This window comes from Oscillibacter sp. UBA6647 (genome assembly GCA_002455655.1).
GTDB lineage: Bacteria > Bacillota > Clostridia > Oscillospirales > Oscillospiraceae > Oscillibacter.
The window spans coordinates 1-53,298 of sequence record DKLF01000032.1 but is presented as its reverse complement, the minus strand read 5'-3'; the positions used below and the strand labels follow the sequence as shown (position 1 = coordinate 53,298).

45 protein-coding genes and 3 tRNA genes are annotated in these 53,298 nt (G+C 57.1%); 26 read left to right on the top strand and 22 right to left on the bottom strand.

Annotated elements, in window-relative coordinates; translation table 11 throughout:
- The 3 genes from B2W96_RS02885 to B2W96_RS02875 form a co-directional block, all read left to right on the top strand.
- A partial coding sequence (locus B2W96_RS02885; RefSeq protein WP_293008375.1) for a site-specific integrase occupies window positions 1–478 on the top strand: 478 nt, incomplete at its 5' end.
- 263 nt (window positions 479–741) lie between these two features.
- Entirely contained in the window at window positions 742–2,877 is a 2,136-nt protein-coding gene (locus B2W96_RS02880; RefSeq protein ID WP_293008373.1) for a methyl-accepting chemotaxis protein, read from the top strand.
- 842 nt (window positions 2,878–3,719) lie between these two features.
- On the top strand, window positions 3,720–5,987 hold the full coding sequence (locus B2W96_RS02875; protein ID WP_293008371.1) for a hypothetical protein: 2,268 nt from the start codon (window positions 3,720–3,722) through the stop codon (window positions 5,985–5,987).
- Between the two features lie 814 nt (window positions 5,988–6,801).
- Here B2W96_RS02875 and B2W96_RS02870 read toward each other — a convergent pair.
- The 9 genes from B2W96_RS02870 to B2W96_RS02830 form a co-directional block, all read right to left on the bottom strand.
- Window positions 6,802–6,888: transfer RNA gene (locus B2W96_RS02870), tRNA-Leu, on the bottom strand.
- Between the two features lie 143 nt (window positions 6,889–7,031).
- On the bottom strand, window positions 7,032–8,099 hold the full coding sequence (locus tag B2W96_RS02865) for a putative glycoside hydrolase (RefSeq protein ID WP_293008369.1): 1,068 nt from the start codon (window positions 8,097–8,099) through the stop codon (window positions 7,032–7,034).
- 25 nt (window positions 8,100–8,124) lie between these two features.
- The gene (gene rpiB, locus B2W96_RS02860; RefSeq protein WP_293008367.1) at window positions 8,125–8,562 is read right to left on the bottom strand and encodes a ribose 5-phosphate isomerase B; all 438 of its coding nucleotides are present in this window, start codon (window positions 8,560–8,562) and stop codon (window positions 8,125–8,127) included.
- A gap of 147 nt (window positions 8,563–8,709) precedes the next feature.
- Window positions 8,710–9,519, bottom strand: coding sequence for a histidinol-phosphatase HisJ family protein (locus B2W96_RS02855; RefSeq protein WP_293008365.1), 810 nt, complete (start codon window positions 9,517–9,519; stop codon window positions 8,710–8,712).
- An 8-nt stretch (window positions 9,520–9,527) separates the two neighbouring features.
- Window positions 9,528–10,661, bottom strand: a complete 1,134-nt coding sequence (gene dnaJ / locus B2W96_RS02850; RefSeq protein ID WP_293008363.1) for a molecular chaperone DnaJ — start codon at window positions 10,659–10,661, stop codon at window positions 9,528–9,530.
- Between the two features lie 159 nt (window positions 10,662–10,820).
- Window positions 10,821–12,671, bottom strand: coding sequence for a molecular chaperone DnaK (gene dnaK, locus B2W96_RS02845; protein WP_293008361.1), 1,851 nt, complete (start codon window positions 12,669–12,671; stop codon window positions 10,821–10,823).
- Between the two features lie 49 nt (window positions 12,672–12,720).
- The gene (locus tag B2W96_RS02840) at window positions 12,721–13,332 is read right to left on the bottom strand and encodes a nucleotide exchange factor GrpE (RefSeq protein WP_293008359.1); all 612 of its coding nucleotides are present in this window, start codon (window positions 13,330–13,332) and stop codon (window positions 12,721–12,723) included.
- Entirely contained in the window at window positions 13,329–14,381 is a 1,053-nt protein-coding gene (gene hrcA / locus B2W96_RS02835) for a heat-inducible transcriptional repressor HrcA (protein ID WP_293008357.1), read from the bottom strand. The genes B2W96_RS02840 and hrcA overlap by 4 nt, the downstream gene beginning before the upstream one ends.
- Window positions 14,382–14,657: 276 nt before the next feature.
- On the bottom strand, window positions 14,658–14,912 hold the full coding sequence (locus B2W96_RS02830) for a hypothetical protein (protein ID WP_293008355.1): 255 nt from the start codon (window positions 14,910–14,912) through the stop codon (window positions 14,658–14,660).
- 168 nt (window positions 14,913–15,080) lie between these two features.
- On the opposite strand from B2W96_RS02830, the gene B2W96_RS02825 reads away from it, so the two are divergent.
- On the top strand, window positions 15,081–15,317 hold the full coding sequence (locus tag B2W96_RS02825; protein ID WP_293008353.1) for a helix-turn-helix domain-containing protein: 237 nt from the start codon (window positions 15,081–15,083) through the stop codon (window positions 15,315–15,317).
- A 147-nt stretch (window positions 15,318–15,464) separates the two neighbouring features.
- Here the strand turns inward: B2W96_RS02825 and B2W96_RS02820 are convergent, their stop codons facing one another.
- From B2W96_RS02820 to rsxC, 6 genes are read right to left on the bottom strand one after another with little or no spacing between them, the layout of a single operon-like run.
- On the bottom strand, window positions 15,465–16,373 hold the full coding sequence (locus B2W96_RS02820) for an RnfABCDGE type electron transport complex subunit B (protein WP_293008351.1): 909 nt from the start codon (window positions 16,371–16,373) through the stop codon (window positions 15,465–15,467).
- A gap of 12 nt (window positions 16,374–16,385) precedes the next feature.
- Window positions 16,386–16,970, bottom strand: a complete 585-nt coding sequence (gene rsxA / locus B2W96_RS02815; protein ID WP_293008349.1) for an electron transport complex subunit RsxA — start codon at window positions 16,968–16,970, stop codon at window positions 16,386–16,388.
- Between the two features lie 3 nt (window positions 16,971–16,973).
- The gene (rsxE, locus tag B2W96_RS02810) at window positions 16,974–17,588 is read right to left on the bottom strand and encodes an electron transport complex subunit RsxE (protein WP_293008347.1); all 615 of its coding nucleotides are present in this window, start codon (window positions 17,586–17,588) and stop codon (window positions 16,974–16,976) included.
- Between the two features lie 18 nt (window positions 17,589–17,606).
- Window positions 17,607–18,242, bottom strand: a complete 636-nt coding sequence (locus tag B2W96_RS02805) for an FMN-binding protein (protein WP_293008345.1) — start codon at window positions 18,240–18,242, stop codon at window positions 17,607–17,609.
- Window positions 18,239–19,258 (bottom strand): RnfABCDGE type electron transport complex subunit D, encoded by a 1,020-nt coding sequence (locus tag B2W96_RS02800; RefSeq protein ID WP_293008343.1) that lies wholly within the window; start codon window positions 19,256–19,258, stop codon window positions 18,239–18,241. Before B2W96_RS02800 ends, B2W96_RS02805 begins: the two co-directional genes overlap by 4 nt.
- A 3-nt stretch (window positions 19,259–19,261) precedes the next feature.
- Window positions 19,262–20,635 carry an electron transport complex subunit RsxC gene (gene rsxC / locus B2W96_RS02795; RefSeq protein WP_293008378.1) on the bottom strand — a complete coding sequence of 458 codons (1,374 nt, stop codon included), beginning with the start codon at window positions 20,633–20,635 and terminating at the stop codon, window positions 19,262–19,264.
- Between the two features lie 291 nt (window positions 20,636–20,926).
- Between rsxC and B2W96_RS02790 the strand changes: the two genes are divergently transcribed.
- On the top strand, window positions 20,927–21,745 hold the full coding sequence (locus B2W96_RS02790; protein ID WP_293008341.1) for a DUF975 family protein: 819 nt from the start codon (window positions 20,927–20,929) through the stop codon (window positions 21,743–21,745).
- A 144-nt stretch (window positions 21,746–21,889) separates the two neighbouring features.
- On the opposite strand, the gene B2W96_RS02785 is transcribed toward B2W96_RS02790, so the two are convergent.
- The 3 genes from B2W96_RS02785 to B2W96_RS02775 form a co-directional block, all read right to left on the bottom strand.
- The gene (locus B2W96_RS02785; RefSeq protein ID WP_293008339.1) at window positions 21,890–22,918 is read right to left on the bottom strand and encodes a putative ABC transporter permease; all 1,029 of its coding nucleotides are present in this window, start codon (window positions 22,916–22,918) and stop codon (window positions 21,890–21,892) included.
- A gap of 244 nt (window positions 22,919–23,162) precedes the next feature.
- A complete protein-coding gene (locus B2W96_RS02780) occupies window positions 23,163–26,195 on the bottom strand; it encodes an S-layer homology domain-containing protein (RefSeq protein ID WP_293008337.1) in 3,033 nt (1,010 codons plus the stop codon).
- 213 nt (window positions 26,196–26,408) lie between these two features.
- Complete coding sequence (locus B2W96_RS02775; RefSeq protein WP_293008335.1) at window positions 26,409–27,929, bottom strand: 4Fe-4S dicluster domain-containing protein; 1,521 nt, start codon at window positions 27,927–27,929, stop codon at window positions 26,409–26,411.
- Window positions 27,930–28,315: 386 nt separating this feature from the next.
- Between B2W96_RS02775 and B2W96_RS02770 the strand changes: the two genes are divergently transcribed.
- From B2W96_RS02770 to B2W96_RS02715, 12 genes are all read left to right on the top strand, one after another.
- Complete coding sequence (locus B2W96_RS02770) at window positions 28,316–29,356, top strand: DUF4340 domain-containing protein (RefSeq protein ID WP_293008333.1); 1,041 nt, start codon at window positions 28,316–28,318, stop codon at window positions 29,354–29,356.
- A gap of 86 nt (window positions 29,357–29,442) precedes the next feature.
- The gene (locus B2W96_RS02765) at window positions 29,443–30,129 is read left to right on the top strand and encodes a response regulator transcription factor (RefSeq protein WP_293008331.1); all 687 of its coding nucleotides are present in this window, start codon (window positions 29,443–29,445) and stop codon (window positions 30,127–30,129) included.
- Window positions 30,126–31,346, top strand: a complete 1,221-nt coding sequence (locus B2W96_RS02760; RefSeq protein WP_293008329.1) for a sensor histidine kinase — start codon at window positions 30,126–30,128, stop codon at window positions 31,344–31,346. Before B2W96_RS02765 ends, B2W96_RS02760 begins: the two co-directional genes overlap by 4 nt.
- Window positions 31,347–31,485: 139 nt before the next feature.
- Window positions 31,486–31,923, top strand: coding sequence for a stage V sporulation protein AC (gene spoVAC / locus B2W96_RS02755; protein WP_293008327.1), 438 nt, complete (start codon window positions 31,486–31,488; stop codon window positions 31,921–31,923).
- A gap of 353 nt (window positions 31,924–32,276) precedes the next feature.
- Window positions 32,277–34,262: a DNA gyrase/topoisomerase IV subunit B gene (locus B2W96_RS02750; RefSeq protein WP_293008325.1), complete on the top strand. Its 1,986-nt coding sequence runs from the start codon at window positions 32,277–32,279 to the stop codon at window positions 34,260–34,262.
- 82 nt (window positions 34,263–34,344) lie between these two features.
- The gene (locus tag B2W96_RS02745; RefSeq protein WP_293008323.1) at window positions 34,345–36,588 is read left to right on the top strand and encodes a DNA gyrase/topoisomerase IV subunit A; all 2,244 of its coding nucleotides are present in this window, start codon (window positions 34,345–34,347) and stop codon (window positions 36,586–36,588) included.
- 94 nt (window positions 36,589–36,682) lie between these two features.
- Window positions 36,683–37,507, top strand: coding sequence for a YitT family protein (locus tag B2W96_RS02740; RefSeq protein ID WP_293008321.1), 825 nt, complete (start codon window positions 36,683–36,685; stop codon window positions 37,505–37,507).
- Window position 37,508: 1 nt separating this feature from the next.
- Window positions 37,509–38,102 carry a lactate utilization protein gene (locus tag B2W96_RS02735; protein WP_293008319.1) on the top strand — a complete coding sequence of 198 codons (594 nt, stop codon included), beginning with the start codon at window positions 37,509–37,511 and terminating at the stop codon, window positions 38,100–38,102.
- Window positions 38,103–38,185: 83 nt separating this feature from the next.
- A complete protein-coding gene (locus B2W96_RS02730; RefSeq protein ID WP_293008317.1) occupies window positions 38,186–38,869 on the top strand; it encodes a hypothetical protein in 684 nt (227 codons plus the stop codon).
- A 48-nt stretch (window positions 38,870–38,917) separates the two neighbouring features.
- Window positions 38,918–38,993, top strand: a tRNA-Gly gene (locus tag B2W96_RS02725).
- A gap of 101 nt (window positions 38,994–39,094) precedes the next feature.
- Window positions 39,095–39,168: transfer RNA gene (locus tag B2W96_RS02720), tRNA-Cys, on the top strand.
- Between the two features lie 475 nt (window positions 39,169–39,643).
- The gene (locus B2W96_RS02715; protein ID WP_293008315.1) at window positions 39,644–40,783 is read left to right on the top strand and encodes a DUF4317 domain-containing protein; all 1,140 of its coding nucleotides are present in this window, start codon (window positions 39,644–39,646) and stop codon (window positions 40,781–40,783) included.
- Window positions 40,784–40,889: 106 nt separating this feature from the next.
- On the opposite strand, the gene B2W96_RS02710 is transcribed toward B2W96_RS02715, so the two are convergent.
- Entirely contained in the window at window positions 40,890–41,471 is a 582-nt protein-coding gene (locus B2W96_RS02710; protein ID WP_293008313.1) for an SOS response-associated peptidase, read from the bottom strand.
- Between the two features lie 368 nt (window positions 41,472–41,839).
- Complete coding sequence (locus tag B2W96_RS02705) at window positions 41,840–42,004, bottom strand: hypothetical protein (RefSeq protein WP_293008311.1); 165 nt, start codon at window positions 42,002–42,004, stop codon at window positions 41,840–41,842.
- 122 nt (window positions 42,005–42,126) lie between these two features.
- Here B2W96_RS02705 and B2W96_RS02700 point away from each other — a divergent pair, with 122 nt between their 5' ends.
- Together B2W96_RS02700 and B2W96_RS02695 are read left to right on the top strand one after the other, a co-directional pair.
- Window positions 42,127–43,269 (top strand): glycerate kinase, encoded by a 1,143-nt coding sequence (locus tag B2W96_RS02700; protein WP_293008309.1) that lies wholly within the window; start codon window positions 42,127–42,129, stop codon window positions 43,267–43,269.
- A 92-nt stretch (window positions 43,270–43,361) separates the two neighbouring features.
- Window positions 43,362–44,213 carry a DegV family protein gene (locus tag B2W96_RS02695; RefSeq protein WP_293008307.1) on the top strand — a complete coding sequence of 284 codons (852 nt, stop codon included), beginning with the start codon at window positions 43,362–43,364 and terminating at the stop codon, window positions 44,211–44,213.
- A gap of 889 nt (window positions 44,214–45,102) precedes the next feature.
- Here B2W96_RS02695 and fliB read toward each other — a convergent pair.
- Complete coding sequence (fliB, locus tag B2W96_RS02690; protein ID WP_293008305.1) at window positions 45,103–46,155, bottom strand: flagellin lysine-N-methylase; 1,053 nt, start codon at window positions 46,153–46,155, stop codon at window positions 45,103–45,105.
- A gap of 18 nt (window positions 46,156–46,173) precedes the next feature.
- The gene (locus B2W96_RS02685) at window positions 46,174–47,337 is read right to left on the bottom strand and encodes a MalY/PatB family protein (protein WP_293008303.1); all 1,164 of its coding nucleotides are present in this window, start codon (window positions 47,335–47,337) and stop codon (window positions 46,174–46,176) included.
- Window positions 47,338–47,733: 396 nt separating this feature from the next.
- Here B2W96_RS02685 and acpP point away from each other — a divergent pair, with 396 nt between their 5' ends.
- The 7 genes from acpP to B2W96_RS02650 form a co-directional block, all read left to right on the top strand.
- Window positions 47,734–47,964, top strand: coding sequence for an acyl carrier protein (gene acpP / locus B2W96_RS02680; protein WP_293008302.1), 231 nt, complete (start codon window positions 47,734–47,736; stop codon window positions 47,962–47,964).
- A gap of 136 nt (window positions 47,965–48,100) precedes the next feature.
- A complete protein-coding gene (locus B2W96_RS02675; RefSeq protein WP_293008300.1) occupies window positions 48,101–48,517 on the top strand; it encodes an acetyl-CoA carboxylase biotin carboxyl carrier protein in 417 nt (138 codons plus the stop codon).
- Between the two features lie 2 nt (window positions 48,518–48,519).
- The gene (accC, locus tag B2W96_RS02670; protein WP_293008298.1) at window positions 48,520–49,908 is read left to right on the top strand and encodes an acetyl-CoA carboxylase biotin carboxylase subunit; all 1,389 of its coding nucleotides are present in this window, start codon (window positions 48,520–48,522) and stop codon (window positions 49,906–49,908) included.
- A complete protein-coding gene (gene accD, locus B2W96_RS02665) occupies window positions 49,905–50,765 on the top strand; it encodes an acetyl-CoA carboxylase, carboxyltransferase subunit beta (protein WP_293008296.1) in 861 nt (286 codons plus the stop codon). The genes accC and accD overlap by 4 nt, the downstream gene beginning before the upstream one ends.
- Window positions 50,758–51,573, top strand: a complete 816-nt coding sequence (locus B2W96_RS02660; protein WP_293008294.1) for an acetyl-CoA carboxylase carboxyltransferase subunit alpha — start codon at window positions 50,758–50,760, stop codon at window positions 51,571–51,573. Before accD ends, B2W96_RS02660 begins: the two co-directional genes overlap by 8 nt.
- Entirely contained in the window at window positions 51,570–52,517 is a 948-nt protein-coding gene (locus B2W96_RS02655; RefSeq protein ID WP_293008292.1) for a beta-ketoacyl-ACP synthase III, read from the top strand. Before B2W96_RS02660 ends, B2W96_RS02655 begins: the two co-directional genes overlap by 4 nt.
- Before the next feature lie 36 nt (window positions 52,518–52,553).
- Window positions 52,554–53,298 (top strand): nitronate monooxygenase (locus B2W96_RS02650; RefSeq protein WP_293008290.1); only part of this gene is annotated, 745 nt, incomplete at its 3' end.

Here is a 53,298-nt window from a genome sequence, read left to right as displayed (position 1 = left end):
AAATTTTAAAGGCAGCGGAGAAAAAACATATCTCCATGTGGGGTCGCCCAAGAGCAAGGCTTCTTTACGCAAAATTCCCTTGCCCGCCTTTTTGCTGGAGCTGGCAAGAGCGCGGGATCCGGATTCTATGAATGAAAACAACTACATTCTCTCGGATAACCCCGCCCCCTTTGACCCTCGTATTTATCAGCGCATTTACAAGCGGGTTTTGAAAGACGCCGGTATTCGGGATCGAAAATTCCATGCAATCCGCCATACCTTTGCCACAAGGGCCCTTGAAATTGGGGTTGATATCAAAACCCTCAGCGAGATATTGGGGCATTCCAGCGTTGGTATTACTCTAAATATCTACGCCCACTCGTTGATGGAGCAAAAAAAGATTGCCATTGAAAAGTTTAATGAACTGCACATTGTGCACATGTGTATTGCGGAATGTGCCGTCAATTCTCTGGTCACTCCTGCCAAAAGTGCCTTATAATTCAGGGGAAAAGCTGTCTTACGCACGGTTTCAAATAAACTGTGACAAATGCAACCGTTTATTTCACTCTATTATTATATTATAAAGTAAACACGCAAATTTTATTCTAGCATGCGGTTCAGAAAATTGTAATGAAACTTAAAGGAGATTTTTTAAGAAGTCAAAACATGGACAAATCCCAAAATGGAATTTCAGACTCCTCAGTCTGAAATTGCTGCTATTACGGGGACGTAAATCAAAATAAGAAGTGAGGATTCGGTTGCATGAAGATGAAACCCAAGGCCCTGAAATCGGGGAACAGCAATTTGCAAAAAAGCAGAGGAATTTCATTCACCAAAAGAGTCGGATTTAAACTGTCACTGTTTTCTACCTGCGGAATTTTACTTGTAGGTGCATTGACCGTTACCTACATGTCAATCAGCAGTTATCGGCTGATCGAGCAAGCCAATGAGGAGCGGAGTAATGCTGCACTCCATACGATGCAAGCTGTTTTGGAGGATTATCAGGAGGATTCTGTAAGAGCAGCAACCTCTATGGCCAGCTACGAAAACATGGTTCTTGCAGTGGAAAGTGGTGATGCAGCCGCCATAAAGTTCGCAGCAGCAGAGGCAAGCACTGCGATGGGGCTGGACGTGGATTTTGTCACTGTATCAAATGCGCAGGGAATTGTTATGGCACGTACGCACAGCGATCAAACCGGTGATTCTGTTATCTCACAGAAGAATATCTCCATGGCACTCGACGGAGAAATTACCACTCATGTTGATCTGGGTAATGAAATTAAATTAAGCATCCGAACTGGCGCACCTGTTAAAAATGCATTGGGAAAGACCATTGGCGTCGTATCAACCGGCTACTCTATGGTGGACCCCGCCTTTGTTGATCGGATGAAGGAAATGACGGGGAATGAATTTACTATTTTTATTGGGGACGAGCGTGCCAACACCACCGTCATTCAAAATGGACAGCGTGCAATCGGTACAAAGCTGGATTCCAAGATTTCAAAGACTGTGCTGGAAGACCGCCTTGAATATCAGGGAAATGCAGATATATTGGGGTCGCCCTATGCTACGGTATACTCCCCGATTATCGACAGCGACGGAAATGCTATCGGAATTTACTTTACAGGCGTATCAATTGAGAAAATAAATGCCGCGTTGAATACTACTACTGTTTTCTCAATTCTGGGCGTGGTGATCCTCTTGATTTTGGTTGCCACGGTTCTTACTCTTTACATCCGAAAAGCAATTGCAAAGCCCCTGACAAGCATGTCGCAGATTGCTTCTGAATTGTCCCGGGGAAATTTGGATACTGAACTTACCTATCAGTCCGGCGATGAGTTGGGCGTATTGGCCGATGCAATGCGCTTAACCATCTCCTCCCTGCAAAGCTACATCCGCGACATTTCGGAAAAGCTGGGGCAGATGTCACGCGGAGATATGCGGATTACGATGAATCTTGAATATGCCGGGGACTTTGTTGCCATCAGGCAAGCAATCGAATTGATTTCCTCAAACCTCAATCGTACATTGCTGTTGATTAACACAACCTCAGAAGAAGTCAACTCTGGTGCGGATCAGGTATCTGCCGCAGCGCAGGCCCTTGCAGCCGGAGCCACAGAACAGGCGGCAACCGTTGAAGAGTTAAACGCTTCTATCGCAAGCGTAACCCAGCAAGCGGAACTGAATACTGCAAATGTTCAGAAATCCGTGAGGTATGTTGAACAAGCGGAAAATAATATCACAGAGAGTAACGACCACATGCAGCGGCTTAACACCTCCATACAGGAAATCAGTACGACTTCCCAGGAAATCTCCAAAATCACCAAGTTGGTGGAGGATATTGCTTTCCAGACCAACATTCTTGCGCTGAATGCCGCTGTGGAAGCAGCGCGCGCCGGAAGCGCCGGAAAGGGTTTTGCTGTGGTAGCCGATGAAGTGCGCAACCTTGCGGCAAAATCTGCGGAAGCAGCCAAGCAAACGGCTGCGTTGATTGAAAAATCAGTTACAACTGTATCCGAAGGAGAAAAACTGGCTGCGGACACATTAAACCGTTTGATAGAAGCTGCTGAAAAGGCGGAATTGGCTGTGCAGTCTATTCGCGAAATTGAAACCGCCACCAGCGAGCAGGCAGCTTCGATTGAACAAATTAACGAAGGCTTGTCACAGGTTTCGGCAGTGGTACAGACAAATGCCGCCACTGCGGAAGAAAGCTCCGCTTCCAGCGAGGAGTTGGCAGCCCAGGCCCAGACCTTGCAGCATGAGGTTAGTAAGTTTAAGCTTACTGATACGCAGCAGTTTTCTGCGTATCTGGCTGAAGAAAAAACACAGGTCGCAATGTTGCCGGCAGAAGCGCATGATGACTACGTGAGCCTTGCATACAAGGCGGGAAAATATTAAAGCAAGCGGAGATTCTCTGAAAAAGAAATGTCCACGTTGGAAACGCTGGCATAAGGATTGTCTGTACATCCAATGAGATTGTGTCTTATACAAAATAAAGCTATCGGTTGCAATTCTGCTGCCGATAGCTTTATCTCGTTTCTATTCAATTGACTGTCTACGCTCTCACCACAACTAAAACCCTGACGTACAAATGTTGCCGATGAGATAAAAGGTTGAAGGCCAGCTTAACACGAATACAGCCAAGGCGATAAACGCTGACTTGTATCGCCGGTGCTGATACTCTGACCGACCCTGAAACCGGACAGGTTTTGCACTCTAAAATTGATTGGAGGCGCGTCTCCCCCTATTGATGCACCCGCAGTAAATCCGCCGATGATTGCTGCGTTGACCTGATTATATACCGCCAGATAGTATGATATATTGGCCCTGAGTGTAACCGATGTAGTAAGCGGGATTACAAAAATCCCTCCGAAAATAGAATTGACGGTGTTTGTTACTGCAACTACCTCCGCCTGACTATTGCTTGTAGGCATAAGAATCGCCATTTGGAAGACGCCCGTACGTGCACCTACTTGCGTAATGTAAGCTGCAACCTCTGTGACGACCTTATCCGTGCCACAGTCAAATATCAGCGCGGCAAAGGCCTCGTTGTTTCCTCCGCCTTGATTATAAGAAATTCCGGCGTTAATTGTTCCCAGCGTCCCAGTTTCAATATACGTATTATTTCCACTTGAAGGCCCGGTTGGACCCGTAGCTCCCGTGGTTCCCGTAGCTCCTGTGTCTCCGGTGGGGCCCTGAATGCCCTGTGTACCCGTGCCGCCGGTAGCGCCAACGGGACCTTGAATGCCCTGCTGACCTGCGGGACCGATGAGACCTTGGATGCCCTGTGCACCTGTGGGTCCTGTGTTGCCGGTGGGGCCTTGAATTCCCTGTGCGCCTGTGGAACCTGTGTTGCCGGTGGGGCCTTGCACTCCCTGTGCGCCTGTGCTGCCGGTAGGACCCTGAATGCCCTGCGGACCTGTGGAACCTGTGTTGCCGATGGGGCCTTGCACTCCCTGTGCGCCTGTGTTGCCGGTAGGACCCTGAATGCCCTGCGGACCTGTGGAACCTGTGTTGCCGATGGGGCCTTGCATGCCCTGCGATCCTGTATCCCCGGTGGGGCCGATGGGGCCTTGAATCCCCTGCGGACCTTGAACTCCCTGTGGCCCTTGAATGCCCTGTGGGCCCTGCGCTCCCTGTGCCCCTGTATCCCCGGTGGGGCCTTGAATACCTTGTGGACCCGCAGGACCGATAGCGCCTTGGGTACCCCGTGTGCCTATGTCCCCGGCGCGGCCTTGAATTCCCTGCAAACCCACGGGACCTGCCGGACCGGTAGCCCCTTGAATCCCTTGTGGGCCGGTATTTCCGGTTGGTCCAATAGGTCCTTGCATGCCCTGCGGACCTGCGGGGCCAACGTCACCAGTAGGACCCTGAACACCCTGCGCACCTGCAGGGCCGATGGGACCTTGAATACCCTGCACACCTTCCGTGCCAGTGTCACCGGTGGGGCCTTGAACACCCTGCAAGCCTGTGGGGCCAACGGGACCTTGAACACCCTGCAATCCTGCCGCGCCGATGCCCCCGGTGGGGCCTTGAATTCCCTGTGGACCTGCGGGGCCGGTGGGACCTTGGATGCCCTGCGGACCTTCCGGACCGGTGTCACCGATGGGGCCCTGAACACCCTGCAAACCTGTGGGTCCGACGGGACCTTGGATGCCCTGCAATCCTGCCGGGCCGGTATCACCGATGGGTCCCTGAACACCCTGCAAACCCGTGGGTCCGACGGGACCTTGGATGCCCTGCGATCCTGCCGGGCCGGTGTCACCGGTGGGACCCTGAACACCCTGCAAACCTGTGGGTCCGACGGGACCTTGGATACCCTGCGATCCTGCCGGGCCGGTGTCACCGGTGGGACCCTGAACACCCTGCAAACCCGTGGGTCCGACGGGACCTTGGATGCCCTGCAATCCTGCCGGGCCGATATCACCGATGGGGCCTTGAACACCCTGCAAACCCGTGGGTCCGACGGGACCTTGGATGCCCTGCAATCCTGCCGGGCCGGTGCCACCGATGGGTCCCTGAACACCCTGCAAACCCGTGGGTCCGACGGGACCTTGGATGCCCTGCGATCCTGTCGGGCCGGTGGGGCCCTGAACACCCTGCAAACCTGTGGGTCCGACGGGACCTTGAATCCCCTGCAATCCTGCCGGGCCGGTGCCACCGGTGGGTCCCTGAATTCCCTGTGGACCTGCGGGACCGGTGGGGCCTTGGATACCCTGCACACCTTCCGGGCCCGTGTCACCAGCAGGTCCCTGAACACCCTGCAAGCCTGTGGGACCGGCAGGGCCTTGAATACCCTGCAATCCTGCCGGGCCGGTGCCACCAGCGGGCCCCTGAATTCCCTGTGGACCTACGGGACCGGTGGGGCCTTGCGCTCCCGGTGCACCTCCGGAGCCGGTGGGACCAACCGGCCCTTGCGCTCCCTGCGGGCCTGCGTCACCGGTGGGTCCTTGCATTCCCGGCGTACCTGCCGGGCCAGTGTCACCTGTGGAACCTTGAATACCCTGAGGACCCACGGGACCAGTGGGGCCTTGTGTTCCCTGTGCACCCTCGGGACCAGTGGGGCCGATGGGACCTTGTGTTCCCTGCGGCCCTGTGCCGCCGATAAGGCCGGTAGGCCCCTGAACGCCCTGTGGACCCTGAATACCCTGCGGGCCTTGCATCCCCTGTGCGCCGGTGGGCCCGTCGACCCCCTGTATTCCCTGCGGACCCGTGGGGCCCGTAGAGCCGGTGGACCCCTGCATTCCCTGCGGACCGGTCTGACCAGTCGGGCCGGTGGGTCCTTGAATTCCCTGTGCGCCGGTGCCGCCCGTGGGGCCGGTAGGCCCTTGCACGCCCTGTGGGCCGGTCGGGCCAATAAGGTAACTGCTGCAACAGCACGGATCGTATGGCAATCGACAAGAAGTGCTGAACTCTGCGTTTTTATGGACAATCATGATAGTAACTCCTTATGTTCCGCTCCATATACGGTCAAAAATCAAACCGAGAATATGTCTTATCGCTCTTAAAGCTGTTACAGTATATGCTTGAAGCGAAAAGGAGAAACAGAAACGCAAAACTGTCAATTTATATACGGCTGTCATGGAATGTTAAAGCAAATCCTCCGGCTTAACTCCGAGCGCTTTTGCTATAATCAGCAAGTCTTTATCCGTTACCATTTTCTCTGTCTCTCAATTTTAGAGAGGCAGGAACCGGTGATCTCCATGCCCTCGGACTGGAGTTTGGCAAGCAGTTCCTTCTGCTTCAACCCTTTTTCAAGACGTATTTTCGTTATATTCGCGCCTACGACGTTCATTTCGCCGAGTGGATGTTTTCGTGGTTTCAAAATCAACACCTCAAATATATAATTCTGTTGAGAGAATTATATGTCCATACAGGTTTGACATAATTTCACTAGTAGAATTATAATGATTATATTTCCGTAGACAGAATTATGCGTGAGGTGTTTACCATGCCGGACTATAAAGAAATGTATATCACACTATTAAGAGACAATAAAAGCTATCAGTATCCTTCAAGCAACACAGCAAAGGACAGAAGAAATCTATATCTCAGACGATACGGAAAATAATCTCATATTGCTTAAGCCTTATGAGGATGAGAAAGCCAAAGATTAGAGGAAAAAAGGCTGGACATCATCAAGCAAACCGATAATGTCCAGCCTTTTTATGAAGTTTTAGGCTTCTTTCGTGGGCCTCTCGGTTTTGATTCCGGGCGCCGTTTCTTACCGTTAGGGAAGAAATCATAGTTGAAATAAAGCAATAATCCGAACCCATCCCCAACAGCAATTAACTGTCGGGATGGGTTCGGATTATATGCGTTTGGTGCCGGTGGCCGGACTCGAACCGGCACGCTGTCGCCAGCGGTGGATTTTGAGTCCACTACGTCTACCAATTCCATCACACCGGCAGGTGTAACGGGAGTATTATAGCACAACACCATGAAACGTTCAAGAGCATTTTCGCGTTTTTTTGAAAGATTGCAAAGCGCACCCGCCGCGCAGAAATACGCCGGGGGAACGAACTGTCGTTCCCCCGGTGTTTGTTTGCAGTTTACGGTGCGAGCAAATAGGACTCGCCATCCTTCGTCGTCCCCGGCTGGGCCAGCACCTGCACCAGCTCGGTATCCTTGCTGACGGCGGCAAGCCGCGTCCGCAGGGAATCCAAAGCAATCCCATCCCCGGAGACATAGACCCGGTCCATCAAAGGCGCAATGTCCTCCAGAGACTGGCCGGATACCTCAGCAAGCATTGAGGCGGGATCAGCCGCCTCCGGCGGCAGCATAATAGACAGCTTCACATCGTACTCTGCCAAAGCCGATTTCAATTGGGTCAGAAACGCGCTAATTCCCTGACGCAGACTGTCCGGCCGGCCAGCCGCCGCCGGGCCATAGTCAATCTTGTTCAGCTTTCCAGCGGTAGGATAGCTCACGTCCGTCAGGAGAATTTCGTCAAAGCCCGCCGCCGCGCAGGCGGTGGCCAAATCAACGAGATATTGCCGCGCTCCCTCCTTAGAAGGATCCAGCCATCGGTCGTTATTCCCATCGTAAAAAACATAGCCGCCGGTGTTTTTCAGCGCCCTGCCTGCAAGATCCGCACTGGAGGCAACAGAATCCCGGAAGCAGGCAATTTTGGCAACGGCATAAACGCCCTCGTCCTTCAGCATATCTCCCAGCGCCGCAGCGGAGCCTTCCACGGTCTTCACCGCCGACGGCGGCGCGGCCTGAGAATCAATATAAACCAAACCGTCCGTATCCTTCACGGTGTATACCGCGGCGTTATACGCCCCGCCGGGAGAAACTGCGGCCCAAGCGGCTTTCCAGTCGGTCAGCGGGCCCACCGGAAGCGCGGCGGCTTGAATGCTTTTCTGCTCCGGCTCCTCAATGGTAAAGCTTGCATCGCCGGGTTCATCCGCCGATGTGCTGCCGGAGCCCTCCGGCTGGTCTTTAGAAAACTGCGGCAGATCCAGCCTTGGGCGGTCAGAATCGTCATAGACCACGTATTTTTGCAGCCGAATCACCGCCACGGCCCCCAAAATCACCAGCACCAGCAAAACTGCCAGCAAGATTTTCCACTTGGGGCCCTTTCCATGGTAGGTGCTGTATCCTCTCGGTCCGGCCATAGTGCTCCTCCTCCGAAGTTTTTCCTCAGTCCCCGATGGCGTCCATCAGATCCACGCGGCGGGCGTGCCGTCCACCCTCGAAGTCGGTAGTCAAAAAGACCTTTACCATTTCCAGCGCCAGCATCGGCCCTGTAAAGCCCGCACCCATGGCCAACATATTGGCGTTGTTGTGCTGGCGGCAGAGCCGGGCCTGCATCGTGTCCGCACAGTGGGCGCAGCGAATCCCCTTCACCTTATTGGCGGCGATGGAGATGCCGATGCCGGTGGTGCAGATGACAATGCCCTGCTCGCATTCACCGGAGGCCACGGCCCGGGCCGCCGCCTCGCCGAACACGGGATAGTCGCAACTCTCTGTGGAAAAGCACCCAAAGTCGTGACACTCGTATCCGTCCTTCTCCAACTGCTGTTTGATTTTTTCTTTCAGCTCAAATCCGCCGTGGTCGGCGCCCAGTGCGATTTTCATAAAAACTTCCTCGCATTCATTGGTTTGACGGCATGACGCTCGGGCCCCGGCGCGGCAAACGCCGCGTCCCGCGCCCCGGTCCGCCGGAGGGTGCAATGCACCTTTTGTTCATCTTACACGCAATTGGAGAAATTTGCAAGACATCCCTTACAGGACGTGCCAGACGGGCCGCTGCTTTTCAAAGGTACAAAAGCGGGTAAAGCCGCACTCCCGCAGCAAAGCCTGCCCCTCCCGGATTCCTTTGCCCACATCTGTGGGGCGGTGGGCGTCGCTGCCCAGCGTAATCAGTTCGCCCCCAAGGCGGCGGTACAGCCTCAGCCATTGTGCATCGGGAAGAAAGCGACTGCCCCGGGTGGTGTTCACCTCAATGCCCTGACCGCCCTGAATCAGCGTCCGCAGAATTTCCTCCAGCTCTACGCCATAGCCGTCCAGACTGATGTGAAAGCCCCGGTAATCGTTCATATACCGTAGGGGCAGCGTCATGTGGCCCAGCACGGTGAATTTTCCCCACCGGGCCATTTTCAGAAGATTTTCGAGATAATCCTCAACCTCGGCATAGCAGGTTTTCTCGTCCGGCTCCTGCATCCACCCGATATCCTGAAGCCCAAACCGCTCAGAGAGCATATGGACGGAGCCGATAATAAAATCCAACTCCGGCATACCCGCAAGCAGCCGCTCCGTCCGGGCCTCGTCCACCTGCGTGTCTCCCAACTCCAAACCCAGCCGCAGCTTCACCGGACCGGACCATTTGGCGGCGGCTTCTTCATATTCCTTCGTCAGCGCACCCCAGTCAAATTCCTCCAACGGAATGACCGTACGAGGCTTCACCGGCTCAAAGTGGTCGGTGAAGCAAATTTCATCCAGCCCCGCTGTCGCAGCGGCGGCGGCCATTTCCAGCATAGGCGCGGTGCTGTCGGGGGAGACGCGGGAATGGGTGTGGTAATCCGCCAGATACATGGAACGCCTCACTTTTTGTATTTCTTAAAAAACTTCTTGCGGTCCTCGTCATTGCTGTCGCCCATGGACTCGGCAAACTTTACAAGGGCCTCTTTCTGGGCTTTGTTCAGGTTTTTGGGAGTTTCGATGTAAACGGTGACATACTGATCGCCCCGGCCCCGACCGTTCAGCAGGGGAATCCCTTTGCCCCGCAGGCGGAAGGTGGTGCCGGTCTGGGTGCCCTCGGGCAGGGTATATTTCACCTTCCCGTCGATGGTGGGAATCTCCAGTTCCGCTCCCATTACCGCCTGTGCAAAGGTGACGGGCGCTTCGCACAGCACGCTGTTGCCCTCCCGGCGGAACAGCTCGTGGGGCTTCACCGTGATGGTGATCAACAGGTCCCCGGCGGGGCCGCCGTTTTTGCCCGCGTGGCCCTGCCCGCGGATGGACATGGTCTGGCCGTCATCAATTCCGGCGGGAACCTTCACCTCAATGGTGTGGCGGCTGCGAAGCATGCCGGTTCCGTAGCACTCCTTGCAGGGCTGATGGATAATGCGGCCCTTTCCGCCGCAGCGGGGGCAAGGGCCCGTGGATGCAAACACGCCCAAAGGCGTCTGCTTGCGGGTCTGCACCGTGCCGCTGCCATGGCAGTCGGGGCAGATCTCCGGGGTAGTCCCCGGCTCGCAGCCGTTGCCCTTGCAGGTGTCGCAGGTTTCGTACCGCTCCACCGTCACCGACTTGTCGCAGCCAAAGGCCGCTTCCTCAAAGGACACGGACACAGCCTGACGGATACTCTCGCCCCGCTGAGGCGCGTTGGGGTTGGCCCGACGCTGTTGCCCGCCAAAGCCACCGCCAAAAAAGCTGCCAAAAATATCCCCCAGATCGTTGAAGTCAAAGCCGCCCGCACCGCCGTAGCCCCCGCCAAAATTGGGGTCCACGCCGGCGTGGCCGTATTGGTCATAGCGGCTCTTTTTATCAGCGTCGGACAAAACCTCATAAGCCTCGTTGACTTCTTTGAACCGGGTTTCCGCCGCCTTGTCTCCGGGGTTCAAATCGGGATGGTTCTCCTTGGCAAGCTTCCGGTATGCCTTTTTAATCGCGTCCTCGGACGCATCCCGGGCAACACCCAGAACCTCGTAATAATCACGTTTTTGATCTGCCATATAGTGCCTAAGTCCGCGAATCCTCTCCGCCACTGTGGCGCACAGGGTCCGCTTCCTTGTTCCTCCTCTCCGTCCCGCGCCCTCGGCACGACGCCTTGGGTCGGGCTATACGGGGTATGCGGAGCCGCCGCTATGGCCGCTCCGCATACCATTCACTTGTTACTGATTGCCGTCCTTTTTGTCCTCTTCATCCACGACCTTATAGTCCGCGTCGTAGTACTGACCCTGCTGTCCGCCCGCGTCGGGACCCGCGCCGGGCTGCTCGCCCTGCTGGGGGCCTGCCTGCTGATAGAGCTTTTCGCTCACGGCGTAAAATGCCTGCGTCAGCTCTTCGGTAGCGGCCTTGATGGCGGCGCTGTCGGTTCCCTTGAGGACCTCCTTCAGCTTGTCGATGCCGGACTGCACCTTGGCCTTGTCGTCGGCAGGAATCTTATCGCCCATTTCGTTCAGGGTCTTCTCAGACTGGTAAACCATCTGGTCGGCCTGATTGCGGGTTTCCACTTCCTCTTTCAGCTTCGCGTCCTGAGATGCAAACTGCTCTGCTTCCTTCACCGCCCGCTCAATGTCGTCCTTGCTCATGTTGGTGGAGGAGGTGATGGTGATATGCTGCTCCTTGCCGGTGCCCAAATCCTTAGCGGAGACGTTGACGATGCCGTTGGCGTCGATGTCAAACGTGACCTCAATCTGAGGCACGCCACGGCGGGCAGGGGCGATGCCGTCCAAATGGAAGCGGCCGAGGGACTTGTTGGCGGCTGCCATCTCGCGCTCGCCCTGAAGCACATTGACCTCCACGGAGGTCTGGTTGTCGGCTGCGGTGGAGAACACCTGGCTTTTCTTCACGGGGATGGTGGTATTGCGGTCGATCAGCTTGGTGAACACGCCGCCCATCGTCTCGATGCCGAGGGACAGGGGCGTCACGTCCAACAGCAGCAAACCCTTCACGTCGCCGGTAAGAACGCCCGCCTGAAGCGCCGCGCCCATGGCCACGCACTCGTCGGGGTTGATGCCCTTGAAGGGATCGCTTCCGGTAAAGCTCTTTACAGCATCCTGCACGGCGGGAATCCGGCTGGAGCCGCCCACTAGCAAAACCTTGTTCAGCTCGGAGGGCTTCAGGCCCGCGTCAGACATGGCCTGCCGCACGGGACCCATGGTGGCGTCCACCAGATGGCTGGTCAGCTCGTTGAACTTGGCCCGGGTGAGGGTCACGTCCAGATGCTTGGGGCCGTTTGCGTCGGCGGTGATATAGGGGAGATTGATGTTGGAGCTGGTGACGCCGGAAAGCTCCACCTTGGCCTTTTCGGCGGCTTCCTTCAGCCGCTGCATGGCCACCTTGTCACCAGAGAGGTCCACGCCGTCGCTCCGCTTGAACTCGCTTACCAGATACTTCATGACGCACTCGTCAAAGTCGTCGCCGCCCAGCCGATTGTTGCCGGCGGTGGCCAGCACCTCGATCACGCCGTCGTCAATTTCCAGGATGGACACGTCGAAGGTGCCGCCGCCCAGATCGTACACCATGATTTTCTGGGAGTGCTCCTTGTCCGCGCCGTAGGCCAGCGCAGCGGCGGTGGGCTCGTTGATAATACGCTTGACCTCAAGGCCCGCGATCTTACCCGCATCCTTTGTGGCCTGACGCTGGGCGTCGGTGAAGTAGGCGGGAACGGTGATGACCGCCTCGGTGACAGGGCTCCCGAGATACGCCTCCGCGTCGGCCTTCAGCTTTTGCAGAATCATGGCACTGATTTCCTGAGGAGTGTAGGCCTTTCCGTCAATGGTGACCTTGTGGTCGGTGCCCATCTCCCGCTTGATGGAAGAGATGGTGCGGTCCGGGTTGGTGATGGCCTGACGCTTTGCCACCTGACCCACCATACGCTCACCGGTCTTGGAAAACGCCACCACGGACGGGGTAGTGCGGTTGCCCTCGGCATTGGCAATGACGATGGCCTCGCCGCCCTCCATCACCGCCACGCAAGAGTTGGTGGTACCCAAATCGATTCCGATTACTTTAGACATAATGAATTCCTCCTATATCGAAACATAAAAAATTACAAATCCGGCAAATTTAATTGGCCACGCGGACAGCCGCGAAACGCAGAACCTTGTCGCCCATCATAAAGCCCGCCTGAAACACGTCTGCCACCACGTTTTCGCCCAGCGTCTCGTCGTCGATATGCATGACGGCATTGTGCCGGTTGGGGTCAAAAGGCTGGCCCAGCGCTTCCATCTCGGTGACGCCCAGCTTTAAGAGCACCTCTTTATACTGGGTAAAAATCATCTCAAGCCCCTTTTTGTGAGGGGACTCGTCGTCGCCTCCGGCCTGCATAGCCCGCTCCAGATTGTCGTATACGGCCAAAAAGGCGGTGACGGTGTCGGCCTTGGCGTCCTGATAAATGGACTCCTTCTCCTTGGCGGTGCGCTTGCGGTAGTTGTCATATTCGGCACTCAGGCGGGTAAACTGGTCCGTAACGGAGGCAAGCTGTCTTGCCGCCAGCTCCGCAGCCTCCATCTGCTCCCGGGTAAGAGTATAGGTCTTTTCCTTTTTCTTAGGCTCCTTCCGGGGCTTTTCGTTCTTTCCGGGAGCATCCTGCGAAGTCTCCTCCGTCTCGGGGGGAAGTGTCTGCTCCGCCTCCTGCTCCGGGGTCTGATCGATGGGCTCTTTCTTTTCCTCGCTCACGTCTTTGTGTCCTCCTTCTTGGAAAGTAAATCCTTCTTTCCAAACATTCGTGCCATACCTTCGGCAAAATAGCTCAGCCGCGCGGTCACGGCGGCGTAATCCATACGGGTGGGACCCACCACGCCGATGAGGCCCCGCAAATCGTCTCCGATGTCGTAGCTTGCAACCACCACGCTGGTGTCCATCAGCGCGCGGCTGACGTTCTCCGGTCCGATGAGAATTTTCATAGGTGCGTTTTCGTCGGGGGATGGGAGATCCGCATCTTCGTCGCTGAGATAGCTCATCAACTGGTGGGCCTTATCCGCATCCCGGAATTCCGGAAGCTTTAAAAGCCGACTGGCTCCCACGGTCTGCACCTCTCGGCGGCCCGCCTCGTCCAGCACGTCCGTGGCATAGGCCACGGTCTGGCTCAGGGGTAAAAACACCTTGGGGGAGAGCTGATCCGTCATGTGCAGCAGCCGCTCGTTCATCTCGTCGGCGGAACTGCTGGTAAAATGGGTGTTCAGCAAATGGGCAAGCGCCGGTATCTGATCCGCGTCCAGCTTTAGCTGAAGCCGAAGCAATTGGCTTTTCACCCGGTTGTTTCCCATCATCATCACAACGATCAAACTTTCATCGTCCACGGGAATCAAATCAAAATGCTTGGCAAAAAATTTTTTCCTTCCGGCGGTGGCTGTGTACACGGGATAGCCCGCCAGCGCGCTGACCGCCTTCCCGGCCTGAGAAACAGTCCGGTCCAACTCTTCCATTTTCAGGTGAAGCGCCGCGTTCAGCTTTTCCGTCTCCGCCACGCTGAGCTTTTGCCGCTCCATCAGCTCGTTGACATACAGTCGATAGCCCTTGGGCGCGGGCACCCGCCCGGCGGAGGTATGAGGCTGCTCCAAATAGCCCAGCTCCACCAAATCCGCCAACTCGTTGCGGATGGTGGCGGAGCTGACGGAGCCTCCCATCTGGGTGGCAATGGCCTTTGAGCCCACCGGCTCGGCAGTGAAAATATAATCCTCCACCACCGCCTTCAGTATTTGCTTTTTTCGGTCTGTCAAATCCATAATCCGCTCCTTACCAGAACGGTAAAACAAAGATTAGCACTCATTAGTTCCGAGTGCTAAAGCGAGTTTACCACCACGCAAAACGAATGTCAATGGATGGATATAAACAAATTGTAAATTCAGGCAAAACCCTTCGTTTTGCGGGCACGGCGGTCATTCGCGGGGACGCGTGGACGCGGGGTTGTTTAAGAGAAACACAGTCCTTTTTAAGCGGGCGCTTTAAAAAACGCAAAAGCATCCCGTGTCCGCTTTCACAGACCGGGACGCTAATTTTAACTAATTTTCGGAAGTTTGGGCAGCCTCCCAGCCTTGCAGCAGCGCCCGCGCCGCTTCTCCGCTGGGCGGCAAATCAGTCAGATGAAGCAAATATCCGGCGGCGTCCCGCCACTGCGATGCGGAATACGCCTCCTGCGAAAACTCCAGCGCCGCCCTTACCGCGCGGCGCTGAAAACTCTTTTCCCGCAAATCTGAAAGATAATTGCAGCCTGTGCGCCTTGCCAGCACCTCTAAAAGCTCCTCTTCTTCCGGCATAACCTCACCCCTCGCCAAAAGTGTATTTATTTATTCTAATAATACTATATTACTCGCTAAAAGTAAATAATATTATTCTATTGGTCTGTAACGCAGTACTCTTTGTTTTGATAACATTAAGGATAAATAGGAAAGTATCCTAATTTGCGGAGGAGGGAGGAATACCGCTTGCGGGAAAAATATCGGGAAAACTACCGGCTTCTGGGGCTGAGAATTGCTTATTACCGGAAGGTACGGGGCTATACGCAGGAGCAACTGGCGGAAATGATCGGCAAAAGCTGGTCGTTTCTCAGCCAAATTGAGGCCAACAACGGCGCGAGGCTGAAGGGGCTTTCCCTGGAGACGCTTTTTTCCATTGCCGAAGCGCTTCAAGTTCCGGCGGGACGCTTGTTTGATCAGGACTGAAGACAGAATAACGAAGGCAATACGGCACAATTCACCGCCTTGGTCTTCACATGCAAGCATTGGGCAAGATCAATGCAGACAAAAGGGCAGGCCCAAATCTTTCGATTTGGGCCTGCCTTTTCTTGTGACAGAGTCTTTGGGATACGCTTACGCGTTGGGAGCGGGAGCGGGAGCGGCAGTCTGCGCGGCGGCAGCAGCCTCAGCGGCGGCTTTGGCCTTGTCAGCCTGTGCCTTTTTAACGGCCTTGTACTTCTCCTTCTCCTCGGGCGTTGCGATGGGCAAAATGCAGTCGCGGGGGCAGACCTTGGTGCACATCTTGCAGTTGATGCACTTGGCGTAGTCAATCGCGGCCACATTGTTGGTCACATGGATGGCGTCCTTTTTGCACTCCTTCTCGCAAAGGCCGCAGCCAATGCAGGAGTTGGCGCACACGCTCATGGCCACCTTGCCCTTGTCCTGATTGATACAGGCCACATGGACCTTCTTGGACACCGGCACGGAGATAATCAGCTTGCGGGGGCAGGCGGTGGCGCAGGCCATGCAGTCGGTGCACTTCACAGGGTCCACCACAGCGCAGCCGTTGGGCGCGATGTGCATAGCATCGAACTGGCAGGCAGTCACGCAGGAACCAAAGCCCAGACAGCCGAAGCCGCACTCCAGCGGACCGGCAGCCACCTTCGTGGCGGAGACGCAGTCCAGCACGCCGCGGTATTCAAAGCGCTTTTTCGCGGCCGTTCCGCCGTTGCAGCGGACAAAGGCCACTTCTTTTTCGGCGCTGCTGGATTCCACGCCCATAATGGCGGCAATCTTCTCGGCGCTGGCCGCGCCGCCCACGGGGCAGGCATTGACCGGCGCACTGCCGTCCAGAATGTGGCCCGCACAGTCGGAGCAGCCCGCATAGCCGCAGCCGCCGCAGTTTGCGCCGGGCAGGGCGTCCACAATTTCAGGAAGTCTGGGGTCGGTTTTCACGGCGAAGACAATGGACGCCACTGCCAGAATGACAGCAAAAATAGCACCCAGAATGCTCAACACCAGAATGGCATAGACAATATTCATGATTTCTCCTCCTTAACCGAAGACGTTCGCACCGGAGAAGCCCATGAACGCCAGCGCCATCAGGCCGGCGGTAACCAGCGCGATGGGAAAGCCCTCAAAAGCTTTTGGGGGATCAGCGAACACAAGACGCTCCCGGATGCTGGCAAACAGCACGATGGCCAGCAGGAAGCCCAGACCGCCGGTAATGCCATACACCACGGACTCAATAAAATTGTAGCCGTTCTGCACGTTCAGCAGGGCAACACCCAGCACGGCGCAGTTGGTGGTAATCAGCGGCAGGTAAATGCCCAGCGCGGTATACAGGGCGGGGAGGGACTTCTGGAGAAACATCTCCACAAACTGCACCAGCGCGGCGATAATCAGAATGAACGCCACGGTCTGCATATACGCAAGGTTCAGAGGAACCAGCAGATATTCGTTGGCGAGCCAGGTGAACGCGGAGGCCAGGCCCATAACAAACGTGACGGCCACGCCCATGCCCACGGCGGTGTCAATCTTTTTGGAAACGCCCATAAAGGGGCAGATACCAAGAAATTGGGCAAAAATGAAGTTATTGACCAGAATGGCGCCCAGCGCAATGGAAAAGATTTCTTTCATGGCTTACTTTTCCTCCTTTGCAGCCTTTTTGGGCCGGTTCAGCGCCCACTGCATGGCGGCAATCAATGCGCCCAGCACGAGGAAGCCGCCCACCGGCAGCGTCAGCACGCCAATGGTCTGATAGCCTGCGGGCATGATTTGAATGCCTGCCAGAGTGCCCGCACCCAAGAGCTCGCGAATGATGCACATGGCCAGCAGCACCAGTGTGTAGCCAAGGCCCTGAAACACACCGTCCAGCGCGGAGGCGGCAATGCTCTCTTTGGAGGCAAAGGATTCCGCACGGCCCAGAATGATGCAGTTCACCACGATCAGAGGGATAAACACACCCAAAGACGAGGCAATGGCGGGCAGAAACGCCTGTAGCAGCAGATCCACACAGGTAACAAAGCCTGCGATAACCACCACGTACATGGCAATACGAATCTTGTTAGGAACGATTTTCCGGATAGCGGAAATAACGACGTTGGAGGCGGTCAGAATCAGCAGCACGGATACGCCCATGCCAAGGCCGTTTGCAATTGAGGTCGTGATGGCCATGGTAGAGCACATACCCAGAAGCTGCACCAGCACGGGGTTGTTGGTAATGACGCCCTCTTTCAACTGTTTACCGATGTTCATTGTTCAACTCCCCCTTTCTCAGTCCATTGCGGCGGTCACGGCAAGTGCGCCGTTCACGCCGCCGGTGACGCCCTTGGTGGACACGGTGGCGCCGGTGATGGCGTCCACATTGCTGCCAACCGTCAGGTCGCCGTCCGTATGACTCATGCCGACAAACTGCTCCAAAACGCCCACGCCGCTGCCCGGCAGCGGATCGTTGTTCATAATCTTGCTACCGATACCGGAGGTTTCGGCATGAGAGACGATGGATACGCCGGTGACGCTATCCTCCGCGTCCACGCCCACCATCATCACGATGGTGCCCTGAGAGCCGCTGGCGGCCATCTTCACGGCATAGCCCGCGTCGGCCCCGTCGGACCCGATGACCTGATAAATCTCAGTCACCTTGGTCTTATAGGTTGCAGCGGCGGCGGTCATTTCGTCGGTAATCTCCAGCGCGTCGGAAAAAGTGCTGTTGGGATCAGCCACCACGGCGGACATGGCCGCCACGGTCTTGGCCTTGTTGGCTGCGGTAATATTGGGCTCGGTCACCTGATTGACAAGGCCCAGCAGTCCCGCAACGATGATGCAGGTGAGGGTCAGGGTGAACGTCAGCACCAAAATGTACTTGGGGTCCATCGTGATTTTTTCCTTGCTTTTCACTTGTTCGCTCATTTCGAAGCCGCCTCCTTCTTATCGGATTTGACGACGCCGAAGCGCTGAGGCTTCACATACTTGTCGATGAGGGCGGTCAGCAGGTTCATCACCAGAATGGAGTAGCACACGCCCTCGTTATAGGAGCCGAAATAGCGGATAAACACGGTAATCAGGCCGCAGCCGATGCCATAGATCAACTGGCCCGTGGGGGTGACGGGAGAGGTCGCGTAATCGGTCGCCATGAAAAACGCGCCCAGCAGCAGTCCACCGCCCAGCAGGTTGAACAGCATCCACGTAATCGCATCGTTCCCACGGGGGAAAAGCAGCGTCAGAACAACCACGGTGGCAATGTAGCTCACCGGGGTCTGCCAGGAGATGACCTTACGGGCCAGCAGGTAAATGCCGCCGGCAATGAGCATCAGGGCGGAAATTTCGCCGATGGACCCGCCGATGCGGCCCAGGAACATGTCCGTCATGGTGACGCCGCTGTCCAGCAGTCCCTGCAAATTATTGGTATGGAGATAGGCCATGGGGGTGGCCGCCGTCACCGTGTCGGCGTTAGAGCCGAACAGGTGAGAGGTGGCCTGAAACTTCGCCCAGGTAGTCATGTTCCCGGCGAAGGAGGCCACCATCATGGCACGGCCCACCAGAGCCGGGTTTACAAAGTTCTTGCCGATGCCGCCGAAGAGCTGCTTGGCAACCACGACGGAGAAAAAGCTGCCCACAAACAGAGCAAAATAGGTCACGCCCACGGGGCAGACGAATGCCAGCAGCATACCCGTGACCACTGCGGAAAGATCGCCCACAGCCTGATTTTTTTTCATCAGCTTGCGGTACGCCCATTCCCACCCCATGCAGAAAATCACGCTGGCGCAGGTCACCGTCAGCGCCCGAAGGCCAAACGCCCACACAGCGTACGCAAGGGCGGGCAGCATGGCGATAATCACATCCAGCATAATGGAGCGGGTGTTTTCTGCGGCGCGGATATGGGGAGAAGACGTGGCGATCAGCTTCAGATTTTTATAGTCGGTCATCTCTCACGCCTCCTTCTTCTCTGTCTTGTCCGCCAACGCGGCGGCCTTTTCAGCGGCTGCCTTGTCGGCGGCCGCTTGATCCTTCACCAATTGCTTGCCGGTTTTAAACATATGAGTCAGATGAATCCGGGCGGGGCAGATGTAAGAGCACGCGCCACATTCCATGCAGTCCATAATGTTGGCGGCGTTCAGCTCCTCGGTCATCCCCTTGGAGGCATACTGATACATAAACAGAGGCTCCAGCTTCACCGGGCAGACGGAAACGCACTTGCCGCAGCGGATGCACTGGGGATGCTCCACGGTCTGCTCTTCGTTTTCGCAAAACGCCAGAACCGCGCCGGTGCCCTTGGTCACAGGGATGTCCGCGGTGTACTGGGCCATGCCCATCATGGGGCCGCCGGCGATCAGCTTATATGTACCGTCCTTCAGTCCGCCGCAGGCGTCCAGCAGGTTTGCCACAGGGGTCCCGATGGGGCACTCCAGATTCTTCGGGTCAATCACACCGGAGCCGGAGACAGTAACCACTTTGCTCACTACGGGCAGCCCCTGCGTAATGGCCCGGTAGATGGCGCAGGTGGTGTTGATATTGAACACGGCGCAGCCGATGGCGGAGGGCAGTCCTCCCGGAGGGACCTGCTTGCCGGTAACAGCCTGACAGAGCTGCTTTTCGCCGCCCTGAGGGTAACGGCAGCGCAGGGACTCCACCACCACGGGGGCATGCTTCTGGGCAATGACCCTGTTCATGGCGTCAATTCCGTCGCGCTTGTTGTCCTCCACGCCGATGACGACCTTGTCCACGCCAAACATTTTGGCCAGATAAATTGCGCCTCCGATAATTTCCTCGGGGCGCTCCAGCATGGCGCGATGGTCGCCTGTGATGTAGGGCTCGCACTCCGCGCCGTTGATGATCACGGTGTCGACCTTGCCGATTCCGCCGGAGATCTTCACATGGGTAGGGAAGGTTGCGCCACCCATGCCGACAATGCCGGCGTCCTTGACGAGCTCCACCATCTCTTCGACGGTGAGTGCACTGGGGTCCGCGGGGACCTTGATTTCTTCGCTCAGCTCGTTTTTCATGTCGTTTTCGATCACGATGGCCGTCATGTTGCCCCCCATGGAATAGGGTCGGGGCTCCACGGCCTTTACCGTGCCGGAAACGCTGGCGTGAATCGGTGCGCCCAAGCCGCGGAACTCGCCGATTTTCTGTCCGACTCTCACATGGTCGCCCGCCTTGACAAGGGGGGTACACGGAGCGCCGAAGTGCATGGACATGGGGATGACCACCTCAGCCGGGGGTGCCAGTTGTTCGATGGCCTTTTCATTGGTGGCGGCCTTCATATCATGGGGATGAACACCGCCGAAAAACGCTTGTGCCATTGTTTTCACCTCATTTTTCTCCTGGTTAGAGCGTTAAAGGTTGCTCTGCCACATACTGCGCATTATTCTACACCTAAAATGAATAATTGTCCAGACTGTTAGTGCTGGTTTTCTCAGAAATTTGTGCTTTTTTTAACGAAATTTGTATATCTTTTTATGGCGGGCCAACCGGGTCTTGCCAAGCTTTCCCATGCATGTTACACTGATGAAAAGGCACGCAGCGGTGACATCTGCACCGTTGTTATGAGAAATGGTATGCTTCCGGTATCCGGCGGCACGAAAGGAGTTTTTATGGCGGAACAGATTGACCGGCCTGCATTAAAAGCGGAGATGAAGGAGATGCTTCGCTCCGCACAGGTAAGTCCCAAGGGATTTGTGGGGCTGTATCTTCTGCTGATGCTGGCCCTGAGCATGGTGGACCGTCTGGCCAGCAGCGGCAACCCCGTGACTTATGGAACCCCGCTTGGGAGCTTTGTCAGCATCCTGACCTCGCTTTTGGGCGTTGTCCTGCAAGCCGGCTTTATTCTCTACTGCATGGATATTCGACGGGGTATCCGGTCCGGATATCTCACGCTGTTTGACGGATTTTCTTTCGCGGGACGGGTGATCGGGCTTGCCATTTTGGAGACGCTTTTCATCTTTCTCTGGGCGCTTTTGTTCGTAGTTCCCGGCATTGTGGCCGCCTATCGATATCGGTTTGCTTATTTGAACCTCTGCGAAAATCCGGAGCTGGGCTGCATGGACGCGCTGGATCTGAGCAAGAAGCAGACCGTGGGCTATAAAGGCCAGCTTTTCATGCTGGACCTAAGCTATCTAGGCTGGGCGCTTCTGGCCTCTTTTCCCCTTAGCCTCTGGTTTTCTCGAACCTCTTTCCGGTCTGCCTTTTCTATGATAACCGGAGGGGCATACATTGCGCCGTCCCTGGCAAGCACCTTGGTCATGAACCTTCTTTTTTCGCTGTGGGCCGTGGCGGTAGAGCTTTTTTACCTGCCCGCCTATCAGTGCTCGGAGTTGGGATACTACGAAATCGCCAAGCGCACCAGCGGCTTCTATCCCACTGCCGGTTCGGAGCGGCAGGAGTCGGACGATGAGGCCAGCGGGCTGCTTTAAGTTTTAATGGCGAGGCATCGAAAATTTTACAGCACGCATAAAGGCCGGAGCGTGAATACATGCTCCGGCCTTTTCTTATTATAAAAATCACTCGCTTATTCCGACAAGCTACAAACGCAAGCGTGGGTTTGGAAAAGAGCGCCCTCAGTCCTTGTCGGTCCCTTCCAGACGGCGAAGGTTCTCCATGGCCTCGGGGTATTGCCGCGCGGCGGCTGAGGGATTGCCCCGCAGGATACGCAGAGCCTGACGATAGGTTTTCGCGGTTCTGGCCCGAACGGCCTCCTGCCGCGCCCGCAGCTTTTTCACCGCCTCGTCCAGCTCCGCCAGTTTCCCGGCAGACAGGCCATTTTCGCCCATCAGCCGCTCCCGGCAGACCTCAGCGGCGGCGGCCACGTTCTCCAGCGCGCTCAGGGTTGCGTCCGACAGTGTTCGCAGCGCCTCGGCCAGACGATCCTCCCGGCGCTGCTTCCGTTCCGCCCGGCCCTTGGCCCTCTTTTGCCGCTCTTCTCTCAGCCGGCTTTGCAGTAAAATGCGCTCCACTTGGGTTTTGTCCCGAAATTTTTGCAAATCCTCCTCCGCGAAGGCAGAGATAATCTCCATCCTTCGGGCAAGGCGGCGCAGCTCCTCGTTTTCCTCCGTGAGCTTTTCCAGCATGGCGCGCAAATCCAGCGCGGCCTGCACAGAGCGCACCGCGTCCACGGTAAAGCCCGCTACCAGCGCCAGCGCCAGCGGCGTGGCAAATGCGGCAGGAATGGACAGCACCAGCCGCGCGATGGGGGGATGGATCATCTTCACCAGCAAAATGGAGAAAAAGCCCCAGGCAATGCTGCTGGAAAGGCAGATATAGCCGTTCACATTGAACCTTTGTCCTGAATAGTCCCAATAGCGCACCTTAAACAGCCGCTCCATGGCCGCGCCGGTGACGTATTCCAGCAGCGTGGCCGCCACCGCGCCGCTCAGGTACAGCAACGCAAAATGGTTTCGCACCGGCAGGGTGAAGAGCAAAATCAGGATGGCTCCGGAGCCGTAAATGGGCAGCACCGGTCCGTGGAGAAAGCCCCGGTTAACCCATCTGCGTCGCCGCACGGAGACGTAGCACGACTCCCAAACCCAGCCACACAGACAGTAGAAAAAAAACAACAGGACCCACTGGTCCGCCGTATAGGCACGCAAAAAGCTCCCTCCCTTCAATAATTGTCTCGTCAGTCTACTCCAATCCCGTCGAAAAATCAACCGGACAATTTTTAACATTTAGGCCATCCGACTAAATTCTTTCAATTTTCCGCTTTTTTCCTTAAAACCGCCTCTTGTGGGCGTGCAGAGAACAACGCAAACCGAAAGGCCCCGGGGAATTAAGTTCCCCGGGGCCTCACATTTTGATTCTTTGCGTTGGCCACGAAAATTTTTCACACTGTCTTTACAGCAGATTGTAGAGAATCTTCGCCATCTGGCCACGGGTGATCGAGGTGTTGGGGCGGAACGCGCCGTCCTCATAGCCGCTGATGACCTTCTGGGCCGCCATGGTCTGAATGTAATAGGCGGCGTAGGCGGGAATGGAGGCCGCGTCCTTAAAGGTGAGGGCCGCCTGGGCATAGCCCTTCTGCTGGGTCCGGCCGATCATCGTTGCCGCCTGAGCGCGGGTAAGACTTGCACCGGGGTTAAAATAAATCTTCCCATTCTTCTCAGAGCCGGTAAGAATCCCCATGGAATACAGCGTTTTCACTGCGGTGCGGGCATACTCGCCAATGTCTCCCGCGTCTGCGAAGGGAAGATCGTTTGCTTCGTATCCGCTTCCGTCCAGTCCCAGATAGCGGTAAAGCATCACGGCAAACTGCTGGCGGGTGATGGATTGGTTGGGGCGGAAGGTCCCATCCTCATAGCCTGTGGTAATCCCGGCGGTTTTCAGCCAGTCCACGTAGGTCCCGGCCCAATAACCCGCGGTATCGCCGAACTGCACCTCACCTCCGGTGGCGGCAATGTCGCAGGAGGCGCGGCCGATGTTGCCGGAAGCGTCCCGTGCGGTGACGGTAACGCGGTGAGCATAGGTGTCGCTCACGGGCAGAGCGGCGGAAAGGGTCCCCTTCGCAGGGTCATAGGTAAAGGACACGGCTTTGCCGTCCATAGTCACGGACACGCCGCTCTGGGCCGGGAATTTGTCTGCCGCGTCGGTAATCGTTGCGGTTAGGCTGGTTCCCGAGAGGGTGGCCTTTACCTCCGGGGGCGCGGTGTCCACCACGTTGTTATAGGAGGTCACCAACTGATCCAGATACAGTGTGCCGGAGGCGGCGGTTGCTGTTCCGTCCGCGTTGATTCCCGCCGTCAGCTTAAAGCCGGCCAGCGTCGCGGTCCCTGTGGGCAGGGCAACGGTAATCTGCTTCCAGCCGGTAAAGTCCACATTGCCCGCCGGGGTTTCTACGGTGTTGGCCCCGTCGGAGGTCAAAACGGTCAGCGCGTTGCCTGACTTGTCGCCATACAGCCAGAAGCTCATCTGGGTATAGGCGCTGCCGATGGAATAGGGCACGGCGAAGAGAATAGAGGAGGTCCCGTCCGCGCCGATGGTGTAATTCACGGCGGCGGAAGCCCGGCCGTACTTCACCAGATTCATGTCGGTGACGCGGGAAATGGTTGCGCCGTAGCTGAAGGAGGAAAGCTCGGGTGCGGTGGTTTCAAAGTCCTCCACCGTGGCAAGGGCGATGTGGGAGACATTCACCTGCACCGTGGCGGTTTTTCCCCCGGCAGAAACCGTCAGGGTGCCGGTGCCGGGAGAACCGGCGGTAAACTTCCCGGTTTTGTCCACCGCGCCGATGTCGCCGGTGACGGCCCAGGTAAATGCCTCCGGGTCGGCCTTCAGGGCCAGATGTCGGTAAACAGCGGAGGCGGTGAGGGTTGTTGCGCTGCCGGGGGCCACCGTCAGCGTGGTGACGGCGGTGGCGCCGTTTTTCACGGAGATGGCGTCCGGCGTGGTGACGGCGTGAACCTTGGCCGAGCCGGACTGCCCCCCGCCCGTGGCGGTGACGGTCACCTCTCCGCCGCTGGCGGGGGTGGTAAGAACGCCGTTTTCAATCTCCCCGGCGCTGGTGCTGAGGGTATAGCTTTTGCCGCTCATGGGAATGTAATTGGTATCCACGGCGGCGGCAGTCACGTTTACTTTGCTGCCCGCCAGTACATAGCTGTTGTCAGTAGAAACGTAGAAATGGCTCAGTTGTCCGCTGGACTGGTTGGGGGCCACCAGAAAAATCTGATTGCTCACTGCCCGCTCGCTGCCGCCGGAAGGGCGATTGACGGTTTTCGCGTTCACAGCGTCCGGCTGGGTTGCAGTGAAGGTGGTGGACCCGCCGCCGTCCAGACACAGGGCGGTGACGCAGCCCAGCTCGATCAACCGCTGGGCCACCTGCGTCATGGACGCGCCCACGGAATACCCGGACCTGCGTCCGTCGATGGTATAGAACACCAGCGTTCCGTCGGCCTTCTGGCCCACGGCGGTGCGGGGGTTTACGTCGGTGGGAAGGCCGGATACCACACCGCCGTTTTGCACCAGCGCATACAGCGCGCCCACGGCGTACTGCACGTCCAGCCAGTCACCCGTGGCCGGGGCGGCGGTAATGGTGATCGTTGCGCCGACGGGAATATTTTTCATGGCGTTCAGGGCATAGGCATCCGCCTGATTGTTGACGGATAAAACCACCTTCCCCTGCGGAACGGCGGTACCCGCCGCGTCGGCAAGCACGCTGTCCACCGTCAGCACCAGCGGGCTTCCGCTTAAAGCCAGAGAGCCGCTCTGGATGGTGCACACCACATCCACCCCCGGCTCCGTGGTGCCGATGGTGTGTTTAGAGTTGAATTCATATGTATAGAGGTAGATTCCGCCCCCGGAAACCCGGGCCTTGTTGACCGCGGCAAGCTGGCGCACCACCCGCGTGGGAAAATCACCGTTGTCCAGCAGCTCATAGCCAAGGTCGGCACTGACCTTCACGGCGGGCTTGCCCAGCACGGCGGTGCCGTCCTGCCGGAAACCGATGGCCCAATAGCCGCCGTCGGAGCTTTTCAGCTCCCCCTGCGCCGCCACCATGCCGATGGGAAGGCCGTTGTTCACATTGTAAAAGTCGCCGTTCATCCCCGCCACCACGCGATAACCCTGGCTCTCCAGCGCCTGTGCGGCGGAGGAGACGGTGTTGCAGGAAGTGAGCACGCTGCCGTAGGTCACCATGGGCGTTACGGAGGAGCCGGGCTTGTATGTAATCAGGTTTTCCACCCGCATATCGTTGTAGGCGGTGCTCCAGAACACGTTGGTGGACAACTGCGTATCCCGGTGCACCGGGACGTCTTTTTGAAGCAGGTCCTCACCCAGCGCGGCAGATGCCGCGGCGGGAACCATCAGCGCACACAGCAAAGATGCTGCCAGAACGCTGGAAAAAATGCGGCGCAGGTAGTTTTTCATATCGACGTTCATGCCTCCATAGTCTTTTTGGTTGTTGTCAACTCTTTTATTTATAACGCTTTCAGAATACCATGCCTTAAAAAGAAAGTAAATCCCGGGCGGGCTCTTTCCTCCATGCAATCTTTGGAAACCGCGCCAAACAGGCTCTATTGTAAAGACGTGCCGGCGCAGAAAAAGTTGCAGGCCGCCGAAAAGTTTGCAAACTTTTCGGCGGCCGCCCGGTATTTATTCCTTTGTATCTCCCAACCGCTCCTTCAGGGGGCTGTCCAGCGCGTTCTGAATGGCCGCGCCATCCTTATATTTCTGGACCGCCACGGCGGTTTCCCGCACCGGGGCGATGGTGCCCGCGCCGGCGACGCAGCCGCCGGGACAGGCCATGCCCTCCAGCAGATAACCGTCCCGTTTTCCGGCCTTTGCAAGGGTAAGCATCTTGCGGCACTCCCGCAGTCCGTCGCCATAGTCAATCAACATCTCCCGCTCCGGGTCGATGCGCTTCACGGCCTCCACCACCGCGGCGGCCACGCCGCCGCCCACCGCGAAGCCCCGGCCCGCGCCGGTCGCCACGGTGAAATCGTCCGCCGGGTCCTCGGGGAGCTGGGAAAAATCAATTTCCTTGGCGTCAAACATGCCCTGAAGCTCTTCAAAGGTCAGCACATAGTCCACGTCGGACCGGACGGATTTGCGGTTGGCCTCCAGCTTTTTCGCGGCGCAGGGGCCGATAAAGCAGATGCGCGCGCCGGGATGTTCCTTTTTCACCATCCGGGCGGTAATCACCATGGGGGTGAGGGCCATGGAAATATAATCCTTGAAATCCGGAAAAAGCTTTTTTGCCATCATGCTCCACGCGGGGCAGCAGGAGGTGCCCATAAAGGGCTGCTCCGCCGGAACCTTCTCCAGAAAGTCCTCCGCTTCCTCAATGGTGCACAAATCCGCACCCACGGCCACCTCCACCACGTCGGCAAAGCCGCAGCGGCGCATGGCAGCCTTCAGCTTTGCCGGAGAAGCGCCCTTTCCAAACTGGTTGACAAAGGCGGGGGCAACGCAGGCAATCACCCCGTCATGGCGCTTCATGGCATGAATAATCTGAAAAATCTGGCTCTTGTCCGCGATGGCGGCAAAGGGGCAGTTTACCAGACACATGCCACAGGAGACGCACTTGTCATAGTTGATTTTGGCCCGGCCCCGCTCGTCGGATTCAATTGCGTCCATCCCGCAGGCGGCGGCGCAAGGCCGTTCCAGATTGCTGATGGCGTGGTAGGGACACTGGTTGACGCAGCGGCCGCACTTGATGCACTTGCTCTGGTCAATGTGGGAGTGCTTCATCTCGTCAAAATAAATCGCGTCCCTGGGGCAAACCGCCTGACAGGGATGAGACATACAGCCCTGACAACTGTCAGTCACCCGAATCCGCTTGGTGGGACACGCGTTGCAGGCAAATGAAATTACGTTTACCAGCGGTTCTTCAAAAAATTTGTCATCCGCCGATGCGGCCTCCTCGATGCCCGCGCTGGCGGGAGCCCGCACATCCACGGGCTGAAGCGGCAGTCCGCAGGCCAGCCGGACGCGCTCCTGTACAATGGCCCGGGCCAAAAAGACGTTGCTGCGATACTGAGAATCCTCTCCGGGGACAATCCTATAAGGAATCATGTCAACGCGGGAATAGTCCCCGCCCTCATAGGCAATCTTTGCCACCTCGGTAAACACGTTCCGCCGGATATCATCTACGGCGCTGTGAATGCCACGCACTGTTCTTTTCCTCCAAATGTTCGTTGTTCGTTTCGATCTTTCCTCATGTGCCCTAGATTATACAGGAGAGGGCAAATAACTGCAAGTGAAAAGTCTGACAATGTGGTTAAAATCCGTTAAAAACCTGACGGAACTTGTGCACCTTTTTCGGCATTCGCTTAGCCGCGCTTTTTCAGCATTTTTTCCGGGGCACGGAAGAGACTTTTTATCGCTGTATTATAAAAAATTCAGCTTTTCTTAAGAAATTTTTACTATTCTGTTTCTGATAAAAAGACAGTCAGCGCGGTGCAGATTGACCTGACGGCCGCAAAGCTTTATAATAGATGCATTTATATGCTTTGTCCGCCGTTTTGGCGGCGCAAGCTCCGAAAAGAAAGGGGTTCCCCATGAACACAAGACACAGGCGGACGCTTCTGCTTCTGCTCCTTGCCGCGGCGGTAGTGACGGCGGCGGTGCTGGCGATACAATCCGCGAAAAACCGCCGCAGTCAGGAAGGGGCCGGGTCTTCAGGCTCCTCCTCCGGCATAATGAGCGACGGCGCGGCTTATAAGGCAATTTCCTACCACAACGGCAACGCTACGCTGTCCTTCGCCCTGAATAAAGACGGGGAGTGGTACTGGACCGACGACCCGGACTTTCCGCTGAATCAGGATTATCTCAGCCAAATGATGAACACCCTCTCCACCCTGAAGCCCCAGCAGACCATTACGGACAAGGGCACGCCGGAGGATTATGGCCTTTCGGAGCCCACCCGGACACTGAGCGCCACCGCGGCCAACGGGCAGCTTACCACGCTGGCTTTGGGCAACGCCACTTCTGACGGAAACAGCTACTATATGCTGATGAATGAGTCGGAAACTCCCATTTTCATTATCTCCGACGAACTGGTCAAGGAGATGTCCGTGGGGATTTACGACATGCTTCTTCTCCCCGAACTTCCGGCCCTGACGGAGGACAAGCTGGGGTCCGTCACTCTGGCCGGGGCCGTGACGACCGAGCTATCCGCCTTCCGCGCGCAGGCTCAGCCCGATGAAGGCGGAGACGGGTCCTCTCCTGAAAGCGGAGGCAGCGTCACGTGGCTGTGTGACGGTGTCGACGTGACCGCCGACGAGCAGGTACAACGCGTGCTGGAACAGCTTTCAACGCTGCGTCTGGACGCCTGCGTGGACTACCGTCCCTCTGACGGAGCGGCGGCCCTGTGCGGCTTTGACGAACCCGCCGCCACCGTCACGGTGAACTACACCGGCGGCGGCAACACCGCACAAGCTCTGACATTGCTCATAGGCAATCCGGTGCTGGGCGGCGACGGTCGATACGTCCGGGTGAACGACGACTCTACCATTTACCGCATCGGAGAAGACAAGCTGGACGCACTGGTGGCGGTGGCAGGGAGCGGACTGGACGCAGCCTCTTCTTCCGGGGACTGAGCGCCGCTTTTTGCAAATCCGGCAGTTGAGGGAAGGGAACAGTTTCCCGTCCGTCTTTTGAATTTCTGTAAAGGGGGCGCTTTTCCATGCGCGTGTTGATTGTGGAGGATGAGGTGCGCCTTGCCGCGACGCTGCGGGACTTGCTGGAGCTGAACGGCTATACCGCCGACGTAAGCCACGACGGGGAGAGCGGGCTTGACAACGCCCTCACCTCTATTTACGACGTGATTTTGCTGGATGTGATGCTGCCAAAGCTCAATGGGTTTGAAGTGCTTCGCCGCCTGCGGGCAGAGGGGAGCGCCACCCCCGTGCTGATGCTCACCGCCCGCTCGGAGCTGGATGACCGGGTGCGGGGGCTGGACGGCGGCGCGGATTATTACCTCACAAAGCCCTTTGAGCCAAAGGAACTGTTGGCCGCCATCCGGGCGCTGACCCGCCGGACCCCCGAGCTGCGGGACACCGCCACCCTAACCTGCGGCGATTTGAAGCTGGAGCAGTCCACCTTCACCCTCTCCTGCGCGGAGCGGTCCGTGCGGCTGAGCCGAAAGGAATTTGACATGCTGGAAATGCTGATGTTGAATCAAGGTTTAGTGCTGACCAAGGAAAAGCTGCTGCTGAAGGTCTGGGGCTACGAGTCCGACGCGGAGGACAACAATGTGGAGGTCTATATCTCCTTTCTCCGCCGAAAGCTTCAACACCTGCGCTCCACCGCAAAAATCATCACCCTGCGCATGGCGGGATACAGTCTGGTTCCGGAGGAGGAGACGCCATGATCCGAAGGCTCAGGCTTCAGGTGGTGGCGGTTTGCATGCTGCTGGTGACGGCGGTTTTGGGCGGCGCGTTCTTTTTTATGTACACCGCCGCAAGAGAGAACATCCGCGACAGTACGCAGGAGCTTTTACGCCGGGTTGTCGTCCGCGATTCCCGCGTGGACCGGGGACAGACCGGGATCATGATTGGTGGGGATCAGGTGCAGCTCCCCTATTTCACCGTGGAGGTCTGGGGAAATACCGTTTACGTCACCGGCGGAACCTATTCCGACCTTGAAAACACGGACACCCTGCGGGAGATTCTGCAAAGCTGCATGGAACAGGAGCGGGAGACGGGAAATATCCCGGCCTACAACCTCCGTTACCTGCGGGTAAACAGCGGGTTTTTTCAGCGCATCGCTTTTGTGGACGTCTCCATGGAAACCGCGTCTCTGCAATCCATGATCCGCTCCACGCTGCAAATCGGGGCGGCAGCCCTGTTGATACTGCTGGGAATTTCCGTGCTGCTGGCCCGGCTGGTTACCCGCCCGGTAGGGCGGGCATGGAATCAGCAGCGCCAGTTTTTGTCCGACGCGTCTCACGAGCTGAAAACGCCCCTGACGGTGATTCTCTCCAACGCGGAGCTTCTGGACGGCGTTTCTTTGGAGGAGCGCCCCGCCCGCTGGGCGGACAACATTCTTTCCGAGGCACGACAGATGCGCTCTCTCGTGGAGGAGATGCTGACGCTGGCCCGGGCTGACAGTCTGACTCGCACGGGCGTGTTTTCCGAGGTTTCCCTCTCTGACGCGGCCACGGACTGCGCCCTTCTTTTCGAGCCGGTGGCCTTTGACGCGGGAAAATCGCTGGACTGTGAGGGCATTGACCCGGACGTGCTTGTCACCGGCGATGCGGACCGGCTGAAGCAGGCCATTTCCGTTTTGCTGGACAATGCCATTAAATACGGCGCGGAGGGGACAAGCATCTCCCTTGCGCTTCAAAAAACGGACCGGCAGGCAAGGCTTCAGGTTGCAAATCAGGGGCCTCCCATCCCGCCGGAGCAGCTTCGTCGCCTGTTTGAGCGGTTTTACCGGGCGGATGCCTCCCGGGGAGAACAATCCGGCTTCGGTCTTGGCCTTTCCATCGCTCAAAGCATTGCCGCGGAGCACAAGGGAACCTTACGGGCCGAGTCGGACGAAGCGTCCACCCGATTTATTCTCACGTTGCCCCTTCTGCGGAAATAACGACTCTCTTTGCGCGGCTGCGCGCCCGGAGTCCGGGCGCGCAACCGTATTTTTTATCTGGAAGCTTTCTTGCTTTTAAAAGCACGCATAATTTTTCCTTTCAGGGAAACCCTACCGAAAACAATATCGGAGGCGGATTATGGATATCACTCCCAAGGAATATGCGCAGCTTGTTAAGCAAGAATCGAAAAAATCCCCCATCGTAAAAAACACGGTTCTGGCCTTTGTTATCGGCGGACTGATCTGCGTTGTGGGCCAGCTGATTCTAAACGGCTGGGCTGCGGCCGGTCTCGACAAGGAGGACGCGGGCACCGCAACCTCCTGCACGCTGGTGTTTCTCTCCGCCCTGTTTACAGGGCTGAACCTTTATAACAAGCTGGCGAAATACGGCGGGGCAGGCACGCTGGTCCCCATCACCGGCTTTGCAAACGCCGTGGTTTCCCCCGCCATCGACTTTCGCAGCGAGGGGTTTGTCACGGGTATGGCGGCAAAAATGTTTCTGGTGGCGGGTCCGGTCATTGTATTCGGCACGCTGGCCTCCGCCATTTACGGCGTGATACTGATGCTTTTGAAGTAAGCCGCAAAAGCCCCTGCACTCCAAGAAAATACGCAAAAGAAAAGAGTCGGCGCAGCGGAGTGCGGCGGCTCTTTTTCCCTGTTTGGATGGTGGGAATTTGACGCGTATTTTCCGGCGGCTTTTGACGTTTACATAACAGTGTGGAAAACCCGGTGGAAAATGTGTAAAACCCAGAAATGCAGGTCAATTCCCGGGGTGACAAACGGATTATGAAAAATTCGGCTCCGGAACATTTCCGCCATAATACGCAATTTAGGATGGATAGTTTCCGCATTTACCCCAGTCTTGTATTTTTTAACAGCGTATGGTACGATAATTCCGAATCAGAGGACAAAACGGAAAGGAAACAGGCAATGGCGTCAAAAAAGGACTATGGCAACGAAAGCATCTCCTCTTTGAAGGGCGCGGACCGGGTGCGCAAGCGCCCCGGCGTGATCTTCGGCTCCGATGGGCTGGAGGGCTGCGAACACGCGGTATTTGAGATTTTATCCAACGCCATCGACGAGGCCCGGGAGGGGCACGGCAGTCTCATCACCGTCACGTCGTACAAGGACGGCTCCATTGAGGTGGAGGACCAGGGCCGGGGCTGCCCGGTGGACTGGAACGAGAAGGAGAGCCGCTGGAACTGGGAGCTGGTATTCTGCGAGCTGTACGCCGGCGGAAAATACGACAACAACACCGGCGATAACTATGAATACTCCTTGGGGCTGAACGGTCTTGGCTCTTGTGCCACTCAATACGCCTCCAAATATATGGATGTAACCGTCCGGCGGGACGGGAAGAAATACACCCTGCACTTCGAGCAGGGTGAGAATGTTGGCGGCCTGCATGAGGAGCCTGCCGACCGGGGCAAGAAAACCGGCACCACTATCCGGTGGCTGCCGGATTTGGACGTGTTTACGGACACCGCCATCCCGGCGGAATACTTCACCGACGTGATGAAGCGTCAGGCCGTGGTAAACGCGGGCGTTTCCTTCCGCTTCCGCCGCGAGACGGAGACGGGAAAGTTTGAGACGGAGGATTTCGTCTATCAAAACGGCATTGTGGACTATGTGACGGAGCTGGCGGGGGAGGGAAGCCTCACCGCCCCCGTTTTCTGGGAGACGGAGCGCCGGGGCCGAGACCGGGCGGACAAGCCTGAATACAAGGTGAAGCTCAGCGCGGCTTGCTGCTTTTCAAACAAGGTGACCGTCACCGAGCACTATCATAACTCCAGTTGGCTGGAGCATGGCGGCAGCCCGGAAAAGGCGGCCAAGTCCGCCTTTGTCTCCGCGCTGGACCAGTATTTAAAACAAAACAGCAAGTACCAGAAAAACGAGAGCAAAATTACCTGGGCGGACATTGAAGACTGCCTGGTGCTGGTGTCCAACAACTTTTCCACCGCCACCAGCTATGAAAACCAGACGAAAAAGGCCATCACCAACAAGTTTGTGCAGGAGGCCATGACGGAGTTTCTGCGCAGCAATCTGGAGATTTACTTCATCGAAAACCCCTTTGACGCGGAGAAAATCGCCGAACAGGTGCTCATCAACAAGCGCAGCCGGGAGAGCGCGGAAAAGGCCCGGCTGAACATTAAAAAGAAGCTTTCCGGCAGCATTGATATCGCCAACCGGGTGGAAAAATTCGTGGACTGCCGCTCAAGGGACGTGGCCCGCCGGGAAATTTACATCGTGGAGGGCGACTCCGCCCTCGGCAGCGTGAAAATGGGCCGGGACGCGGAGTATCAGGGCATCATGCCCGTCCGGGGCAAGATTCTAAACTGCCTGAAGGCAGACTACGCCCGGATTTTCAAAAGTGAAATTATTACCGACCTGATGAAGGTGCTGGGCTGCGGGATTGAGGTCAAGGATAAGCACGTAAAGGATTTGGCGGAGTTTGATCTGGGGAACCTCCGGTGGAACAAGGTGGTCATCTGCACCGATGGTGACGTGGACGGATTCCAGATCCGCACGCTGATTCTTACCATGCTCTACCGTCTCACCCCCACCCTGATTCGCGAGGGGTACGTCTATATCGCGGAAACCCCCCTGTTTGAAATCCACAGTGGGGAAAAGACCTGGTTCGCCTATTCCGACAGGGAGAAAAACGATATCGTTCGGGATTTGGCCGGGAAGAAAATGAAGGTGGACCGGTCCAAGGGTCTGGGTGAGAACGAGCCGGAGATGATGTGGCTTACCACCATGAACCCTGAAACCCGGCGGCTCATTCGGGTGCAGCCCTCCGACCTTGACGAGACCGCCCGGGTCTTCGATTTACTGCTGGGGGACAACCTTCAGGGCCGGAAGGACCACATTGCGGAAAACGGCTTTAAATATCTGGAAGTGGCGGACATTTCCTGATGGGCTTGCCAGTTTTTGCGCCCACGCCCCACCATACCACAAGAAAGCAGGCGGCGGCCGCCGCAAATGAGGATTGATACGAATGCCAAAGAAGAAAAAACCGGAAGACGAAATCTCCCGGGAAGTAAACCCCAACGTCCTTGGCCTGCATGCCGCGGTGGAGGACCAGCCCATCGTGGATACGCTGGAAGTCAATTACATGCCCTATGCCATGAGCGTCATTGTCTCCCGGGCCATCCCGGAGATTGACGGGTTCAAGCCCTCCCACCGGAAGCTCCTATACACCATGTACAAAATGGGGCTTTTGACCGGCGGGCGGACCAAGTCCGCCAACATCGTGGGCCAGACCATGCGCCTCAACCCCCACGGGGACGGGCCTATCTATGAGACAATGGTGCGTCTCAGCGCGGGCTACGGCGCACTGCTGACCCCTTTTGTGGACTCCAAGGGCAACTTCGGCAAGGTCTATTCCCGGGACATGGCCTATGCCGCCAGCCGGTACACCGAAGCAAAGCTGTCGGCCATCTGCTCGGAAATCTTCCGGGACATTGACAGCGACGCGGTGGACTTTATCGACAACTACGACAACACGATGAAGGAACCTGCGCTCCTGCCCACCAGCTTTCCCAACATTCTGGTTTCCGCCAACAGCGGTATTGCCGTGGGCATGGCGTCCCAGTTCTGCGGGTTCAATTTAAAAGAGGTGTGCGACACCACCGCCGCCTATCTTAAAAACCCGGACTGCACCCTGACGGACACCCTTCTGGCTCCGGATTTTCCCACCGGCGGCGAGCTGATCTGCGAGCCGGCCGCGCTGGAGGAAATTTACCGCACCGGACGGGGCGGCGTGAAGGTCCGGGCCAAGTGGCGCTATGTTAAGGACCAGAATCTGATTGAAATTTACGAAATTCCCTACTCCACCAGCATCGAGGCAATTCTCGACAAGGTGGCAGAGCTGATTAAGGCCGGAAAAATCAAGGAAATTGCCGACATGCGGGATGAGACGGACCGCACCGGCCTGAAGCTTACCATCGACCTCAAGCGGGGCACGGACCCGGACCGGCTGATGTCCCGGCTCTTTAAAATGACCTCCTTGCAGGATACGTGCAGTTGCAACTTCAACGTGCTGATCGCCGGGATGCCAAAGGTTTTGGGCGTGCGGACGCTGCTGGAGGAGTGGTGCGCCTGGCGGCGGGAGTCCGTCCGCCGGAGAGTGTTTTTTGTTCTGGGCAAGAAAAAGGAGAAGCTGCACCTGCTCAAGGGTCTGCGCCGGATTCTGCTGGACATTGACAAGGCCATCAAAATCATCCGGGAGACGTCGGAGGAGTCCGAGGTTATCCCCAACCTGATGATCGGCTTCGGCATTGACCAAATTCAGGCGGAATATGTGGCGGAAATCCGTCTGCGGAACATCAACAAGGAGTATATTCTAAAGCGGGTGCAGGAAACCGACGCCTTGCAGGACGAAATTACGGACTTGGAGGACCTGCTGGAAAGCCCCCGGCGCATCAAGAAAGTAATTATCGACGAGCTGGAGGATGTGGCAAAGAAGTACGGCCAACCCCGCCGCACCGCGATTATTTACGGCCATGAGGTGGAGGACTTCCACGAGGAGGAGCAGGTGGAGGATTACCCGGTGAGCGTGTTCCTCTCCCGGGAGGGGTACTTTAAAAAGATTATCCCCGCCTCCCTGCGGATGAACAGCGAACAGAAGTTCAAGGACGGGGACGCACTGCGCCAGTCATTTGAAACCTCCAACGCCTCGGAGATAATGTTCTTCACCGACAAATGTCAGGTCTACAAGTGCCGCATCTGCGACTTTGAAGACGCCAAGGCCAGCGTTCTGGGGGATTACCTTCCCTCGAAGCTTGGGATGGACGGAGAGGAAAGCCCGGTCTTTGCCTGTCTGCCCGGAGACTATGCGGGCGCGCTGCTGTTCTTTTTTGAAAACGGCAAGGCGGCCCGGGTAAATCTTTCGGCGTATCAGACCACCTCCAACCGGCGAAAGCTGACGGGAGCCTATTCCGACAAGTCGCCCCTGTCCTCCATTCTGCGGCTGGACCGGGAGGAGGAACTGGCGGTTTATTCCAGCGAACCACGGGTTTTGATCTTCAACACCGCGCTGCTCTCTCCCAAAACCACCCGCTCCACACAGGGCGTGGCGGTGATGACCATGAAGCCCAAGTACCATTTGGAGCGGGCCGTTTTACTGGAAGAGAGTCCCGTCGTGAATCACAGCCGCTATCGCGTGCGGGCGGTGCCCGCCGCCGGATCGCTGCTTCGGGGGGAGGACTGCGAGGAAAAGCAGTTGGGACTGCTGGACTGATGCTCAATGCGCCGGGCTTTTAAGGCCCGGCAGAAGGCGCGGATGAGGGGAGACGGTTCATATTGTCAAGAAAACATTAAAAAGCTATGGGATTATGGCGCTGGGCTGTGTGATTTTTGCTCTGTCCTTCGATTGGTTTTTCGTGCCCAATCAAATTGGCGTGGGTGGCCTGACGGGGCTTGCACAGGTCATCAACGTCCTGCTGCCATGGGCCTCTGTGGGCATTGTAACGGCGATACTGAATATTCCGCTGTTTTTCCTTGGTTGGAAGCTCATCGGGCGGCATCTTTTGGTCTCCTCCCTGTTTTCGATGGTGGTCAGCTCTCTTGCCATCGACGGGATCAATTTGCTATACAAATTCCAGCCTATGGACACCATGCTGGCCTGCCTTATGGGCGGGGCCCTGATGGGCGTGGGGATGGGGATGGTTTTCACCCAGGGCGCCACCACCGGCGGCACAGACGTGATTGCCCGGCTTTTGGGACTGAAGTTCCCATGGCTCCCCATGGGCAGGCTGGTGCTGATTCCCGACTTCGTGGTGCTGGCGTTGGTGGCAGCGGTGTTTGGCAGCATCAACGCCGCGCTGTACGGGCTGGTGGCGCTGTTTGTCTCCACCGTGGTCATTGACAAAATTCTCTACGGTCTGGATGAATCCAAGGTGGCCTATATCATCTCTGATAGCTGGCGCAAAACTGCCGACGCCATTTTGGCGAGGGATCGGGGCGTGACGCTGCTCACCGCTTCGGGCGCTTTTACCGGAAATGAAAAGCAGGTTTTGCTGGTGGCCTTTAAGCAGCGGGAAATTGTGGAGATGAAGCGCATTGTCCACGAGGCGGATCCCTGCGCATTTATGATTGTCTGCAACGCCTACGACGTGCTGGGCGAGGGTTTCGGGGAATACAAGAAGGAGGATCTATAATATGGCGGATCTGAAGAAAGCAGCAAAAAATCTGGAGGAACGGGGCTTTTCCGTGCGTCTGTTTGAGACGGGAGCCGAAGCGGCGGACTATCTCGACGGGGCCATCGACGGGAAAACGGTGGGCTTTGGCGGCTCCATCACCCTGCGGGACATGGGCGTGTACGAACGGCTGGCGTCTCACAACAGCGTGCACTGGCATTGGAAGGAAACCCCCGTCTCCACGGGGGAGGCAGCAACGGCGCAGGTATACCTCTCCTCTGTCAACGGTCTGGACGAGGACGGAAACCTTATCAACATCGACGGCAACGGAAACCGGGTGGCCTCCATGCTTTACGGTCACGAAAAGCTCTATCTGGTGGCAGGCCGCAATAAGCTGGCGGCTACTTACGACGAGGCCCTGTGGCGCGCAAGGAACATCGCCGCGCCGAAAAACGCCCAGCGCCTGGATCGGAAAACCCCCTGCGCCGTCAAGGGCGACAAATGCTACGACTGCAAAAGCCCCGAACGCATCTGCCGGGGCCTTGCGGTGCTGTGGCGGCCCATCAACGGCATGGAAACCGAAGTCATTCTCATCGACGAGGATCTGGGCTATTAAGCCGGCCCGAAAACCGCCTTTGCAAGCTTACGAAAAATGCCGGTATCCGGCATAAAACCAAACGAGAAGGGAGGTGCGGACGGATGAAAAAAAGGCTGTGCTTTTTGCTGGCGCTGTGCTTTTTGCTCACCGGCTGCGCCTCTCTTCTGGATCGGGAATACAGCACGGCGGAGCCCCATTCCAACAAGTTTTGGGAGAGCGAGGCCACTGGCACCTTGCGTGCGGAAAACTATCAGGACATCGTCAATGACCTGATGCTTCTCATCGGAAGGCACACGGATCAGGCGGTCATCCGGTTTTACAGCTATGACGATAGCGTGAGCGTTGCCGACGCGCTGGAAAAGGCCGCCGCCGAGGTACAGCAGGAGACGGCCCTTGGCAGCTATGCGCTGGAGTATATCACCTCTTCCTCCACTGCCCAGCGGGGATATTACGAGCTGTCCGTTCAGCTTGGCTACCGCCGCACGGCGGAGCAGATTGCCTCCATCGTCAATGCCACCAGCGCGGCCGCACTGCAAAGTCTTTTGGCGGCGGCCCTGGACGATGAAAAAACGGAGCTGACGGTCCGCGTGGGCTATTGGCGGACAGAGGACCGCGACGCGGTCAATCAGACTGTGGAAACACTCCGCGTGGAGCGGGAGCTGACTCAAACGCCCGAGTGGGGCATCTCCTATTACCCTGTGGAGGGGCCCGTGGAAATGATCGAATTTAATCTGGCTTCGGAGGATGTCTCCGCGCAATCTGATGGAATTTCGCAAATTCCGTAAAAAAGAGTTGACAGGCAGGGTGTTCTTTGCTAGAATAACTCTTGCTTCGCGGGCATAGCTCATCTGGTAGAGCGCCACCTTGCCAAGGTGGAGGTAGCGAGTTCGAGCCTCGTTGCCCGCTCCAAAACTGAATGCCCACACCCTTGTGTGGGCATTCAGTTTTCCAGCTACCTTTAAATTTTGCTGGACTTTTTCCGGCATTTCGTATATACTATAAAATATCATGGTGACATAGCCAAGTGGTAAGGCAAGGGTCTGCAAAACCCTCATCCCCGGTTCAAATCCGGGTGTCACCTCCAGAAATAAAACTGAGACAAAGGTACAAAAATTTGTGCCTTTGTCTCGATTTCGTATTTAAGAAAAAACAAGATGCCCCCATAGTGATGGCGCATAGGACTGCACACCGATGCAGCCTCCCCGTCAAGTCCGTGTGGGGCCGCTCTCATCCCGCAGAGCGCAGCAGCTTACGCGCCGGCATTTTTCTTTTCTCTTGTAAATCGAATATTCCGTGTCAGCGCACAATTAAGGCGGTCTCCGGAAACATCTTCTCGGAGGCCGCCTGTTGAGCTTGTAATGATCACTGTTTTGCACAAGGCCGAAATGACTGTGCGATTTTTTAAATCGGGGATTTTTACCTTAGATGGTAAATATATTATGATGTCCTTGCGATATCAATATGTCTATCAAGGGTATAGAACTCCAATCTCAAACGTGATATAATTTACTTCCCATTGCCATGCCGATGGTTTATTATGAAAACTGTGAGGTCTCATTATGAATCAAAAAGAGTTAAATGAAATCCGCCGCCGTATGACTCCCAATAAAAGCAACATCAGCAAAATTTATGGCTGCTACGTCAATAGCAATAAAGCCATCATTTCATATCTGGAAGAATCTCTTGGAATTATGCCTCAACTGGAAATAGAAAAGTATATGATCTTTCTAAAGAAGGCTCTATCCGGGAGTCTTGGAAAAAACCTGGTCGATATTGTTTTTTCTACCCAGCAGGTGCACGACAGCGATGAACACCGTTTGCTTACAAGCCTGACGAACTCAGAGCTCAAAGATGCCGCAGCCAGAGAACAATTCTATCAAAAAGTAATACAGTCGCTGGATATGGAGGACTGCAATTATCTGATTCTCCTTGCCAGCGATGCCTATGACGTGCCGCATCGCGGAAAAGACGACGAGATTCAGGTTGATGCTTCCGACACCGTTTTCAAATACATCATCTGTGCCGCCTGTCCTGTCAGAGATGGCAAACCGGAACTCGGATACTTTTCCGGCGAAAATGAGTTCCATGGCTATGCGACAAAGCAAATAGTCGCACCGCCGGAACTTGGTTTTATGTTTCCGACCTTTGATGCCCGTGCGGCAAATATTTATAATGCGCTTTTCTATTCCAAAAACACAGCACAGATTCACCACGAATTTATCGACGCTGTTTTCCATACGACAGCTCCCATGTCTGCTGACGAGCAAAAAGAAACATTCCAGAGTGTGCTTGCTGACTCTCTGGCGGACGGTTGCAGCTATGATGTGATTCAGGCTGTGCACGAGCAGATTCGTGAGCGCATTGAGCAGCACAAGGAACGTAAAGACCCGGATTCCCTTGATATTACATCCCGTGAGGTTGGGCAAATTTTGCAAAGCAACGGCGTCCCGGAAGAGCAGATTCAGGTATTTCAAGAAAGGTGCGGAGAAGAATTCGGCGACGAAGCCGTGCTCAACCCGCGCAACATTATTGACAGCAGTAAATTTGAACTCGTCACACCGCAGGTCAAAATCTCTGTCGATCCGGAATATAGCTATATGGTGGAAACAAAAATGATTGACGGTAAAAAATACATCCTTATTCCAGCTGACGATGGTGTCGAAGTCAATGGCGTTAATGTAAAAATAGCAAGGGACTAAAAAAGGCTGGCTTATCTTTGACACTCTGATAATATCATCCGAGATTGCAGGTTATTGTCTCCATTGTGGTGAAGGAGGCTATGATTGTATTCCCGAGGGCACACTCTTACCAAAGCGATGTTTGATTATCTTCCGCCGTGGCCAAGAGCTGCGGCGGTATCTTTTTAAGCATTCTCCGGAAGGTCGACGGTTCTATAAGCCACCCTCTAATTTCCTCCCTCCGCAGCACCACCGGCATCCGTGAATGAATCCCGCACACAGACTCGTTTGCCTCCGTTGTCAAAATACAGTAGCAGCGCTCGTCCTGCCGCTGATCGTAGATACCCGCCATATAGAGTGGCTGCGCGTCCGGCAAGCGGAACAGGTACTTTCGCTTATCCGCGCTCCACTCATAAAAGCCGCTGGCAGGGACAACGCAGCGGCGCGTTCGAACGCTGTCCCGAAACAATGGCTTTTCCTCCGCGCTTTCCGACCGAGCGTTGATCATCAGAGACTGCTGGGTCTGAAAGCCCCAGCGCATGAGATCTGCTTCAATCATGCCTTCCCGCTCCACCAAAACCGGAGCCTTCATCGAAGGCCAAATTTCACCCAGCGTCCATGCGCCCCCTTCGCAGCGGCGCTGGACCTCCTGAACGATTTCCTGAAGCTCCCCGCTCTGCTCCGCCGTGAACTGATATCTCCCGCACATTCCAGCATCCTCCCTGTCCGTTTCCGCAAATTTTCTACGGGTATAGTATAGCACATTTGGCGCACCCGTTGAGGCAAGCAGAAAATACCTCTTGAGTTTTTAGAATATGCGCACCAAGGTATGTCATAAACAGCCATAGGCAAGTATATCCGGTTCAGCAAGCTGGCGCGGAGATTGTCTATTATTCCTTGCCGGTAGGTGATCTTCTCTGTGTGGATCCGGTCACCGGGGAAAAACTGCGCCGCGTGGGCATTCCCGCCAGAGGATATAGGAGAAAAGCGCCCATCTCAGGTGAGATGGGCGCAGAATCAATTATATTTTTGGTGTTGTTGCCAGCATTTACATGCCTATTGCGAATTTGCTGCAATTCAAATTGATTGATACATTTTAATGTACTCTTCGGTCAATGTTCCCAGCCCCATCATGTTGTAGACCTCCACGGGATTAAACATTTTCTCACGATCTTTAAGAGTGTTTTCCTGCTCAAACAGATTGGCAAACAGGTCATACATTGATTTTGCCGCCACAGCCATTGCCGACCGCGCGAATGCGGCGTGCCGCCGCCCCGCAAATTTTCTTAGACAGCACGGCAGGCCTATGGTACAATGTGAAACATAAACCATCCACTTTTAAGCCGGTTTTGGGAGGGCGCGCCATGAAAAAAATCATTCTGGCCCCCGATTCCTTTAAGGGGACCATGACATCCCGGGAGGTCTGCGGCGAGCTGACCGCCGCGATTCGCGAAATCTTTCCGGAGACAGAAATTATCTCCCTCCCCGTCGCGGACGGGGGTGAGGGCAGCGTGGACGCATTTCTCACCGCCTGCGGCGGCGAGCGGGTTTCCGTAACGTGTACAGGCCCCAACGGGCAGCACATTGAGGCGGAGTACGGGCTTTTGCCGGACGGGACGGCGGTAGTGGAGATGGCCGCAGCCGCGGGCCTTCCTATGGCGAACCCGAAAAACCCGGAGCGCACCACCACCTTTGGCGTGGGGGAACTGCTGCGCCACGCGGCAATCCGGGGCGCGAGGAAAATCATCATGTGCCTTGGTGGCAGCGCCACCAATGACGGCGGCTGCGGAGCCGCAGCGGCCTGCGGCGTTCGGTTTTTTGACGAAGAGGGGAATTCCTTTATTCCCGTGGGAGGAACGCTGCGGGACATCGCCCGCATCAACCTGTCCGGGTTGGACCCCGCCCTTGCTGCCATTCCCATCGTAACCATGTGCGACATTGACAATCCCCTTTGCGGCCCGACGGGGGCGGCGGCGGTGTTTGGCCCCCAGAAAGGGGCGGATGAGGCCATGGTCCTGCGGCTGGACGAGGGACTTGCCCACCTTGCCGATCTGCTGCATCGGGACTGCGGCGTGGAAGTGCGCAGTCTCCCCGGCGCGGGGGCGGCGGGCGGAATGGGCGCAGGAATGACCGCATTTTTTAAAAGCCACCTGCAAATGGGCATCGAAACCGTGCTGGACACAGTGGGCTTTGAAGCCGCACTTGCCGGAGCCGACCTGGTAATGACCGGCGAGGGCTGCATGGACCGTCAAAGTCTCTGTGGAAAGGTTGCGGCGGGTGTGGCCCGGAGGGCCGCTCTTCGCGGCGTACCGGTGGTTGCTCTGGTTGGAGACGTGGGCGAAGGCGCGGAGAAAATCTACGCGCTGGGCGTTACGGCGGTTTTTTCCATCAACCGCGTTGCAGTTCCCTATGAACAGGCGCGACTGCGGAGCCGCCGGGACCTGCGCGCCGCAGCGGGGGATATTCTGCGGCTGTGCCGCGCTCTTGAAATTTCAGGGCGGCTGTGATAATATTGATAAATCATTTACGGCAGACAGGCCGAAAATAACTTGACAGTTTTTCAGGAAATCAGACATCACGAAAAGGAGCAAGCCCGCCCATGATTAAAATTACCACGGACAGCACCTGCGACCTGCCGGTCGCCCTGCGGGGGGAAAACAATATCACGGTGGTGCCGCTGGGCATTGTAAAAGGCGAGCGTGTCTACCGGGACGGCGTGGACATCCATCCGGCGGACATTGCCGCCCATGTGGACGCCGGCGGCGACATCACCACCACCAGCGCGGTAAATACGGCGGATTACCACGAGCTGTTCAGCAATCTGCTGAAGGAATACGACGCGGTCATCCACATCAATCTGGGCGCCGGTTTTTCCTCTTGCCACCAAAACGCCAGAATTGTGGCTGAGGAGCTGCCGGGCGTCTACGTGGTGGATTCCGCGAACCTGACGGTAGGCATCGGCGAGCTTGCCCTGCGGGCGGCGCGGATGGCGCGGGAGGGCCGCGCTCCGGAGGAAATCGTTGCGGAGCTGGAAAGCCTGCGCGACCGGCTGGAGGTCAGCTTTGTGCTGGACCGGCTGGACTATATGAAAAAAGGCGGGCGGTGCAATTCCGTCACCGCCATCGGGGCAAATCTTTTGAAGCTGCACCCCTGTGTGGAGGTCATCGACGGGAAAATGTCCGTGACGAAAAAATACCGCGGCTCCATCGAGCGGGTGGTAACGGAATACCTTCACGACCGGCTGGACGGACGGACCGACATTGACACGGAGCGCGTCTGGCTGGTGGACACCGCCTTCTCCCCCGCTCTGGCAGACATCGCGCGGGAGGTTCTCCGCGCGGACGGACGCTTTGGCACCATTTTAGAAGGCAAGGCGGGCTGCACGATTTTTTCCCACTGCGGACCAAACACGCTGGGCATCGCGTTTTTCCACAAAAAGAGCATCGACTAAAAAAGCCCCTGCCCCGGCGGACAAGCGTTCGCCGGGGCAGGGGTTTACTCCGGATACGAGAATTTTCGCCGGGACTTTTCTTCCTGCGACCTTCTTTCGTTTTCCGGGCGTATCTTTTTACATTCTTACTTCTCCGCGTTTTCTCCCAGATCCCTCCGGCGTGTTTGCTCCCCCGGGTTCTCCTCGCGCGTCCCCCCCCCGCTCTGTGCCCTCTCCCCTGCCTGACTAAAAACGACTGCGAATGCTTATGGGCAAAAAAACACGCCCCTTCCGGGACGGTAAATCATTATTAAAAAACCAACCCCCCATCTGTCCAATGCAGATGGGGGGTTACTTCTGACTGGGGTTCTCTGCCATGTTGGTACCTCTTACTTTCGCAGATTCACGTTTGGAAGGCTGGGATACTGAGGCTTGCTGTGGGATACCGGAAAAAGCTTTGGGATGACCGGAAAACAGGAAAAACGCTCGGTGGCAGCCAATCCATAAAACATCAGGTGCACGCAGATAGTTGCCTTGGACATTGCCAAAACCGAATCTCGTGAGTCTCATTGAAATGAGCCGTGTCTCGTCTTTGGTCCCCTCCGTGGGTTTACTGGAGTCCGCCGGAAATTCGCCAAGTTTTTGCCGGGATGCCGAGAAAACGCTTGCCTTTGCAGGGAAAAAATTGCTTGTCAAAACGGGTATGCGCTTGCGGTGACATTGCGGGATACTTCCAAACGCGACGGTGAGAAATGAGACTGAATTTCGCTGAGCCAGCTAGCCTATTGGACTCATTCCCTCCCGGTAATTATTAAATACCACATTAGCGCATAAAAGTCAAGTGGTTTTTGTGTGATTCTACATTTTGTAATTATTGTATCCTTAATTTTTGTGCAATTTTACATTGCACTTACTCGGACTTTAAGCCCTCATCTGCGTCATCCCCCAGTGTTCGGAAAAAGGCGGAGGGCGACAGGGCGGGCTGGGTGCGAAACGCCAACAGAAGCGCATCTATGTTGTCTTCGTTGTGCTCAATCTCCCGGCAGTAAATCCGCAGGGCTTCATCAAGGGGCAGAAGGCTTGCCGCCCGCTCCACTACCAAAACGCCCAGCAGAGCAAACTGCACCCGCCCCAGCAAGTCCCCGTCGTTGACGGTCTTGAGGGTATAGCGAAACAGAAAGTAGGCCACAATCCGTTCCATCAAAGCTTCCGGGACAGCGCCGGGCACAGCCTCCCTGCCACGGCGCAGCAACGCCCGCCAATCATCTCCCAGAATTTCCAGCCCGGACAGTGCCTCCCATGCCCGGGGAAAAATCCCCTCCCCGGCCATCTGACAACCGGGGGCCGGAGCCGTCCACGCCCGGCAAAGCGCCGGGAGTAACGGGGCCTCGTTCTTGTCCAGTAAAATCTGCGCTTCCGCCGTCAAAGCCAACAGCTCTGAAAGGCGGAAACCAATTTTGCGGGAGGGGTCCTGTAAAATCTCGAAAAGCTTTTTCCGGACGGCCAGCAGCGGGTCCAGCCAAGGGTCCCCCGACTCGCCCTCCTCGTCCGTTTCCGTCTCGGGAAACGTCAGCGGCGCATGGAAGGAGAGCAACAAACGACAGGCCTCCGGACAGGAAGCCACAAGACTTGTCTCCCTCAGCGGGCCGTAGTCCTCGATGAATCGGGGATGGCTGCGGCAAACCTCGCCGGTGCGCTCCGGCCCAAGGGCCCGGTGGATGGCACAAAGGCCGTCCATGTCCCAGAAGGGGCAGCGGCCCGTGTCCGTCAGGGCAAAATAGTCCTCTCCGTCCTCGGTTTGCAGAGACGCCCGAAGCCGCTCACCCAGCGGCCCCGGCAGGGTGCGGTAAAAGGCGGCGGAAGCTTCGTCCACCACTACCTCCCAGCCCTGACAGCAGGAGTGGGGGCACTCCCCCGCAAGGCACTGAAATTGTTTAAGATAATCCGGCGCCCGCAGTTGCATGCCGCCCGCTCCCTTTGATTAAAGATTTAACCCGCCCACGGCGGCCTTCAGCCGCTCCATGGCCTGCTCCAGCACTGAGCGGGGACAGGCGGCATTCAGGCGCATGAAACCGCTGAGGTTCCGTCCGAAGGAATCCCCGTCATTCAGGCCCAGCCGCGCCTTGTGAATCATAAAGTCGTGCAGTTCCCGGTTGCTCAGCCCCAGTGCGCGGCAGTCCAGCCAGACGAGATAGGTGGCGTCCGGCACGGTGGGCCGAATCTGGGGAATATGTGCGGCGCAATAGTCATGAATGTAGTCAAAGTTGGCGCTGAGATACGGAAGAAGCTGGTCCAGCCACTCGTCGCCATGGGTGAACGCGGCCTCCATGGCCGTGAGGGAAAAGGCGTTGTTGCGGTGAATGTCCATGCGGTGCCAAAAGCGGTCGAAGACCTGCTTCTTGTGCCGGTTGGGAAACACCACGGTGCTGGCCTGCAAGCCCGCCAGATTAAAGGTCTTGGTGCCGGAAATACAGGTGATGACGTTTTCCGCGACGCTGGCGGTGACGGTGTGTTTCTTCCCGTGGAAAATTAAATCAGAGTGAATCTCGTCGGACACCATGGGTACGCGGTATTTTTCGCACAGCTCGCCCATCCGCCGCAGTTCCTCCGCCGTCCAGACGATTCCCAAAGGATTGTGGGGGTTGCACAGGATAAAGAGGTCGCACCGGCCCAATTTTTCCTCAAAGTCCGCCCAGTCCACGGTCCATTTCCCGTCCTTCTCCACAAGGGGACTTTCCACCACGGTGCGCTCCCACGCCTCAGTCATGTCGTAAAACTCGGAATACACCGGCGTTTGAATCAATACGCTGCCCCCCGCCGGGGTGAATAGCTGTATGCAGGCGGAAAGCGTCTGCACCACGCCGAGACTGAAGCTCATCAGGCGCTGGTCGATGTCCCAGCCGTTGCGCCGCTTCTGCCAGCCGCGGATGGCGGCAAAATAGCTGTCTGGCCGGGCGGTATAGCCCCAGATACCCTCCTCCGCCCGGGCCTTCAGCGCATCGATAATGGGCTGGGCGGTGCGAAAGTCCATGTCCGCAATCCACAGGGGAATCACGTCCTCCGTGCCGAACTTTTTCAGCCGCTCGTCGTATTTGGCGGCGCGGTTGCCGGAGCGGTCGATGATCGTGTCGAAATCATAGTTCATAAATAGCCTCACTTTCCAGAATCACCAATGAATTTATTCACGCAGGGCGTGAGCCGTTCAAATAAAGGAAACGATCCGCCCCGGAGCCGTGCCGTGGGTCCTCCACGGCGTGAATGACGCATCGGACACATTCTGCGGCTTTGCGCGGCTTAAAAAGCAATGCCAAATGCAAAGCAGCCGCCTTGCGGTTATTTTACCACGCTTCCGTCCCCCGCGCAATCCCGGCTGTTCTCTCCCCGCTGGGAGCTTTCGCTAATCCTTTTTATGGTGCAAGCGGCAAAATTCCGCATTTTTTTCTATTGACAAACCCGGCTCCTGCGTTTAGAATTACCTCGAATTAGTTCAATTTTTTTGACTAAATAAACTTAACTATTTGAATTTAAGGAGATATTGACAATGGATTTTGAGAAGGTACGAGACGTAATCGTGGAAACACTGGCCTGCGAGGCCGATCAGGTGACGATGGAAGCCACTCTGGCAGAGGATTTGGGCGCGGATTCCCTGGCCTCCGTGGAGCTGGTGATGGCGCTGGAGGAGGCCACGGGCGTGGCCATCGACGACGCGGAGCTTCCCAACCTGAAAACCGTGGGCGATATCGTGAAGTATCTGGAAGCCCACAAGGCCTGATTGCCGCACATCGACCGAAAGGGAACCGCTGCGGTTCCCTTTCGCGCTATAAAGGTTTTTTGCGCGCCCCCTCTGGGCCGTCAAAAGGCGCGGGTCCCCAGTGAAAGCCCGGGACGCGAATAAAGGAAGGAGAATCATGACCAACTCCGAGATTTTTGAATTGATGGACCGCTTCGAAAAAAGCGGCATTTTGACCATGCGTGTCTGCGTTGGCGGCGATGAGCTGGAACTGAGCCGGGCGGGCTCCGCACCGGCGATGGCCGCCGTATCCATTCCCGTGTCCCCCGCCGCATCCGCTCCCAAAGCGCAGGAGGAGCCGGTGATCCGCGCCCCGCTGGTGGGAACGTTTTACGCCGCCTCCGCCCCGGATCATCCGCCCCTTGTGAAGCAGGGCGACCGCGTGAGCAAGGGACAGACCGTGTGTCTCATCGAGGCCATGAAAATGATGAGTGAGGTGACAGCCCCCTGCGACTGCGTGATTGAAGAGGTCCTTGTGCAAAACGGCGACCTGCTGGGCTTTGACGCGCCCATCTTCCGCTATCGGGAGGCGTAACCATGTTCAGGCGCATTTTAATTGCCAACCGGGGCGAAATTGCACTGCGGGTGCTGCGGGCCTGCCGGGAGATGGAAATTGAAACGGTGGCGGTGTATTCCACCGCCGACGCGGATGCGCTCCATGTCCAGCTTGCCACCCGGAGCGTTTGTATCGGTCCGCCCAAGGCTGCGGACAGCTATCTCAATCAGGCGGCGCTTCTGACCGCCGCCAAGGCCACGGGCTGCGACGCGGTACATCCGGGCTATGGCTTTTTGTCGGAAAACGCCGACTTTGCCGACGCCTGTGCCGCTGCCGGGCTGAAATTTATCGGCCCCTCCGGCGATTCTATCCGCAAAGCGGGAAGCAAAGCCGCCGCCTGCGCGCTGATGAAGACGGCGGGCGTTCCCACGGTTCCCGGCTCCGGCGGCCCGCTGGCCGATGTGGATGCCGCTCTGAAAGTCGCCGGACAGGTTGGCTATCCCGTGCTGCTGAAGGCCAGCGCCGGCGGCGGCGGGCGGGGCATCCGCAAGGTGGAAGCCCCCGAAGAGCTGCCCGCCGCGTTTCACGAGGCCGTGGCGGAGGCTGTGGCCTGCTTTGGCGACGGAACCATGTATCTTGAAAAATTTGTGGTGAATCCCCGGCACATTGAGTTTCAAATCCTCGCAGACAGTCAGGGAAACACCATTCACCTTTTTGACAGGGACTGCTCCATTCAGCGCCGGAACCAAAAGCTGATTGAAGAAGCCCCCGCCCGGTGCCTCACGCCGGAGCTGCGCCGGGAGATGGGCGAGGCGGCGGTCCGCGCCGCCCGTGCCGTGGGCTATGAAAACGCCGGGACGGTGGAGTTCCTTCTGGCGGAGGACGGGCGGTTTTACTTCTGTGAGATGAACACCCGTATTCAGGTGGAGCACGGCATTACGGAGCTTGTCACCGGAGTGGACCTTGTGCGCCAGCAAATCCGCATCGCGGCGGGGCTTTCCCTTGGCTTTACACAGGAAGACATCCATCTGACCGGCCACGCCATCGAATGCCGTGTGAACGCGGAGGACCCCGCCGCAGATTTCCGCCCCTGCCCCGGCATAGCGTCTTTTGTACACTTTCCCGGGGGAATGGGCGTGCGGATTGACTCGGGGCTTTACAGCGGCTATGCCCTGCCGCCTTATTACGATTCTCTGGCGGCAAAGGTTCTGGTCCACGCCCCCACCCGGCTGGAGGCCATCCGTCGGATGCGCCGTGCGCTGGAGGAACTGACCGTGGAGGGCTTTGCCACCAACGCGGGGTTGAGCCATCTGATTTTGTACCATCCGGATTTTGTCCGGGGAACCTGCACCACCGCATTTTTGGAAGCTCATTTACAGGAGTTGGTGGATTGGGACCGCAGGGCGGTGGAAAGTGAGGCAGCCAAATGACTTCGATTTTTGCCCAGCGGCGGCAAAAGCTGCTGGCGATGAAGGCCTTTCGGGACGGGCAAACCCACGCGCCAACCGCCGAGACAGCCTGCCCCGGCTGCGGCCAAACCATGGGCGCGGGAGCGCTGTCCCAAACCCAATACGTCTGCCCACATTGCGGCTATCATATGCCGCTGGGGAGCTACTACCGGCTCAGCACGATTCTGGACGCCGGCTCCTTTCGGGAGCTGAACCCCCGCCTGACCTCCACGGACCCCCTGCGTTTTCCCGACTATGCCGCAAAGCTGGAGGCCACCCGGAAAAAGACCGGGCTAAACGAAGCCGTGGTCACTGCGTTGGGAGCCGTGGACGGACAAAAATGCGTCATCGGGGTTTTGGACGCACGGTTTTTCCTTGGCAGCATGAGCGCCGCCGTGGGAGAGAAAATCACCCGCGCCATCGAGTTTGCCGCAAAGAGCAGGCTCCCCCTGATTCTCTTCTCCGCCAGCGGCGGGGCAAGAATGCAGGAAGGGATTCTCTCCCTGATGCAGATGGCGAAAACCAGCGCCGCGCTGGCCCGGTTTGATGAAAAGGGGGGCTTTTTCCTCTCGGTTCTCACAAACCCCACCACCGGCGGCGTCACCGCCAGCTTCGCAAGCCTTGGCGATGTGATTCTGGCGGAGCCGGGCGCCTTGATCGGCTTTGCCGGTCCCCGTGTCATTGAGCAGACCATCGGGCAAACGCTGCCGGTGGGTTTCCAGCGGGCGGAGTTTCAACTGAAGCACGGCTTTGTGGACGCGGTGGTCCCCCGTAGCGAGCTGCGGAGTACGATTTCCCGCCTGCTGGCGCTCCATGGGAAAGGAGGCCGCAATGAGTGAGCCTATGACCGCCGCCGAGCGGGTGGCGATTGCCCGCCATCATCAGCGGCCCAATGCACCTGAGATTTTTGACTTTTTGTTTACGGACCTGTTTATCCAGCAGGGTGACCGTCTGGCGGGCGAGGACGAAAGCATTTTGGGTGGAATTGCCCGATTCCATGGGCGGCCCGTCACAGTGATTGCCACCCGCAAGGGCCGCACGCTGGACGAAAACATCAAATATAATTTCGGGATGCCCTCCCCGGAGGGTTATCGCAAGGCACTGCGCCTGATGCGCCAGGCCCAAAAGTTCCGCCGCCCTATTTTCACATTTATTGACACGCCGGGGGCTTACCCCGGCATGGAAGCGGAAGAACGGGGGCAGGGCGAGGCCATCGCCCGGAACCTGATGGAGATGAGCCGTCTTACCGTGCCCATCATTGCCACCATCACCGGCGAGGGCAACAGCGGTGGCGCGCTGGCCTTGGGCGTTGGGGACCGGGTACTGATGCTGGAAAACGCAGTGTATTCCATTCTCTCTCCTGAGGGATTTGCAACCATCCTGTGGAAGGATGCCTCCCGCCATGGGCAGGCCTGCGAGCTGATGCGGCTCACCGCCCCAGACCTGAAGCGGCTGGGAATCATCGACGAGATTGTTTCCGAACCGGCGGGGGGAGCGCATCTTGCCCCGGACATTGCCTTGCGTGCACTGGACGAAGCCCTTGCCCGGAATTTAAAGTCCTTTTCCCGCCAGAGCGGGGAGGCGCTGGCTGCGGGACGGTATCGGAAATTTAGACAGATGGGGACACCCCCGAAGGAGGACCAATGAGCGGAATTAAAATTTGCGGCGCGGGACACTACACCCCGCCGAAGCTGGTCAGCAATGCCGACCTTGAGAAAATCGTAGACACCAACGACGAATGGATTACGTCCCGCACCGGCATCAAGACCCGCCACCACTGCGTTGAGGAAACCCACGCCGACATGTGCCGCCACGCGGCGCAGACGGCGCTGGAGCGCGCGGGAATTAAGCCGGAGGAAATCGGCGTGTGCATCGTGGCCACGTTTTCCTCGGACTTCCTCTCCCCCAACGCCGCAAGCCTTTTGCAGCGGGATTTGGGCCTTTTAAACGACACGGTCTGCTTTGACATCAACGCCGCGTGCAGCGGCTTCCTCTTCGCCATCCACACGGCGGAGTGCCTGCTGGCGGCCTCGCCCCGGAAATATGGGCTGGTGCTGGGAGCTGAGATGCTCAGCCGCTTTATCAACTGGGAGGACCGGGGCACCTGCGTCCTCTTTGGCGACGCAGCGGCCGCCGCCGTGGTGGAATGGAATGAGGAATACGAATCCCTCGGCGCGGTGCTCCACTGCGAGGGCGACAGCGAAATGCTGGGCGTCACCGGCTCGGGCCACAAGGCTCCGCCGCAGATTTTCATGCAGGGCCAGCAGGTGTTCAAATTCGCGGTGAACGCCGTGCCCTCGTGCATGGACCAGGCGCTGAAGCGCAGCGGAAAAACAATTGACGATGTGGACTTTTTCGTGTTCCATCAGGCCAACACCCGCATCATTGATCTGGCGGTGAGGAAGTATCACATTCCGGAGGAGAAATACTACAAAAACATCGAGAAGTACGGCAACACCTCCGCCGCCAGCATTCCCATGGTGCTCAGCGAGCTGACGGAGCTTGGCAAGGTCGGCCCCGGCAGCCGAGTGATGCTGGTGGGCTTTGGCGGCGGACGCGCATGGGGCGCGGCGCTGGCGGAATTTAAATGAGAGGACGGACCCGCGCCTGCGGGGAAGCGACGTGATATGAGATTGAACGAGTTTCTGGGAACGGAGTTCCCCATTATTCAGGGCGGCATGGCCAATATCGCCACCGGCGAATTTGCCGCCGCCTGCGCCAATGCGGGCGCCCTTGGCATGATTGCCACCGGCGGCTGGGACGGCGAGCGTCTCCGGCAGGAGATTCGACGGGCAAGAGAGCTGACAAACAAGCCCTTCGGCGTGAATCTGATGCTGATGAGCCCTCATGCCGACGACATTGCAAGGGTCATTCTGGAAGAAAACGTCCGGGTGGTGACCACCGGGGCGGGCAACCCCGGAAAGTATATCCCTGCGTGGAAGGAAGCGGGCATTAAGGTGATGCCCGTGGTGGCGGCAGCGGTGCTGGCAAAGCGGCTGGAGCGCTACGGCGTGGACGCGTTCATTGCCGAGGGCACCGAATCCGGCGGGCATGTGGGCGAGATGACCACCATGGCGCTGGTTCCGCAGGTCATTGACGCGGTAAACGTCCCCGTTATTGCCGCAGGCGGCATTGCCGACGGGCGGCAGCTGGCGGCGGCCTACGCGTTGGGCGCGATTGGCGTTCAGGTGGGCACCTGCCTGCTTGCAAGTGAGGAGTGCCCCATTCACGACGGATATAAGCAGGCAATTCTCAAGGCGAAGGACTCCGACACCGTGGTGACCGGCCGCAGCATCGGCGGGCCTGTCCGGGTTTTGAAAAACAAGATGGCCCGGACCTATCTGGAGCTTGAAAAGCGCAACGCCACGAGAT

Bases quoted from the DNA above. Each gene is read 5' to 3' on its own strand.
- B2W96_RS02880 (WP_293008373.1), top strand. From the start codon at position 742: ATGAAGATGAAACCCAAGGCCCTGAAATCGGGGAACAGCAATTTGCAA.
- B2W96_RS02865 (WP_293008369.1), bottom strand. From the start codon at position 8,099: ATGGCCGGACCGAGAGGATACAGCACCTACCATGGAAAGGGCCCCAAG.
- rpiB (WP_293008367.1), bottom strand. From the start codon at position 8,562: ATGAAAATCGCACTGGGCGCCGACCACGGCGGATTTGAGCTGAAAGAA.
- B2W96_RS02855 (WP_293008365.1), bottom strand. From the start codon at position 9,519: ATGTATCTGGCGGATTACCACACCCATTCCCGCGTCTCCCCCGACAGC.
- dnaJ (WP_293008363.1), bottom strand. From the start codon at position 10,661: ATGGCAGATCAAAAACGTGATTATTACGAGGTTCTGGGTGTTGCCCGG.
- dnaK (WP_293008361.1), bottom strand. From the start codon at position 12,671: ATGTCTAAAGTAATCGGAATCGATTTGGGTACCACCAACTCTTGCGTG.
- hrcA (WP_293008357.1), bottom strand. From the start codon at position 14,381: ATGGATTTGACAGACCGAAAAAAGCAAATACTGAAGGCGGTGGTGGAG.
- B2W96_RS02830 (WP_293008355.1), bottom strand. From the start codon at position 14,912: ATGCCGGAAGAAGAGGAGCTTTTAGAGGTGCTGGCAAGGCGCACAGGC.
- B2W96_RS02820 (WP_293008351.1), bottom strand. From the start codon at position 16,373: ATGAATATTGTCTATGCCATTCTGGTGTTGAGCATTCTGGGTGCTATT.
- rsxA (WP_293008349.1), bottom strand. From the start codon at position 16,970: ATGAAAGAAATCTTTTCCATTGCGCTGGGCGCCATTCTGGTCAATAAC.
- rsxE (WP_293008347.1), bottom strand. From the start codon at position 17,588: ATGAACATCGGTAAACAGTTGAAAGAGGGCGTCATTACCAACAACCCC.
- B2W96_RS02805 (WP_293008345.1), bottom strand. From the start codon at position 18,242: ATGAGCGAACAAGTGAAAAGCAAGGAAAAAATCACGATGGACCCCAAG.
- B2W96_RS02800 (WP_293008343.1), bottom strand. From the start codon at position 19,258: ATGACCGACTATAAAAATCTGAAGCTGATCGCCACGTCTTCTCCCCAT.
- rsxC (WP_293008378.1), bottom strand. From the start codon at position 20,635: ATGGCACAAGCGTTTTTCGGCGGTGTTCATCCCCATGATATGAAGGCC.
- B2W96_RS02790 (WP_293008341.1), top strand. From the start codon at position 20,927: ATGGCGGAACAGATTGACCGGCCTGCATTAAAAGCGGAGATGAAGGAG.
- B2W96_RS02780 (WP_293008337.1), bottom strand. From the start codon at position 26,195: ATGAACGTCGATATGAAAAACTACCTGCGCCGCATTTTTTCCAGCGTT.
- B2W96_RS02770 (WP_293008333.1), top strand. From the start codon at position 28,316: ATGAACACAAGACACAGGCGGACGCTTCTGCTTCTGCTCCTTGCCGCG.
- B2W96_RS02765 (WP_293008331.1), top strand. From the start codon at position 29,443: ATGCGCGTGTTGATTGTGGAGGATGAGGTGCGCCTTGCCGCGACGCTG.
- B2W96_RS02760 (WP_293008329.1), top strand. From the start codon at position 30,126: ATGATCCGAAGGCTCAGGCTTCAGGTGGTGGCGGTTTGCATGCTGCTG.
- spoVAC (WP_293008327.1), top strand. From the start codon at position 31,486: ATGGATATCACTCCCAAGGAATATGCGCAGCTTGTTAAGCAAGAATCG.
- B2W96_RS02750 (WP_293008325.1), top strand. From the start codon at position 32,277: ATGGCGTCAAAAAAGGACTATGGCAACGAAAGCATCTCCTCTTTGAAG.
- B2W96_RS02745 (WP_293008323.1), top strand. From the start codon at position 34,345: ATGCCAAAGAAGAAAAAACCGGAAGACGAAATCTCCCGGGAAGTAAAC.
- B2W96_RS02740 (WP_293008321.1), top strand. From the start codon at position 36,683: ATGGCGCTGGGCTGTGTGATTTTTGCTCTGTCCTTCGATTGGTTTTTC.
- B2W96_RS02735 (WP_293008319.1), top strand. From the start codon at position 37,509: ATGGCGGATCTGAAGAAAGCAGCAAAAAATCTGGAGGAACGGGGCTTT.
- B2W96_RS02730 (WP_293008317.1), top strand. From the start codon at position 38,186: ATGAAAAAAAGGCTGTGCTTTTTGCTGGCGCTGTGCTTTTTGCTCACC.
- B2W96_RS02715 (WP_293008315.1), top strand. From the start codon at position 39,644: ATGAATCAAAAAGAGTTAAATGAAATCCGCCGCCGTATGACTCCCAAT.
- B2W96_RS02710 (WP_293008313.1), bottom strand. From the start codon at position 41,471: ATGTGCGGGAGATATCAGTTCACGGCGGAGCAGAGCGGGGAGCTTCAG.
- B2W96_RS02705 (WP_293008311.1), bottom strand. From the start codon at position 42,004: ATGGCTGTGGCGGCAAAATCAATGTATGACCTGTTTGCCAATCTGTTT.
- B2W96_RS02700 (WP_293008309.1), top strand. From the start codon at position 42,127: ATGAAAAAAATCATTCTGGCCCCCGATTCCTTTAAGGGGACCATGACA.
- B2W96_RS02695 (WP_293008307.1), top strand. From the start codon at position 43,362: ATGATTAAAATTACCACGGACAGCACCTGCGACCTGCCGGTCGCCCTG.
- fliB (WP_293008305.1), bottom strand. From the start codon at position 46,155: ATGCAACTGCGGGCGCCGGATTATCTTAAACAATTTCAGTGCCTTGCG.
- B2W96_RS02685 (WP_293008303.1), bottom strand. From the start codon at position 47,337: ATGAACTATGATTTCGACACGATCATCGACCGCTCCGGCAACCGCGCC.
- acpP (WP_293008302.1), top strand. From the start codon at position 47,734: ATGGATTTTGAGAAGGTACGAGACGTAATCGTGGAAACACTGGCCTGC.
- B2W96_RS02675 (WP_293008300.1), top strand. From the start codon at position 48,101: ATGACCAACTCCGAGATTTTTGAATTGATGGACCGCTTCGAAAAAAGC.
- accC (WP_293008298.1), top strand. From the start codon at position 48,520: ATGTTCAGGCGCATTTTAATTGCCAACCGGGGCGAAATTGCACTGCGG.
- accD (WP_293008296.1), top strand. From the start codon at position 49,905: ATGACTTCGATTTTTGCCCAGCGGCGGCAAAAGCTGCTGGCGATGAAG.
- B2W96_RS02660 (WP_293008294.1), top strand. From the start codon at position 50,758: ATGAGTGAGCCTATGACCGCCGCCGAGCGGGTGGCGATTGCCCGCCAT.
- B2W96_RS02655 (WP_293008292.1), top strand. From the start codon at position 51,570: ATGAGCGGAATTAAAATTTGCGGCGCGGGACACTACACCCCGCCGAAG.